The organism is Microcoleus sp. N9_B4, assembly GCF_036701635.1.
GTDB lineage: Bacteria > Cyanobacteriota > Cyanobacteriia > Cyanobacteriales > Microcoleaceae > Microcoleus.
In genome coordinates this window covers 8,170-65,840 of record NZ_JAUBRC010000011.1, presented here as the reverse complement: position 1 = coordinate 65,840, position 57,671 = coordinate 8,170, and the positions used below count along the sequence as shown (strand labels likewise).

Genomic DNA, 57,671 nt, shown 5'->3' with positions numbered 1-57,671 from the left:
CCGCCAAAGCCTACGATAGCCCCACCGCTGCCTACCTCGGCACCTCCTTCAAAAACGATAGTTCCGACTATCTAGTGCGGAGTATTCAATATCAAGGCAATGATGTGACGCCGACGCCGACGCCGACGCCAACGCCAACGCCAACGCCTGCAAGTATCTTCCAGTTCGAGCAAGGAAGTTACACAGTGAATGAAGGCGGCGTGGCTACGATTAACGTTACTCGCACGGGTGGTACGGCGGCTGCATCGATTAACTACGCTACTGTTGACGGTTCGGCTACTTCTAGTGGCACTGCGCCTGACTACACGGTGGCGGCTGGTTCGCTGAACTTTGCGGCTGGGCAAAATAGCGCAAGTTTTACTGTCCCAGCGTTGACTGATGCGATTGCTGAAGGGCCGGAAACGGTGAACTTGGTACTCAGCGGTGGTAATGTGGGCAGCAATCCGGCAATCTTGACGATTAATAATGTTGCGCCGACTCCGACACCGACTCCGACTCCACCAACATCAACAGCAACCCAGTTTGTTTTTAGTGCGGCTACTTTCAGCACTCAGGAATCATCTGGCTTTGCTACGGTGACAGTCAATCGCATCGGCTCTAATACGGGGACTGCAACGATTAGCTACAGTACTCTTGACGGCACCGCCCTATCAACTGGAACTGCGGTTGATTATTCCTCTAGTGCTGGTGTACTCAACTTTGGCCCTGGGGAAACTTCCAAGACGTTCAGCATCTTTGTCAATCCTGATACTGTGCCTGAAATGACTGAGACTGTTAACCTATTTCTCAACAACGGCCCCGTCGGCACTCCGTCAACAGCAAGACTAGACATTATTGACGGTAGCGGCGGTGCATCTGGCAATGTCTTCCAGTATAGTGCGTCTGATTACGGCACGATCGCCACTCAGGGGGGCGGCACAACGGTTACAGTTACCCGCTCAAGCGGCTTAGGTGCAGCATCAATTGATTATATTATTCTGGCGGGTACTCCAGGCAGCGGCCCTGCACCTGTATTTGGTATCGACTACCTGCTTAGCCCGGGCGGCTCCACTGGCGGCACGTTGTCCTTCGCCGACGGCCAACTCAGCCAAACCTTTACTCTTCAAGACAACCCATTTAGTACCAATAATGGGACTGTGCGCTTAGGTCTTACTAACCCCACTGCGGGCTACAGTTTCGGCAGTACAGCGGCAACAAGTATCACTCTCATCTAAGGCTGTTAGTAGGGCGAGGAATCCTTGCTCTACTAATATGTCCCGCAAGTAGTTAAATGCTTTTTATCAGTCTGATTCCTCACTACAGCTTTTTTCAAGAAAGTGAGGTACGCGGGTAAAATCTTCGCTAGCTTAAGTGCAGCAAGCATTGTCGCCGATCCAATTACTGACTTTCGTTCGGCTAGTGCGATCGACAATAACAAAGTTAGCAATGTTAGGCAAGATGGGATTCGCTTGCCAGGTGGCCATACCGATATTGAGAACAACGATATCACCAACGCTACTATTGGTGGTGGTCTCAACAGATGTGGTATCGGGCTACAGGATTCCAGCTTGCTTGGTGGTTCATGGCCAGCAATAGTCAGGGCGGTTTCATGCTCATGAAAATCGCCCTGACTATTGTAGTGCCAAGATGCCTACCCCCCCACAGACGATTTCAGAGGCGTTTCAGACATGGGGCTGCCACGGGGGGCAGCCCCTACAAGAGAATGAAACAGCCCTGCCCAAGATGGGGGAATCAAACAAAGATGGCAATTTCACATTCGCTATATTTTGGGCATATTTTAGTTCCCACCACTCCTCTACTCGCTGTTGCAACTGTCCTAATTGCCAACTCAAATTAGTTTTCTCAAAGGAACTTTCAGACATAGCTTTACATCAATGAGTCGATTGTTGCTTGTGGATTGAGAATTTTTTGATTCTATCATTATCCTCAAATCCCCGACTGGTTAAAGAAATCGGGGATAAGAGAGCCCGATCGCGTTTTATGTTTGATTAGGTTGACTTAAATGCCGAGTTATTGTCCCTAATCCAAATCGCCACGCGATCGAGAATCGCATTTGACTTATAGTCTTCTAAAGAGGCGATCGCTCAACCGATACAACTCAGTTGTAATACCACACAGTTATGTTTTTTGTCAACTATTTATAGACTCAAAATTGATTTTATTGAATTTTCCTTCTTCCTCAAATCCGTTACATCCCGATTCAGTGCGCGTTGCCGAACTGCCTTATGCCATAAATTTTGGGATACTTAACAGCCTCATAAGAAAATTTATAAAGATTTACAAAAAAAACGTGTCAGAATGAAGACAATAAGGTAATGGGTAAAAGACAAGGAGGCACTGATGGTAGCGCTGACTGAACGAGTCCAACGCAGATTGACGGTGGAAAAAGTCGAAATTGCCTCTGACACAACGGCAATTCGATGCCTGGACTGGGATAGAGACCGCTTTGACATCGAATTCGGACTCAAAAACGGTACAACTTACAACTCATTCATCATTCGCGGTGAAAAAACCGCCCTCGTCGATACCTCGCACGAGAAGTTTCGCCAGCAATACATGGAAACTCTGACGGGCGAAATTGACCCCAAAGAGATTGACTATCTAATTATCAGCCACACCGAACCAGACCACAGCGGTTTAGTCAAAGACGTGTTGGCGCTGGCACCCCAAGCGATTGTCGTGGGGGCGAAAGTAGCAATTCAATTTTTAGAAAACCTTGTACACCAACCATTTGAGCGATTGGTAGTAAAAAACGGGGACAAACTAGATTTAGGAAACGGCCACATTATCGAATTTGTATCGGCGCCGAACTTGCACTGGCCCGATACTATTTTCAGCTACGACAGCAAAACTCAAGTGCTGTTCACCTGCGATGCTTTCGGGATGCACTACTGTTCTGACAGCACCTTCGATGACGATTTAGCAGCAGTTGAGGAAGATTACCACTTTTATTATGAGTGTTTGATGGCTCCCAATGCTCGATCGGTACTCGCTGCGATGAAGCGGATGGCAGAATTGGGAGAAATCGGTACAGTTGCGACCGGTCACGGGCCTCTGCTGCGGCACAACGTAGTGGAACTTACCGGGCGCTACAAAAAGTGGAGCCAAGCGCAAGCTAAGGCAGAAACCACTGTAGCGGTATTTTACACTTCCGATTACGGATTTAGCGATCGACTCAGCCAAGCGATCGCCCACGGTATCACCAAAACCGGTGTCGCCGTGGAAATGATGGATTTGAGAATCGCCGACTTGCAAGAAGTTGCTGAACTTGTCGGTAATGCTGCCGGCATCGTAATTTGTTCGCCACCTAGTGGCGGTACTGCTGCTGTCAATGCCGAAGCCGCAATCAACACAATTTTAGTTGCAGCTAACAACAAACAATCTTTCGGTTTGTGCGAATCCGGCGGCGGGGATGACGTATCTATTTACCCGCTGAGAAACAAGTTCAAAGAGTTGGGTTTAAAAGAAGCATTTCCCAACATTTTAATTAAAGAATCACCGACAGAAGCGAGTTATCAACTTTGCGACGAAGCCGGCACCGACTTGGGACAGTGGCTGACGCGGGACAAGGCTGTCAAACAGATGAAATCCCTCGACAGCGACCTCGATAAAGCTTTGGGACGAATCAGCGGCGGACTGTACATCATTACCGCTCAAAAAGGTGAGGTTAGCGGTGCGATGCTAGCTTCTTGGGTAACGCAAGCTAGCTTTAAACCGCTGGGTTTAACAATAGCAGTTGCGAAGGATCGGGCGATTGAATCGATGATGCACGCGGGAGATAAATTTGTTCTCAACGTGCTCGAAGAAGGCAATTATCAAACCTTGATGAGGCACTTTTTAAAGCGTTTTGCTCCTGGTGCAGATCGATTTGCTGGAGTTAAAACTCAACCTGCTACCAACGGTTCTCCGATTTTGACAGATGCTTTGGCGTACATGGAGTGCGAAGTAGTCAGCCGGATGGAACTTTCGGATCATCATATCGTATATGCGATCGTCGATAGTGGCCGCGTCTCCAATCCCGATGCACTGCCTGCAGTTCACCACCGAAAAGTCGGAAATCATTATTAGGAAGTCAGTTGAGGGTTGACAGTTGACTCTTGTCAGTTGACTCTTGTCAGTTGACTGTTGACTGTTGGCAGTTGTCAGAAGCAAGAGGGAAATTCAAGGAAATATTGATTGACTGTCTCAGTCAACACACCCCAAACGTATTAGTAAGGTGCGTCAGCCGATGTTTTATTCGACTTCATCACCGACTATCTACTGACGCACCCTACAATTACAGTCCAGGACACAACTGGCTACGCAAAAACTCTCAACTTTGGGTGCTGGTGGCGCACCTTACCGGGTTCTGGGTGTTGGGTGCGCCACCAGCAGCAAACCGGGCAAACTGTTGTCATTTAGACTCCATTTTAACTAGGGGAATTGCCAATGCCTGCCAATCTTTTAGAAGACCGAGATTACACAATTATTATTGCCCGAAGCGATGCCAGCAGAGACCCTCACCATCCTTGGTACGAGGAGTGGGTAGAAGCACAGGCATCTCTAATTGACTTAGCAAAAAAATGTCAGGAATTTGACAGCGACGGCATCACCCTTTACGAAGCTTCTACTCCTATGTGGAAGTATAAAAATTCAAATGTTGCCCGGTTAGCTGAAATTTTGCAGCGACAAAATACGGAACAGGATTCAGCAAACCCGACTGCAACTAATTTGGAAGAAGCTCTGAAAGCAACTTTTAGTGATTATTTCGCCAGCAAACCAAATGCCAAAGGGAAGAACGGAGCAATAATTGTTGCAGTTCTAGATCAAAAACCAGAAAATACCGCTGCTGTCGCTGAAATTATTGTAAGTGCAGCAAATAAAATAGAGAAAGATGAAGAAATTGGAGTGAGCTTTATCCAAATTGGGGATGATTTGAAAACCAGGGAATTTCTGACTGACCTGGATACAAATTTACAGGGTCGAGGTGCAAGGTTTGACATTGTAGATACCAAGTTTTGGCACGAAATCAAAAGAAGTTCTGTAGTTCAGTTTCTCATAGGTGCAATACATGACTAACACTTTGACTCCTAGACTCGCATCGGATGCCAAACCCCGCGACGTGCAGTTTATCCCGATCGCACTCGATACTTTTATTGTGCGATCGCGCACTTGGGACAGACTCAAATTTGAAGTCGAGTATTCGCTGCAAAAGGGTACGACAGCAAATAGCTATATTATTCAAGCTGACAAAACTGCTTTGTTCGACCCGCCTGGGGAATCTTTTACTGAAAATTACCTGGATTTTTTGCAGCAACGGGTGGACTTGACAAAGCTGGATTACATAATTTTGGGGCATTTCAATGCTAACAGAGCAACCACGATTAAAGCTCTGTTAGAAGTAGCTCCTGAAGTAGCTTTGGTTTGCACGAATCCAGCGGCAATTAGTTTACGAGCCGCTTTTCCCGACCAAGAATTAAACATTATGATCGTTCGGGGAGAAGAAACTCTCAATTTAGGAAAAGGTCACGCCTTAAAATTCATCGCGACTCCGACTCCCCGTTGGCCCGATCAACTTTGCACCTACGATCCGCACACTCGAATCGTGTTCACTGACAAACTATTTGGAGCTCACGTTTGCGGCGACCAAGTATTCGATGAAGGGTGGAGCGTTTACAGCGAAGATCGGCGCTATTATTACGATTCCCTGCACGCATCTCAGGCAAAACAAGTGCTGGCCGCAATGGATAAATTCGCCGATTTACCAGCAGCATTTTATGCTCCCGGTCACGGCCCGATCGTCCGTTACGGCCTTAATGAACTGAGCAATTTGTATCGGGAATGGAGCCAGCAACAAAATTCAAAAGACTTGACAGTTGCTTTGATTTATGCTTCGGCTTACGGAAATACGGCTACTTTAGCGCAGGCGATCGCCAAAGGAATTACTAAAGCCGGCGTTGCGGTGGAAACTATCAACTGCGAATTTGCCGAACCGGGAGAAATTAAAGAGGCGATCGAAAAATGCGCGGGATTTATCATCGGAACTCCCACGCTAGCAGGACACGCTCCGACGCAAATTCAAACTGCTTTGGGAATAGTTTTATCAACCGCAACTAAGAGCAAATTAGCGGGGGTTTTCGGTTCTTTTGGCTGGAGTGGAGAGGCGATCGACTTAGTGGAAAACAAGCTGAAAGATGCTGGCTATCGAATTGGATTTGAGCCGATTCGAGCCAAATTTAAGCCGACGGCGGCGACGATTCACGAGTGCAAAGAAGCGGGAACGGATTTTGCTCAAGCTTTGATTCGATCGCAAAAATTGCGGGCACCGAAACCGCAGTTAGCAGCGGGGAGCGATCGCACTGAACAAGCAGTAGGGAGATTGGTTGGTTCGCTGTGCGTACTCTCGGCGAAGCGGGGGGAGGTAGCCAGTGCGATGCTGGCTTCGTGGGTGTCGCAAGCAACATTTAATCCGCCCGGTGTGACGATTGCGGTGGCCAAAGATCGATCGATCGAAGCTTTGATGTACGCCGGAGATAAGTTTGTGCTGAATATCTTAGCCGAAGGGCGACAGTTGCGGAAGTATTTCATGAAAAACTTTGCTCCGGGAGAAGACAGATTTGCGGGAGTCGAAACAATGGAAGCTAGCAACGGCTGTCCGGTGTTGACTGATGCTCTAGCTTATCTGGAATGCCAAGTGATAAGTCGGATGGAATGTGGCGATCACTGGGTAGTTTATGCGGCGATTGAAAACGGTCATTTGCTCAATAATGACGGCGTGACAGCGGTGCACTACCGGAAATCAGGGACTCATTATTAAGGAATTTGTCATTCGTCAGAATTTTTGATTCTGGCTTCTGATTTCTGACGAATGACTTTCGATCGCCAACTCAGAAATATGTCATCTTGACACTCCCCGACCTAAAGGTGCGAGGATTCTTAATTCAGCGACTAACCTTTAAGTGTTGCGTCCTTTCGGCAATATTCAGACCTTTTAACCGTAGAAAACTACCAATTAACGAGCCTGATTCGCAGCCACCCCAGCGGGTCTATCTCCAAAAGCGTACTAGGATATTTACCTAGAGTTTGGGTATGCCCTACCCTACTTAACAATCCTAAAAGAATAGTTTGTTTTAACTGGTTTAAGGTTTAATTCAACCTCTAGCTGTTTAAAGAGTTTTCGCTGCTCTGCGTCCCCCGGTTTATACCTAAAAGTGTGTCTTAACTGTTTCACGATGGTAAAGGAATTAAACCTTGACTTTTATAGTATATCACAAATATAAGAACTTACTGGACTTTTTGAAAGAAGTTTTAAGAAATTAAAGCCGTCCTAGAAGGACAGGGTTTTAAACCCAAATTTTTGATAAAATAACTGATAACTTGGACAGAGCGTGAGTCAACCAGACAAACTGCTAGCTAAAATCTTACTTGGTAATTCCGACGCCAATATACCCTTTGCTCAACTTTGCCAACTTTTACGCAGACTCGGCTTTGAGGAACGGATTCGTGGCAGTCACCACATATTTGCTAAAGATGGTGTTGAAGAAATCCTAAATCTTCAACCCAAAGGCTCGCAAGCCAAAGCCTATCAAGTCAGGCAAATTCGTGAGGTAATTCTCAAACACCAACTAGGAGGTGAAAACGATGCTTCGCTATGAAATTATCCTCTACTGGAGTCAAGAAGACCAAGCATTTATTGCCGAAGTGCCGGAATTACCCGGATGCGCTGCGGATGGCGAAACTTATCAAGAAGCACTACAAAATATCGAGATTATTATGCAGGAGTGGATTGAGACGGCTCAGGAATTAGGGCGTTATATTCCTCAACCGAAAGCTCGCTTAATTTCGGCTTAGTTTAATGGGAATTTTAGGCGATTGTCCTGATATTTACTAAAATTCGATCGCCTCTCTTGTCTCCACATAGAAATGCAAACTTGCATTAAAACAATTAACTTTCTCCCCTTTATATCGCTTTCGCTTGCATCGGCATTGTTCAAATAGTCAACAGTCAACAATTCCGGTATGAGTGCAACCGGAATTGATATTACTTGTCCTCAGCATTCTTTTCCGGCCACAGATAAATAGCACCCGAAATCAAAGTTAAAGCCACAGAAACCCAAAAAGCAATTAATGCGGGAAAATTCCACGCTTCAGACAGAGGAGCAATTAAAAGCGCGATCGCCACAATTTGACTTACCGTCTTCAACTTCCCCCAAATATTAGCTCCCGAAATCGTAGTTTTATTAACACGCCACCCCGCAATTGTCAACTCCCTGCCCAAAATTAAAAACACTGCCCAAGCCGGCACTTTCCCCAACTCAATCAACACTAAAAGCGGCGCGAGCACCAACAATTTATCCACCAAAGGATCGAGAAACTTACCCAAATCGGTAATTTGATTCAGCTTCCTAGCCAAATAGCCGTCCAGCCAATCAGTAGCCGCAGCTACCACAAAAATCGCGGTGCAAATCCAGCGGCTTTGCGCGCTTGGGTCGTACAAACCGTAGAGCAGAAAAGGCACTCCCAGCAAGCGAGAAAAAGTAATCAAATTAGGCAAATTCATAATAGATAAGACTAAGGCCAACTGGACAATCAAACAAAGGTATGTAGTTGCGCTTTAGCGCTCTTAGCTTAGGAAAGACCGCCCAAGCGCAACTACATACCTAAAATTTAACCCTATTTGTGACACTTGGTCTTAATCCTATTGACACTCTCCGACCTGAAGGTGCGGAGATTCTTAAGAAGCTTTAACACTCTTAAATGCGCTGTCAAGGCACATCTAGACGTTCAAAACAACTACCTTTTGGTGTTGCAATTACGCTTACTTTTTGCCTTATGCTTTCGTTCGCACTTTTCAACACTAGCCAGTTCGGTACGCTCCCCATCCTGCGCTGCTTGGCTGTGCCATAGTCTTTCTCAAACAAAGATGTTGAGGGTGTCTTACTGCCCGGAATCTCACCGTCCTAGGAATGGTTCAACACGTAGTTGATACGCCTACTTGTTCCACATTGTTAAAAACTATAGCACAGATTACTCGCAACCTAAAGGTTGCGAGTGCGTTTCATACCCTGCAGGAAAGACCGGGGTTCTCACGCGACGCGCTATAGAAAGAAGTTCGGCAACGAAACAGTATAAGGGATTTAACAGATGTAACCTATCTCAGGAAGAAGTCAGAAGTCGATCGCGCAATTCATTAACTGTCGATCTAGTTCTATGATATAATCTCGGCCGTAAGAGAGATTTTCTAATCCTTGTACCAGATTTTCTGGCAGGTCTTGGGCAATTTCACTGCTACAGGAACCAGCAGCTAAAGCAATAGTTGCTACTGTATCGACATCTCCCGAAAAGGCAATGCAAGCTTGGAGCAGTTTGCTCATACTATCATGGAGCATGACCGCAGTAATAGCTGCTCTAACACAGACCAAACCTTTAGTGCTGACTTCTCCTTGCCAAGGTATCGACCATTCCCCAGGGACGTGCTTTTCTAGAAAATTTCCCAAATTCTTCTTTAAACCTAGCTGATAAATAAAGTAATGGGACATCAAAGCGGCCGCTATAGCTGCATTAATGCCATCAGGAGTATTGTGGGTAATTGCAGCTTGCATGGTAGCATTTTCGATGACTTTTTCAACAGTCGGAAAAATGCCAATGGGGCCTGCTCGCATCGCCGATCCGCTTTTATCGCTAGCGGAGTGAATTTTTTCTAAGAATTCTTTTCCGTCTTGAACTTGTAGCAAAAAATTGTACATTTTGCCAGCATAACCAAATCGCCGATCGCGATGAAAAGCTGCAACAAATTTGCTGGCTAAAAGTTCAGGCGTCCAAGGTTCTCGGCTGACGATAGCTTCTGCGACGGCTAAACTCATCTGCGTATCGTCTGTGTAACATCCAGGCGGGATGTCGTGACGGGGATGCTTGATGTAGCCGTTGAGATTGTTGTACAATTCGATCGTCTGGTAGTCAACAAATTCAAAACCCGCACCGTAAGCGTCACCAATCGCTAATTCTATTAACATATATTTAATCCATTTCCAACTATTTCATCCCGTGTTTTTTCCTAAAATTTAAAATTAAAAAACAACCCAAAACAGCAAGTCTATTAACACGCACCTTTTTTACTCAAGACAACCAAAATTGTTTTGCAAATCAGAGTGATGTCGTAAATAACAGACCACTTGCCCTGATAGTCGAGATCCATCTGCACAATATCGTTAAAGTCTTTAACTCTAGACCGTCCGTGGACTTGCCACTCCCCAGTCAGCCCGGGTTTGACATTTAAACGTTGCCAGTGAAAATCGTCATAGGCAGCAACTTCATCAGGAGTGGGCGGTCGAGTTCCCACCAAACTCATGTCGCCGACTAACACGTTCCAGAATTGAGGCAACTCGTCCAAACTCGTGCACCGCAAGAAGCGGCCGACGCGGGTAATTCGCGGGTCATTTTCATTCTTAAAAATGTGACCCTTGGCTTGGTTGCTAACTAGATGTTTGAGCTTTTCTGCATCCACAACCATCGATCGAAATTTCCATATTCTGAAATGTCGCCCTTTGAAGCTGCAGCGGACTTGACTGTAAAGCAGCGGGCCCCGATCGTCCAACAGCATTGCCACTGCCACCGGCACCGCCACCACTGCCGCAATTGCCAGTCCCAGCAGCGAGCCCAAAATATCGATCGCCCGCTTTACCTTGCTCGTTACGGATCGGTGATGATGGTGTTTTGATACACAGACTTTGTAAGTAGATTCTTGAAAAAATAAGGACAGCATTTCTGATAATGATGATTTCGACGAGGCACCCATCGGAAATTTCATATGATTTGTCTCAACTTTAACGACATCTCACGTCCATCTTATTAGTCTCGCCAAATCTGCATAACCTCAAATACTGAGCTTTGCACAATCTTTAAAAAGCAACCACACTTTTATAAAGTTTCTGTGTATTTCTTCTAAAAACGTATAAAATTTCTGTAAACTTACGTAAATTTACAGAAAAAAGTTAGTCCTGGACGCAAAAAAACCTGGTTTCGACTAGGACTCTTCCCGGAAGACAGGGAGGATACTACTGAGAAACCGGGTTTTTTGCCCTTTAGCGATAAATATCTGTGCGAACATCCCAAGCAAGTGTTAGCGGCTCTAACAATTTTTGCTGGCTGCTAGAGGCGAGTTTGCCTAAATATTTGCGAACCACAAAGGCGTGTTCGAGATTCAACCGATAACCCCGTGAGACATCTTCAAAGAAAAGTGGCTCAGCCAAAATTTCTTCCCAATCAGGATTTTGCCTCGACTCCTCGGCCAACAGCATGAAATCTTCCTCCGCAGGCACAAGTCCCGCCGGCAAATTTCCTTCCAAAATCCGCAAAATCCGGGGTTCGCAGGTGCGGGTATTCACGCCCTGGCGTTCCAACAACTGCAAAATTTCCTGAAAGTTCAAAGTTTCCCCGCCCAAAACCTTCATTAATTCCCACAGCAGAAAAAAGTCGCTGTACTGCTGCTGCGACACATCCAAAATGTGAGGATAGAGAGCCAAACTCGCCAACCCGCAGGCAACTCGACCAATTTTTTGGGGAAAATTTGTACTTTGAGATACAGAATTTAATGCAGAATTGTGAATCTCAAAAATATCTCGATCGCCCTGCAATTCCTGGTCTTGAACCACGATCGCATTCGGCAGCTTCTGCCGCAACCAGCGGGCGATCGCAGGCCAAGCACCCATACCCCCCGCACAAATCGCCTGATTAATCCCCGCCGGCGACATTCCCGCGCGGCTGAGCAAAGCATTCAATTCACGGTTCAACTGCTGCACAAAAGGCACTAAAACGAGACTTTCCAAATCTTTGCGCTTCACATCCCAATGGTGCTGACCAATATCCAAAGCAAAACTTTTTTGATGTTGCAAAATAACTTTTATTTGTCTTGCCGCGTCTAACAATTGCAGGCCAAAAGCAGAACCTTGTAACTGCTGCTGCAATTGATAGCGGCTAGGCAAATCTGGATGCCCCGGACGTGGCAAATCGATCGACATTCCCCAAGTTTCATTTTTAGCCAACAACTGACAGATAATATCCTGATCGAAAGCATCGCCAGCAAAAGCAAAACTGTGGCAAGTAAAATCAGCACGAGTTAAATCTTGAAGATTGGACGGCAACTCAACTAAAGCTAATTCCACCGTCGCCGCCCCCGCATTCAAAATCAAAGTTCCCCCGCTAAAAGACGAAGCATTCACAGTCAGCGGTGCAGCTTCTTCACCGCCCTTAGCAGAATCCACGGCTGACGACTCGACTTCCATGCCATTTTTCACAGGAGTTACAGCAGCAAGCAAAGTGGCGATCGCATCTTCCACCACAAAAATTTGCGAACTCGAAGCCACCAGAGACGCGCCCAAAACCGCCTCCCGCAGATTAAACATATAAACATCCGACCAGCCGGCAGGAGTCCCCAAAATTACACCCTGCAAGTCTAAAAGCGCCGCATCGAGAGTTTCTGGCGTCAGTCCCGAAGCCCTACAAATTAAATTAGAAACTGGCAATCCTGCACAAATCGCCCTTGGTGCAGAATCCAAAACTTCCCCCTCGCCGTCAAATAATTTTTGTCCCCGCAAACTCGGATTCAAAGTAGCCAGCAGTGCCCGCACACATTGCAGCGGCAAGGCGATCGAAAAAGCCTGCAAGGGCGACCACTGCAACAGCGGTTCGTACATCCCAGCAGCCTCCCGCTGATAAGGAATGCCCACCTTTAAAGGCAATTTAAAATTTTCCAGTAAAAATTCTTCTGCAGGCAAAGCCTGGGGTCGGAATCCCACCGACTTGACTGTCACCTCTGACCCTGGGCTTCCTGGGGCTGTGTTCGCCAGCACCGCAGCCGAGGGAATCCGACAACTGGCGTCTGCTGCCCAAGCCTCAGCCTGCGATGCTTCCCAGTAAATCGGGTGCAATTCGCCGCGGGTACGATCGAGCAAAGCCGCAGACAGGCCACTGGAACCGAAATCAATCCCCAAATACCAGCTAGAATTCTGGCGTTCTGGGGATGGGGCGATCGCACCTGCTGCAGAATGCCCAGCCGACTCTTGCTGCTGTGTCCTGGCAAACTCGCTAAAATCGGTTTTCCCCTCAACAACTCCTGCTTTACTCTCTGTCGAAATTAGGTTTTTTTTTTGACTTTCTGGAGGACTCGATCGCAGTTCGTTAGTTTCGGCAGTTTCTGGAGGGGGAGAATCAGTCAAAGGTCGATCGGTCTCGGTTAAACTAGCCAAAATCTCGTCTAGCGTCAAATTCGAGTCTTCTTCCTCCGCCAACAAATCATCCTCAAGTTCGTCTTCCAAAACAAAGGGTTCATCATCAGAGGAGAGTTCCAACACATCGGAGAACAAATCCTCCAGCGTGCCGAGTTCTTCCTCTGCCGCCTCCGCAAAGGGATTGTTTGCAATGCCTTCGGGGGAACTCGCCGATAAATCCAAGCTGTTAATGGCTGAGGAATTCGATCGCCCGAAGCTACTATTTCCCAATCCCTCCAGATTGTAGAGGTCTGTCTCCAACAGTTCCAGAGTATTGTTGTCCAAATTTAAAGCTCGATCGAGGTCATCTTCTAATTCCTCGACCGGCAGCAAATCCTCGTCCGCCGAAGCTTGGATGTAGCCATCATCGAGCCGCTGCGAGGATGAGTCGAACTCGCCAGTTTGAAAGTCACCGACACTTGTTACAGCGGGCGTGGCACTGGGTCGGTGAGGGCTAATTTCTACAGGTGTTCTCAACGGCAAAGGTGGCGATTCAGGCATCGCAGCGCCCAACTGCTCGCCTTGGTTTTGACCCGTTTCTCGATTTTCTCGATCGTCCGCGTCAAGTTGCACCTCGGCGGTTGAGGCTGGTGGTTCTGAAACTTGAGGTACTGTTGTTACTTGCGGTTCAAATAAATCGGCACTATCTAAAGTTAGAGACTCTACATAATTCCCCATTACAAAGTCTGAACCGTCATCTACTAAAATCTCTTCCAGAGATTCGCCTTCATCCAGCAGATTTACAAACAAATCTTCGGTCATTTTTAGGGAGTCGGCAGTTTCCTTTTCCGTCGCCGCTTGATATTCTACACCTTCACTTTGGGTTTCAATTACAGTATTCTCTACCGGGAAACTTTCGACTTGTAATTCTACTTCAGGAACCGCTTCTCCCGCGAACAAACTTGCATACAAATCCTCAATCTCTTCGTCTGTTTCTGTTAACGTATTTTCCGATTCGCCGCCAGGAAACCGAGTAGCATTTCTAGATGTTTCGGGTGTAGAACCCAACAAATTGTCTTCCAACTCCGGGAGCAAAATTGGGGCTTGAATGCGATCGCGATCGCGCCTCAATTGTCGAAATTGCGGAGAAATTTCTGTACCGGCGTAGGGAAATCTGTCTTGTTCTCCGAATTCGCCGGTGCGATTGGACTGCACCGAGTCTCCTGTCAGAGTCTCTGCAGTATTTGAAAGGGCGGGAGCGACAGGAGATCGATCGGCTGCGTTTGGGGTGACGGTTTCGAGATTATTTGCTAAATCGATCGGCTGTTGAACGTAGGAAGACGCTTCTCGCCCCAACTGTGAGGCCAAGTGGTTGAGAAAAGCCGCGAACATCGCCTCGCTCTGCTGGCTCAAACCGTACATATTTTCGAGTTCTTGTCTCAAGGAAGCTTGATAGCTTTGCAGATTTGCTTGCAAAGCCTCGAACACGATAGCCATCCTAGAATCGAGACTCATCAGCAGACTGTCAGCACGAGATTGCACAAGTTGCATTTGCTCGAACCTCTGAGCCGGCGTCAGCAGCGGTTGTTCTTCTGAGGTTCGTCGGTTAAGTGTTACCTCAAGAGCCGATGCTTCTGATTGTGCGCTGCCCAAAGAGTAAGGTACTGCGCTGCTTTGCAATAACTGATTTTCTAGGGAACTTAGAATTTGGGAGAAATCGCTAGTCAAGGTTTCTTCCAAGCGGGCAGTCAGTACCTGCAAGAATTCAGTAATGATTTGCTGTTGGTTGGCTTGTTGCTGAGCTAGGGATTGTTGCTGCTGCCGTTTTGCTTCTAGCTGTTTGATTTCTTGAATTAGAGCTTGCTGTTCTTGCCGCAGAGCTTCTATGTCTTCTTGGAGCGGCCCTGTCAGGCTTGAACGCAGGTGGCTAATTTCTCCGGTTACGGCAAGCATGATTTGCTCTGCTGCTGAGGGGCCAGGGGCGGGCAGAGGCACTTTGGGTACTGGAACTGGTTGCGGGCGAACATTTGGGCGGGCGGGGGCCTTTGGGGCCGTTAGCTTTGAGTCTGAGGAAACCAGATAAGCGCGAACTCGCTCTAAAAGTTGGCGCTGGTGGACAGTATCAAGAGAACCCGTCCAAGGCAAGCGGGGTGCGGGCTTGCTGAGTACCTCGTCTATCTCAGCAATCAGTGCTTGAATTTTGTACTTCTGAGAATTCAAGGGCGGAACCTCTGGGAATGCGGCTTGGGAGAAACTTTACCGAAAAAAGACTGAAGTCAATCGATTTTAGATTTTAGATTTTAGATTTTAGATTGAAGCATTGACCTCACGGATCAATTCGGGGGCTCCTTTATCGGATACAGGTTTTTTATTTCTGGACGGATGAATCCGGGGGCTTGTATCCTGGATGCTTTCGGTCAGGCGGCAGCGATGCCAATAGATAGAATAATCTGAATGCGAGTCAGTCAATCGATTTTAGATTTTAGATTTTAGATTTTAGATTGAAGCATTGACCGCACGGATCAATTCGGGGGGCAAGTTTCTCGGATACAGGTTTTTTATTTCTGGACGGATGAATCCGGGGGCTTGTATCCAGGATGCTTTCGCTCAATAATTCACTAATATTTTCTGACAACAGTTAATTAACCTTTTGTCTTCGGATAACTTCTATTGCCTATCATAGGTTAGCCGGTACTTCCGCACCAAATGCCCGCTTCTATCAATTGCAAGTGCTGTCAAATTCTGCGGCTCAGGGGCGAGTTTCCCTACCCGGAGGCTGATTCGTGCTCGGAATAGCTGCGATCCCGACGAACTTTTGCCTTCACCCGCTTGAAGGGCGGGCCGCACACTGTCACCGCGAGTTTCGTTAGCATGGTGGCGCGCCACTGTCTCTTGCTCTTTCGCCGACTTGGAAAAAACCTCAAACAATTTGCGATTTGGGAGACCGAGATTCGGGATTGTCCCCGTATACTGCGTTTGAGTAACCTTTTATTATAGCCTTTTATCTGTATACATGGCTAGATACTAATGGTACAATAATCTTGGGGTAGCAGAAAAGTTTGCTGGGAAGTGGGTGGGTTTGGCTCGGGAAGAGCGCCAGTATTTAGGCTTGCAATGGCTGTGGATTTTGCCGATCGTGCTGACATTTGCCAGGTTCTGGGCAGTTGCTCGGATTTGGGATCTGTCTGACGTGCTTGCAGGCTTGTGATCGTGGATTCTGCCTTCTCGACAGCAGGGCAAGAGTGACAACAAATCTCTCAGCAGTGTTAAGCTTGTCTTCGCGAAGTGCTTTCAAACGTAATTCGATCGGCTCAGTCGTTTGCCACATTGCTAAAATTTTGTTAATAAAATTTGCTCAGTGGTATATATCTAAAAAATTATGGTATATTCTTTAGTTTCTAGCTCCCAATCAGAGCTTGAGGCTATTAATTACCATATTGAGCCTTTGACCGCAAAACTTTAGAGGTAAAATTTCCGATTTTAGATCCTTGTTTCTCAAATCTTGAATCTCAAATCGAATGACTCGGCTGCAAGCTATTTGTAACTGCCCAGCGCAGCTCAAGCGCATAAATTAAAATGATGGCCTCATGGAAGACCGCTTTAACACCCGAGATCCGAATTCTAATATAAATCAATTGATAGTTTCTACTCCTTTTTTTGCAGGATTACCCGATCCTGTAATCGAGAGAGCAACTGTCCACATCGTTACCCGCAGTCATCCGTCAAATCAAGTGATTTTACTCGAAAATGACTGGGGGACATCAGTGTATTTTATATTGGATGGTTGGGTGAAAATTCGCACCTACAACCTAGACGGAAAAGAAGTAACACTGAATATTTTAGGGAAAGGAGAATTATTCGGGGAAATGGCCGCGATCGAAGAAGCACCGCGATCGACAGATGTGATCACCCTAGCCCCGACACTGATCGGCAATATGCCATCTCAGGATTTTGTGCAGCTCATTCATACCGAGCCGCTAGCAGGCATTCGCCTAGCTCAACTGATGGCGCGTCGCCTGCGACAAGTCAACCGCCGCCTGCGTTTGCGAGAGTCCGACAGTACCTCGCGAGTAGCAGATATTCTCTTATTTTTGGCCGAGGGGCAAGGCAAAAAAATCCTGGAAACAGGAGGTACAGAAATTCCCAACCTGCCACACAGAGAATTGAGCAGCCTCAGCGGGCTGGCTCGCGAAACAGTAACGCGAGTGCTGAGCAAGCTGGAAAAAAAAGGAACTATTCAGCGCGAACGTGACGTTTTGTGCATTCCTGATCTGCACGCCTTAGAGCGTCTGTTAGTCTAGAAGTATCAGAGTTTGCTTTTATTGAATCTAATTCAAAAGCACTCTCTGTTAACTAACTGATATTAATGATTTCCCGCAGGAGGTAAAGCTGTGAGTTTTAAGAAAATTTTCGCCGCCTTAGATGATTCTGAACTGGGCCACCGCGTCTTCACCCAAGCTTTAGAATTAGCTCTGAACGATCGCGCCCAGGTGATGCTATTGAACTGCGTTACTGTCAGCACCATGGGGGAGACGGCAGTGCCAATTCCGGTAGATTTGGGCATGAATGTCGAGTTAATGGATCAAGCTTATCAAGCTCAACGTTTGCGGCTGGAAAGGGAGGTAAAACAGGCTTCGGGTTTGCTGAAAAATTACTGCGACGCTGCAGCAAACAAAGGATTGCAGGTGGAATTTGACTGCAAAATGGAGGGCGATCCGGGGCATTGTATCTGTGAATCCGCCGAAAATTGGGGCGCAGATTTAATAGTGTTGGGGAGGCGTGGCCGCACGGGGTTCACAGAAGCTTTCCTCGGCAGCGTCAGCAATTATGTCGTTCACCACGCATCTTGTTCGGTGTTGGTAATCCAGGAAGCCAAAATTGAAAAATAATGCTGCTGAAAATTTTTGCTGAGAAAATCCATCTAAAATAAGACTTGCGTTCCTACCGAAACCCGGTTTCTGCGAGCAATATTAAATTTGGCGGCGAGGCATCCAAACACTGAAACCGGGAATCAGCCGTATCGGGCGCAAGTCCCGTAAAATCTAAAATCTAAAATCTAAAATCGGAAAATCGGGAATCAGCCGTATCGGGCGCAATCCCCGTAAAATCTAAAATCTAAAATCTAAAATCTAAAATCGGATGAGTGATTTTTTGTCAGCAGATGCTGCATCTAATTCGAGTAGTTCCCCCAGTACAAATAACGAGCAGCAAACCGCCGATATTTCAGCAATGGCTGGCGATCGCACAAATCCAGATCCGGGGAGGCGCGCCTCTGGGGAAGCACCTTTAAGGCTTGTAGAAACGGCTTTTTTGGCAAGTACCGCTAGCTTAATTTGGCTGGTAAATTATTACTTTCCGTTGGGGCCTTTGCTGCGGGTTTTTTTCCCGATACCCATCGCCCTAGTTTACTTGCGTTGGGGCAACCGAGCAGCTTGGATGGCAGCTTTGGTATCGGGTTTGCTGTTGTCGGTACTGATGGGCCCGACGCGGAGCATTTTATACGTGATGCCTTTTGGAATTATGGGAGTTGCGCTGGGAGGACTTTGGAGGCGCAAAGCGAGGTGGTCACTCTCTATTAGTGTGGGTGCTCTCATTGGTACTGTAGGCTTCTTTTTTCGGTTTTGGCTGCTGTCAGCGTTGGTGGGTCAAGATCTTTGGGTTTACGTAACGGCCCAGGTAACAGAGATGGTGGAATGGGTGTTTGTGAAGCTAGGCTGGCTTAATGTACCGAGTTTGAACACTATTGGGGCGATCGCCGCTGGGATGATTTTGGTTAACAATATTGTCTATTTATTTGTAGTGCATTTAGTAGCTTTGCTGCTATTAGATCGTTTGGGAAATCCAATTCCGCGGCCACCAAGCTGGGTGCAAGTTTTGATCGATTATGAAGAGTAGTGATTGGGCATCGGGCATTGGGCATTGCTAATTGCTAATTGCTACTAAATAACTAATGACTAATAACTAATAGACCTCTCCTGCAAAACAAGTCTTGAACAGGCAAGATGCCTGTTCCACAATAATTATTGCAGAGGTCTAATGACTGACTAATGACTACTGACTAATGACTAATTTATGATTGGTATTTATACAGAAATCGAACAGGGGCAGCGGTGGCTCGATCGCTATCGGGGACAAAAACCGATATTTGCCTGCGTGTTAGGATTTACCGCTACTGGCTTAATTCCGGGGATTTCAGCAGCAGGAGCAACCCCGCACGATCGACAATTTACTTGTTTGGCCGATGCAGAATTTTTGTATAACGGCCCCCAACCGTCGCCCCAATATCCTTTGCCGCCCCTAGAAGCGGGTGCCTCGCCGGTACTGATATCTCGCGCTGTAGTCGAAGCTTTGGAACTTCCCCTTTACCTATTTAATGCTGGTTTGCCCCTCCCACCTCCCGTACCTGCAATTGATTTGGGCGGCACTCCCGCAAAGTGTCTGATTTCTGGGAATGCTTTAGAACTAAAAACAGTCAAACATTTGCTCGAACAAGGATTAATTTGGGGAGCTAAATTGGCTGCTCAAACTAATGGCAGCTATTTAATTTTAGGGGAGTGCGTAGTTGGAGGAACGACTACTGCTTTGGGCGTGTTAATGGGTTTGGGTATTGCAGCGGCGGGCAAAGTTAATAGTTCTCATCCTCGCTGCAATCACGCTCAAAAATTGGCTGCGGTGACAGCGGGACTCAATAATGCTGAGTGGGAAATTGGCGGACAAAACAGGACTCCCCTGGAATTGGTAGCGGCAGTGGGCGATCCGATGCAAATAGCGGTGGCGGCAATGGCGATCGCCGCGAGTCGGACTTGTGGGGTGCTTCTGGCTGGGGGCACGCAAATGCTGGCAGTGTACGCTTTGATGCAAGCCTTAGCCCGTGAATATGCTCTGCTATGGAGTCCCGAACAAGTTGCGGTGGGGACTACGCGCTGGGTGGCCGAAGACCCTACAGGGGACACGGTAGGACTTGCTAATGAGATCGGCGGTGTGCCTCTGTTGGCGGCGCAGCTAAGTTTTGCTGGATCTCGCTACGGGCAACTGCAAGCTTACGATCGCGGCTATGTTAAAGAAGGTGTCGGTGCGGGTGCGTGTGCGATCGCCAGTGGCCTAGCTGCAAATTGGACTCCAACTCAACTCCTCCACGCTGTTGAAGCTTTAGCCTCGCGCTGTGAGATTAAACATTAAGTAGATAGTTATAAGAATCGATGCCGGATTTGTGAACTTCTCTCTTTCTTCTCTTTCTTCTCTTTCTTCTATCTCTCTGCGTCCTCTGCGCCCTCTGCGGTTTGTAAAAAAATCTTGTTCACCAAAGAAATAGCATTCCTATTTCTACACAATATCTCGCTTTCATGCAGTATTCTTCCTGTTAATTGCGCGATCGAAAAAACTCTATGAAATCACTCTATAAATAGACGAGCATAAATCAACGCAACTTGTATTTGTTTTTGGATTAATGCCCGATCCCCGCTAGCAATATTTAATTAGGCCCGCCTAGATGTTGCGAGTGCATTCTTTTGGAGAGCAACTGTTCTTCCAAGGCGGCAATTCGATTGTAAGCTGCTGTTAGCTGAGCTGTTAAGCGCTGGATTTGAATCTCGGCGCTCAGCTCTTTTTCCAGGCTTTGAGAATTCTTGTCGAAGTAGCTGTCATCTAACAGTATGTCTTTGTGTTCGAGGATGCCGTCGAGACTGCTGTAGCTTTGATAGGGCGAGGTTTGGTCATTTCCTAGCGTTCCAGAGCGATCGTTTCTCTGTTGCTGGGTCAGCTTCGTCTCCTTGGCCGACTCCAAGAGCTTTTCATTGAGGTTTTCTATGAGTTTGTAGAGAGCCTCGACTTGTTGGCTCAATACTGTAACTTGCTGGCGGAGCGCTTCCATACAATCATCCTTTGGCTCGTAACTTATATCTTTACATTTTAGGTAAATCTTTACATAACTTGGATTTATCACTAAATTATTTAATTTTTGACGTAATTGTTGTGTTCCCAATCCTGACAGTAGATTTAGGGAGCCAGCTTGAAGATAATCGATCGCCATTGGTGAGTCGATTGTAGATTTTAGATTTTAGGTTTTAGATAGTCTTGGACACAGGAACCGGGTGGGTTAACCCCCATACTTCGTTCAAACCTTCAATCACAGCTAAAACGTCGGGTTTCTGAGAGTCTGATCGCAGAGCGTCCTATTAGATTGACTTCGCTCTCATCAGTGCTTTCAGGATTCAGATGAATGGATTTTTAGTTTTTTTAGTTATTAAGCTGTCGCCGATTTAAAAAGGATTTTTCACTTCGGTTGTGAAAAAAGCCTCATCCAACGGCAGATGGCAGCGCTCTCATTGTTTCGTTATATTAAAAAATGTAACACAGATGCAGTCGATCGACCCGGCTGGTGATCACAACTTGCTCAAAGGAACTTTTCGCAGAGAAATTAGGCGTTAAGCTGAGGGAGTTTTCGGCATCGGAAAGCTCGATCGACAAGTTAGAAGGTAAAATCAGGGCAAGAGTCAAACAGATTCAGAGCGCAGCAGAACCGAGTACAATGGCTCTGTGTTTGACAAAGAAATAAGACAAATCGGCGCCAACTACCGGACTCGACAAACAATTATTTCCTGGGCTGTAGAACACAAAACCATCGGTCAATATTTAGAAAAGCGGATTCACAGGTGAAACGAAGGTCTTTGCTATTGGGGGCCGCCACCCTAACTTTAAGTCAATTGGCGGCAGGGTGCGACTCGAAGCCGATTCTCAAAATTCGATCGCTCAAAAACGGTATTCCGGCCCAACTGGTAAGCAAATTTAGCCGCGATGTACAACCGTCTCCGCTTTTGCAGGTAACGCAAGAACCACAATTAAAAGAATTATTCGCCCTGTTGCAGGAGTGGAAACAGGTTCCCAAATCAAAAAATCAAGCTGACTTGGTGATGTTGGGAGATTACTGGCTGACTTTGGCAATTCGGCAAAAATTGATTCAGCCGATCGATCCTGCTAAGTTTGCTAATTGGCCACAATTGCCCGAAAGATGGCAAAAACTCGTCCGGCGCAACGATGACGGTCAATTAGATCCTAAAGGTAAAATTTGGGGCGCACCTTACCGCTGGGGAAGTACAGTAATTGCCTATCGAACAGATAAATTTAAGGCTTTGGGGTGGACTCCGACAGATTGGAAAGACTTGTGGCGATCAGAATTGCGCGATCGAATTTCTCTGCCGGACAGTGCCAGAGAAGTTATCGGTTTAACATTAAAAAAACTCGGAAAATCTTACAATACGCAGCAATTAGATCAAGTCCCAAATCTTAAACAAGAACTCGCAAATCTGCACCAACAAGTTAAACTTTATAGTTCTGACGCTTACCTGCAACCATTAATTTTAGGCGATACTTGGTTGGCAGTAGGTTCCTCTGGGGACTTGCTGCCGCTGCTGCAAACTCAAAAGGATATTGCTTTAGTAATTCCAGTTTCGGGAACTGCACTTTGGACAGATTTGTGGGTACAACCAGCATCAGGAAATCCAGTTTCTTTAGTGGAAAAATGGATTGATTTTTGCTTACAGCCTCGGATTGCTCCTCAATTATCTTTGCTGGCTAAGGCTAGTTCGCCGATAATTGTCGGTATGAAACCAGAGGATTTGCCGGAAGCTGTTCGCACTAATTCTGTGTTGTTGCCGGATGCTAAGATTCTTGCTGCTAGCGACTTTCTGCTGCCGTTTGGGGATGCGGGGATCTCGCTGTATCGATCGCTCTGGCAAGAAATTCGGCAAGTAGTGAAAGGCTAAAATTTCACTACGTTTTGAGGTACGTAGCTGCGCTTCAGCGCTCTTTTATCTATGAAAGAGCAGGGAGCAGTTTTGCATTTATAGTGCTGTCCCCGCTCCCGTATTGTACAATAGGCGATCGGGACATTATTCAAAGAAAAAATGCTTTTTACAAAAATGAGATGCTTCCAAAGAGCGCTGAAGCGCAACTACGTACCTTAGAAAAATAAAAAAATAGCACGGGTTGAAGTGTTGGTATTTTAATTTTAATGACAATCGTAATTATAAATCACCTTGGAAAAATCTAATATTTCTAAATCTTCAGCACGAATAAAAAAGTTTCCTACTCCACAATCACCCCAACAAATCTCCCCATCACTCATCATTTGTAAGAGCAAAACTTTATGGTCTTTGTATTGCGGACTATCCTCACGAGGGTCAGTTTGTGTAAAGTAGGCATAACCACCTATTTTAGTCTGATAATTACCTATATTAGCATTATACCAACGTCCTAATTTGAAGTTATCTGCTCTCATTAAATTAGATAATTTTTCTATACTTTCGATAGTAAAAAAATGTTTGAATTGATAGTCTTCGCAACCAATCCACTCATGGTGGAGACTAAAGTCTAAAGCCAAACATTCTTGAGGATTATTCACATCGTTGTAATTTAAAGGTGAAAAGCCCTCCAATTCTTGATTTAATAAAAAAGCAAAATCTGTGGAAAAATTATTTTTATCAATCTCAGCAACATACAATAGTTTGAAATCTTTTTGATTGTCCAAATTGTCTAAATCCATGCCATACAAATCTGTGTCACCGATATAAAATTGCAAAATTCCTTGTTTGGGAAAAGGGGCTAAATATGGCACTTGGGCAAAGATTTCCTCAAAATTGAGTTGTGCCAAAAGGTGCATATATTTTCCATCACTATCTTTGGGAAAATCGTAACCTTTCGGCAAGTAAGGCACTCCGCCAAATTTGCTTGACCAGAAATCAGTTGCCTTTCGTTCGTAAGTGATTTTGATAACAGGCTTTTCTGAACTTTCAATTTCTTGGCGAAAAGGTTCTAATTCAGCAGGAAGATCAAGGGTTGTTTTCATTTTTTTATACGAATTATAAACGGCATTTGTCAGCTAAAATGTGGGTGCGTCAGCTTTTGATTTATCGATTATCCCAAAAATCTCTCTAGCTGACGCACCCTACTAAAAGCCTTTGAGTTTGCCTCGAAGACCTGGATTTGAGAGAGATTCTAAATCAATCCGACAGTTAAGCCGATCGCCCTTGCACGAATAAACTGCCAAAGCAGTGCCTTGACGGTTGCAAACTCGCACATTGTAACCATAATCGTTGGCGACAGTGCCAAAGCGGTTGACAAACTGATAGCGTTCCATATAATCGAGCAAACTCCAAAGTTGGCGGTTAACTATGATAATTACCCAAGTATTGCCAGGATCGACAAACCAGCGATCGAGCAATTTTCCGCCATAGAGTTTTTGAGCTAACCACAGACTCGGCACGCTTTTTTCGGTTTGCGAAAGCGGGGGCGACGGGAAATTAGCAGCGCTGCCAGTCGGACAAGCCGGCTGCTGGGAAAATGCCGCAGATTGTCCCCACAGCAAGGCTCCGAGGCACGCAGAACAGGCGATCGGGAACAAGAATAAACTTTTTGTCAAAATGCCGTGTTTGCGGCGAGAAACTTGATTTTCGTGGCGCATTTTGTGGTAATTCATCATATTATTAGCCAAGATTGTATAAATCATTCATTAATACAGAAACCGCAGATGTAAGGCAGATAAACACGGATAAACGCAGATAATTTTAAATTACTCGTTACTAGGCTCCAGCCTAGTAAAGCAGATCCGGAGGCTCTGCCTCCATGTTTCCAAGCGAGGCAGAGCCTCTAGATTTAGGTTCCCAGGCTGGAGCCTGGAAGTTAATTTTATTATTCTTCAGTCCGCGGAGGCGGACTTTGTTTGTATAGTAGCGGTTTCAACCGCCGACTCTTATTGCTGCTTTCAGTGTTAAAATTCCGATCGCCTAAACAATGAAGCAGGCAGACAAGCAGTAAAAGTAGAACCGCAATTTAACTCGCTAGAAACTTCAATGTCGCCGCCCATCATCTGACAGAAACGCTGGCTGATAGTCAGTCCCAAACCAGTACCGCCGTACTTGCGAGTAGTTGAATTGTCGGCTTGAGTGAAAGGTTGAAACAGTCGCTCTTGCTGCTCTTTTGTCATGCCGATGCCCGTGTCCGTCACTCGGAAAATTAAAAATTCTGCATCTAAAATTAACAGTTGAGCAACTCTCGGTTGATATTTATTTTTTAATTCTTCGCTGGTAATTCTTTCGACAGTAAGTACGATCGTCCCATTCGCAGAAAATTTAGCAGCATTGCTGAGCAAATTCAGCATTACCTGCCGCACTTTCATCAAATCGCCGTGCATCGCGCCGATATTGTCAGAACTCAATACTTGCAAAGTATTGCCGTTTTTATCCATTAGCGGTTTGATAGTTGTTACCACCTCCTCAATTAAGCCTCCAACATCAAAGCTTTCGAGGTAAATCTCCATCTTGTCAGCTTCAATTTTGGAAATGTCGAGAATGCCGTCAATTAGGCGCAGCAAGTGTTTGCCAGCAGTGCGAATTTTGTCTAAATCCGAGACTACCTGTAAGTTGCCTAACTCTTCGGCATCTTCCGCTAGCATATCGCTGTAGCCGATAATCGCGTTGAGAGGAGTGCGTAACTCGTGGCTCATATTTGCCAGAAAAGCACTCTTGGCGCGGTTGGCGAGTTCTGCGGCTTCTTTAGCCAACTGCCATGCTTCCTCAGCGTCTTTGCGTTCGGTGATATCCCGCAGTGTCGCCACCACCGCTTCGACGCTGCCGTCTGTGGCACAAAGCGGGCTGAGAATGTACTCGTAGTCGCGGGTTCCCCAGCTTGCGGTGGGGACAATTACTTCGCCTTTCACGGGCTCGGCTGTGGCAAATATGCCGTGGCATTCTTGGTGAACCCGCTGCATAATTGTTGGCGACCAGCCTAATTCCTGCCAGGTTTTGCTAATCATTTCTCTGGGGTTCATGCCTGCAGCTTGAGCGGCGGTGCGGCTGACGTAAGTGTATTTTCCCGATCGATCTACCAGAAAAATTAGGTCAAGAGAAGCGTCGAGAATGCCGTCAACTGTTCTGGCGTGTCGGGCTACCTGAGCGGTCATTTGTCTGACTGTGATGGCGCCGCGGACTCTGGCGGCGAGTTCAAACTGCAAGAGTTCGTTGGCTTGTTTGAGGAATAGGGTGCGCTGTTCGACTTCTATTTCTAATTCTGCTTTGGCTTTTTCTAGGGTGAGTTCGGCAAGTTTGCGATCGCTCACATCTGTAGAAATTGTACCGACTGCATAAGCTTTACCTTCGGAGTTGCAGAGGGGAAATTTCAGAGAAATATAAGTGTGCGGGCCATCGTCTTGAGGGATGATTTCTTCGATGGTTAGGGGCGAGGAGGATTCGAGAACTTTCAGGTCATTTTCTCGCAAGGCTGCTGCTTTGTCTTGGGGAAAAATATCGCCGTCGGTTTTCCCTGTTATTTGCTCTTTGGCGATGTCGAATAAATTGTCAAAATGGCGGTTGGTGAGCAGGTATTTTCCGTCAAGGTCTTTGATGTAAATTACTGCTGTTGAGTTGTCTAAGATCGCTTGCAGCAGTGCTTCGCTCTTTCGCAGGGCTTTTTGAGTGTTTTGGCAATCGAGTATTTCTGGCTGCAATTCCCAGTTGAGGCGATTTAAGTCTTGCCAAGCTTCTTGGACTAGATTTAAGGCGATCGCGCTTTTTTCTAGTTCTGTATTTGCCGGCCGCGACTGATTTGAGACGGAGTTTGCGGGCAATTCTAGGGGTTGGAAAGTTAGCAGGATCTGGGGATTTGCGATCCTCTTCGTTGGCGTAGCCCCCGTAGAGGCGGGCTTTCCTTCGGATCGCTTCGCTAACGCTAACGGGCCATCGCCGGTAATTTTTTTATATCGAAAATCGACCGCTAATTGACCGTTTAAACTCGATTTTTTGGGAAATAAATCGGGGAATTCGCCGAAATTTAAATTGTCGGAAATCCGATCCTCTTCGAGGGCTTCGCCAACGAACTTCCGAGCTCGCTGCTGCGGTTCGGCGGTGGAGTTAAATGCCCAATTCCCCTCTGCTGTTAATAAATCTGAGTTAGCGGGTTTGGCAATCCGGCGCGTGACTGCAACGCCCAAGGTGAAGGGGACAACGGCAGCCGCAGACATTGCCAGCAGCCAGTTGTTGCCCCACCAAGTTGCGATCGAGGTTTTGGGGATGCCCCGCACTAAAATTGCTGCGGGTTTTCCCGCTAAATTGCCGAGGGATTTGGCAGCTACTGCATAAGTTTGACTGCCTGTTTGTACGTTTCCGGCGACTGGTTTGCCCCCACCGGCGAGTGCAGATTGTAGGAGAGATTTGTCTATGGAATTTAAGTCTGGTAACTGTTGGTTTTTTGTAACTGCTTGCGAACTTGCCAAGACAAATTTGCCGTCAGCCAGCAGTGTGTAGATAGCCTGATATCCGCCGCCCTGTAAGTTGAGCATTTCGCTGCTAGCAACTGCCGACGTTTGGCTGATAATTTTTCTTAAGACTAAGGCAGCAATCACTGTCTGAGTTTTTGGATCTTTTACGGGAATTGCTGCGTAGCGGACGAGCACAGGGCGATCGCCCTTTCCGGGCGGCAAAGATCCCAATTGTTCCTGAACTTCCGATTTTGCAAGGATTTCGGTAGCTGTAATTGGGTTTTTTGCAGCGAATACTCGATCGACTATTTTTGGCAGGTTAAAAGTTTTTCCCTTCTGGTTAGAGTTTATGCTAACCACTATCTGCCTGTTTTTTCCAACTAAGGCCGCGCTGTCTATTTCCCCTGTTTTGACTTGATTTTCTAGAATTTGATTGACAGATTTTTGCAAATATGATAAATTTTTGCCGCTGTTGTAAGCTAAGGCTATTTGGGCGATCGTTTGACTGTCAGAGGAGTTTTGCAAACGGTCGGCGGCGCGATCGAGTTTGAGATTGTAGTTAATTTCACTAAGGCTCAGTTCTAATTTAGCTTGATTTTGGAGTTCGTTGCTTCCAATTGCCGATGTTAACCACAGTGCTGCTACCGTTATTCCGACTGGCAAAATTGTTTGTAAAGCCACCAGTCCAATTAGCTGTTTTCTGGTGACGGACAAGTTGTAAGTGGACGGCTTGAAAGCTGTTTTAAATCTTTCGGAAGTCGCAACTTTAGTTTGCTGCAGACAATTTTGCTGGCTGTCGTTTAACTGAGTATGAGCCATAATAGTAGATGCTGAATCGGTTATAGATGACAGGCGATAAATTAATCTGGAAGGTAATCAATTTTAGATTTTAGATTTTAGATTTTAGATTTTAGATTTTAGATTTCGGCGTGAGCGATCAGTTGAACGATTTTAGATTTTATATCGAGTTCGGTTAATCACTCATATCATGTCCTGTTGAACGACCGCGGTTTTTGTAGGGGTTTCCCTCACCAACAATACCTGCCAATAATTGACAATCTCAAAAACCCGATCCGACCGGGATATTATGGTTAATCGATCGCACATGATATTATCCTAAAATTGTTGCCTCTCGTCGGCGCCAACCAACCAAGCAAGAAAATGACTGGGGTATGCTCACAGAAATCAGTTTCTAGGTGTTAATCAGATTATCTTATTTAGCTGTTTTTACATATACTGTCGGTTCCTATTGAAAGTTTGTTCGCAGCATCCCAATGATGGCTTTCAAAGGAGTGCTTGCGCTTAGATATAGGCTTGGCTGTGCAGGATGCTCGCACTCCTTTGAAAACGCTTTTTGCAAAATCGGGATGCTCTTGCAGACAGTCGCCAGACTAAGTAATTTTCCATCAACTGTATCGTAAATTTACTTAAACCAAAGTTTAGCCTAATTATTGCAAAACTTTAGATATGCTCGATCGCCTTTTCCCTGCTTTACCTTTTTTTCAATCCCACAACCGCCTGCCTGCTTTGCCGCCCAGTCGCTGGTGAGTATCTTTGAGCAAAGTTGGGATGTCTAACTCTTCAGGACACCGGGGCAAACATTCGCCACAATCGGTGCAGCGGTTGCCTTTGTTGCCGGGAAACCAGTGTCCGGCATTTTCAAACATGGCGTAGCGGTATTTGCCAAAGTCAGTCATGTCGCACCCGACGGCGAGATTGCGGAGTCGCAATACTTCGGGAATGTTGATGTTTTCCGGGCAAGGCAAACAGGCATAGCACTGGCTGCATTTGTCGGTCTTCAAACTGGCGGCAATAGCCGATTCTAGCCGATCGAACGCAGCGATTTCGGCGTTGGTGAGAGGAAAGTCGCGATCGCAATATTTCAGAGGTTGCTCTAATTCTGTCGCATTTGCAGGGCCCACACTCAAAGTCCCAATCCTCGTATCGCTAAGTAAAAACCGATAGTTTAACTCTAAGGGCGAGAAAGGCGAGCACAATTGTGCGAGAGTTTCTGGGGGCGTGTAGAGTTGCCCTCCTTTATCTGCCGGGGAAATGATGAAAACGCCCATATCTTTGTCTTTGGCGAGTTCAATTGCCGGGGCGTTGCGCTGAAAAAAATAGTAATAATGCAGATTGACAAATTCAAACAAATCTGTATTGATTGCAGCCAAAATCAGATCCAGAGGCCCGTGAGTCGAAAAGCCGACGTGCCGAATGCGACCATCGGCGAGGGCTTTGCGTACAGCTTCCATGCAGCCTGTGGGCGATCGCACCCAAGCCAAATGTTCCCAAGTATTCAAACCGTGAATTGCCAGACAATCGATATAGTCTAAATTCAAGCGTTTGAGGGATGCGTCGATACAGCGTTCCATTGCTGCTGCATCCTCGGTTGGGGAAATTTTTGTAGTGACGTGGAGGCGCGATCGATCGACAGACAAACCAGCCGAAAGGGCCGCGCCAAGATATTCCTCGCTGCAACCGTAACCCGCAGCCGTTTCCAGGTGATTGATTCCCTGAGACACCGCCTGTTGTACAGTCTGACAGGCAGTTTCCTCAGAAGCCAAATAGCGCATGGTTCCCAAGGAAAATACAGACAGGTGCAAGTTAGTTTTGCCAAACCGTCGATAGCGCATAAAGTTTATGAAGTTTCGCCCGGGCTGAAGCCGCTTCTCTTAATCAAATCCTCTGGACGGAGGTTTGAGATAAATTCCCGGAAGGCCCGGCGTTCTGCCTCATCAGCATCTCGATCGACCGGTATCGAAGCATCGGCGACGACTTCTTCCATCACCCAGATGGGGCAGTTCGTTCGCAAGGCCAGGGCGATCGCGTCGCTAGGTCGGGCATCGATCTCTTTTTTAACTTCTCCCTGACGGACGATCAGCACGGCATAAAACGTGTTATCTTGCAGCGAGTGAATAACTATGCGCTCCAAGGTAAGACTCCATGCCTCTAAAAAATTGACCATCAGATCGTGAGTTAAGGGCCGAGGAGGCTTGTGGCCTTCGATCGCGCTAATAATAGCTTTTGCTTGCTCCTGACCGATATAAATAGGCAAAGCGCGTCGCTCAGTAGAGTCTCTCAATAGGACAATAGGGCTGCGCGTGGCTGCATCTAAGGCAATTCCAGCGACTTTCATTTCAATCATTCGATCGGCCTCATAGAATTAAGAAACTGTAAGGCAGTAGAGAACTTGGACATAAAGATCACCTAAATCCAGTATGACTTGATCTTCGCCGGAATCTGCAACAGATCTGGGACTATCGATTTTAGATTTTAGATTTTAGATTTTAGATTGACTCGGGGGAGAGGCAGGGCTGTTTCATTCTCTTGTAGGGGCAGCCCCCCGTGGCTGCCCCCATGTCCCAAACGCCTGTACAGTCGTCTGTGGCGGGGTAGGCACGGGGGCACTACCCCTACAAAATTCATGTTTTTGGTGAGAATGAAACCGCCCTGGGGGGACAGGGGGACGGCAAAACCTCCTGTCTCTGGTTTGTCTCTATGGTTTCATGTAAATAAGCGATCTACTAAGGAAAAATACTTATGTTTACAGGACTAATTCAATCTCTCGGAAAGCTGAAGTCGCTAGGCAACGATTATTTCCAAATTTCCTGCACATCAAAGAACTCCTACCAGATTTTACAAGATTTAGCCATTGGGGACAGCGTAGCCGTCGATGGAGTCTGTTTGACGGTAGTGGAAGTTCTGCCGCAAGGTTTTGTCGCCGTCGCTTCCCCAGAAACTCTCCGCCGCACTACTCTGGGATCATTCCCCGATGCTTTGGTGAACCTAGAAACCTCCCTGCGCGCCGGTAGCAAATTGGGGGGACATTTTGTGACGGGGCACGTAGATGCGATCGGCACTTTAGCCACATCAACCCAAACCGCCAACGCTTGGGAGATGCGGTTTACTGCCCCACCAACAGCAAATTCGGGATGGCAACGTCAAATCGCACCTTACATCGTTTCCAAGGGCAGCATCGCCGTCAACGGCATCAGCTTAACCGTGGCAGATTGCGATGCTGACGGCAATTGGTTTGAAGTTGCTGTCATTCCCCACAGTTTTGGTGAGACAAACCTCAGCTATTTACAACCAGGAAGTTTAGTAAACTTAGAAGCAGATATTCTGGGCAAATATGTCGCCAAATTTCTCCGCAGCGGCTCAAAATCCCATCCCGAACCGTGGGAAGAAACCCCGGCAATCAACAGTTTGGGAACAATTACACCCGAATTCTTAGCAGAACACGGATTTATTTAATCTTCGGGTGCGCGCAGCGCACATTGCTAAGATAAAAGTCGGCGGTTGAAACCCCTACTAAACAAACGAACTCCTAATTGCAAGCTCATGAAAATTCCATCATGGCCCGCGTGGTTTCCTTATCCTATCTCATGGTTAAGGGGTTTCGTTCTTTCCAGGATCTTCGGCTTTTTTGTAATCAGTGGCATCCCAGAAGTTAGTAACACCGGTGATTTTTTCATCTTGCTGACGGTTGCTTGGCTGGTGCAGCCATTCCTGTTTACATTCCTTCACTACCTAACTGCCGCAACGATCGAAGCAGCTATCACAGGTTTACCGAGTCAAGTCCCGAACTACGATCGCATCCATCAATGGCTTACCAGCAAGCGGTGTTCGGGAACTTGGCGGCACTGGAGAGAAGGGTTAAATGCCTTCGTGGTTCTGTTCTTCGGCTTCTTCTTCTCGCTATTCGTTGGTGCACTTATTATTGCCGCGCCTTCCGATCGAGAATCTTCAATGTGGAAATTAACAATCGCCCTCTCCTGTTTGCCTGTTGCCACCGCTTACCTCTATCAATATGATCTTTGGGCGCGTCGGCGACGGGCGGCAAAGCAAGAAAGGCGATCACAGAATTCCACCGCACCTGCTGCAAAGCAAAAAAGGCGATCGTCGGCTCCCACAAACTTACCCGATCCAAATCCAATAGAACAAGAACTCAATCAACTGAGTGCCGATGCTGGAGCAACTCGGATGCGACCTGTGAGACAAGCAGCCCCCGAAGTTGCTGACTGGTACGTGTTCCGATCGGGTAAAGCAGAGGGCCCGTACACCAAATTACAACTCTGGGAAGTTCAGAAAATTACAGCTCGCACAAAAGTTAGGCGAGGAGATGGTGACTGGCAACGCGCTGGTGAAGTTTCAGAACTGACCAAATATCTTACACAACAATAGACCTATTGCAAAATAATTTTGTGCTATTATCGAAAGTTTAGCTAATTTTATAATCTAGCAGGCCCGGCAAGTTTAAGGAGATGCCAATCAACCCAATAATTCAAAGTTTGACCTAAACTTGAGCAAACTTTTAAGAATAACACATATTTTTTTTGCAATAGGTCTAAAGAATAAACTTGTAGTTGTATGGTGCGTAATCCGCGAATTATTTTATCAATAATTGACGACTAAAAGCAGACGCACCCTATTAACTCTTACTCCTCTCTCTGCGTTCTCTGCGGTTCAATAATCCCACTCTATTCCTCAACAAAATTGTTTTTCTCCCAAAACAATCCCGCCGCAATTCCCACCTGAGAAACTAAAAATAAGGCAGCAATTAATAGCTTTTGAAAGCCCGGTGCGTGGAAAAATGGATAAGCTAGCAAATTCAAATAAAATGACGGATGTTGTAGTTTCCCATTAGCCCCGCGTTTCGAGATAATTTGCTGAAACAAAAAAGCACCTCTACCATAATTGAATTGCTGTTTCCAAAATTTGCGAAGAGTGAGTGCATGGGAGTGATAAACTATAACTTCGGGAGCGTAAATTGCGGTATTGCCCGAATGCAACCACCGATCGCAAAATTCCCGGTCTTCTCCAGCCGCGAGAGAAAAAGTCGTGTCAAAGCCGCCGATTTTTTGGAATGCCTCAGCGGGAAGGGCAAAATTGTTAGAAGTGAAAAATTGCGCGCGATCGCCAATAGCATTATAGTAACTGTAAAGGTAATCGATCAGTTGCTGGCTGGCAGTAGAATAAATGTTATCCGGCAGCGCGTTTACAGTTCGACCTCCGATTAAGCAATCTGGTGTTTCCACAAATCGCTTTTCCAGATTTTGCAGCCAATCTACCCCCACAGTACAGTCATCGTCTGTAAAGACTAAAAATTTGCCTTCTGCGGCAAAAGATCCAGTATTTCGCGCGGTTGCAGGGCCTGAGTTGGGTTGTGTCAGAAGTGTGATATTTAGCTGATTTTGAAAAGGCGAAATTGTATTTTCGACAGAGATTTCGGTGCTATCGTTGACGACGATAACTTGAAATTTCTCGCGCGGATATTCAATTTCAACAAAAGACTGCATACACGCCGCTAATTTATCGGGGCGATTGTAGGTCGGAACAATAATTGAAAATAGAGTTTTAGCTTTGTTCATCATAACTAATAACTTTTAGTTTTTCAAGCGATATAGCACCGACTCAGTATTAAAATCTTTTCCGAAAACTGGTTGCAGCGGGCCCTGGGCACTTGTCAGCCAAGATAAAGCTTTTCTGGTAGCTGCGTTTGTCTCAGTCAGGGGCCCGAATCCCACAGTCCTAATTTTATTTTGCCGCAGGTTGTCAATCCATGCCGAAAGTCGATCGGCTCTAAACGGCACATATAAAACTTGTCTGTCCAAATTTCTCCCGTAAAACAGGTAGCTGCGCGAACTTAAAAAGAAGCCTATTCTTTCATCAGGTACTGTATTTTTATCAATATACTCGTAAATTCCGCGATACAGTTCGGTGCGGGCAAAATCTCGCTTTTCCCTCCAAGGACCAATGACTATCAATCCTATACAGAAACCAATAATCACTATGTAAATCGATTTTTTCCGGGTGGGAAATAGATGATTCAGCCATCCTAAGCCCGGATTGATTTTCAACCATATCGCAGCCAGCGTCACTGACACAAGATAAAATCTCGGATATGGTAATATATATGGCCAACTGGGGCCTAATATTTTCCATATAGTATTAAGAGCTTCTCTTGGGTTAGACTTCAAATTATCAATCAACAAACTCCCCCAAACAATACTATCTCCGGTGAAAGAAGAATTTTTAATAAAATCAAAAATTGTGTTGCTAGTAATTCCGAACAAACCACTAACCAAAACCACTGCCAGAATAAATTTATTTGGAGTTTTCAAGAGAGTGGCTGTAGCTGCTGCGGCGATGGCGAGTACGCTTAAAAATGGAAATCCGTATCTGAGGTTAAAACCCAGTAAAGGGCTGAGTTGACCGATCGACTCTCCGGCAGTACCGGACGTGTAAGGTGTAATTATATACAGAATTCCTGTGCTGGCGAGAAGTATTATTAAAATAATATTATTTTGATTAATTATTCTAGTTTTACCCTGGATAAAAGCCAGAGGTGCTGCCAATACCTGAAGCGCGATCGCCAGAAAGGGCAGTTGCAATCTAATGATAATTTGTAAGCCGACAGTTTGCCAGTGGGAAATATTGCTGGGATTAAATTGAGCTGCTAAAGTGCTTTGCCAAATCTTTAGAAGTGGCGAAGCGGGGGGCTGCTGTACCGGAGGTGTTGGTGCAGGTATCGGAGACGGTAAGGGAACAGGCTCTAAGGGAACTTGAATATCGCCGACTTCGCCGACAGGATAATTGATTTGCAGCAAGTTTCTCGCATACCAAAAACCTCCTAAAAGCAAGCAACAAGCTAGGCCGCACAGCAAGACTGGTTTGAGAAAGTGGCGAATTCTAAAATTAGCTGGTGTGGATTTTTTATTAACCGCGAATCTTTTAATTTCTAATATTGCTAATCCTCCTAAAAGTGAGGCTGCATAGATTATTCCCGTGATTTTTATTCCGGCTAGCATTCCTGCGGCTGCCAAAAATAGGGAGAGTTCCGATTGCGATCGGCTGCTATGATAGGACAAACCTAGATACAAACCGACTGTAAATATTGCAGCTAGCGGTAAGTCTGGCTGAATGGTGTTAACTTGGTTGAGCATCATCGGTACTGTCAATACTAAAGATGCTGCTGCCATACCGTGAAGTCGGGTTGCTCCAAATTTTACGCTTAATAGATAGACGGCAATTCCCTCAAGTAGCCACGCAATTAGCATGGGAAAAGCTGCTAAAAAATCTTCTCCGAAGGGAAGCACACACAAAGCAGATAAAACGTGCCAATTGTAGGGATATACTCGTGCTTGCTCTTGTTCAAAAATCCAATTTCCGGCGGCATCTAATAATGTAAATGAATGGGTTTGATACCATCGGGCGATCGCAGGCAGGTGAAACCACAATGAGTCATAATTGGTTGTGGGTTTGCTTGCCAGAGTTTCCAACAGCAAAAATCCTGCAACAGCGGTGGTAACAATAATTAGGGATTCTGAGTAGCCCAAAGGTTGCTTGAGTTGGGGAATCTGCCACTGCGAGAAGGTAAAAGTTTTGTGTTTTTTTGTATAAATCAGGATGAAGCCGATCGCACAAATCAGAATTTCTGCTATAATCACCGCAGTAATATTTAGTCGATCGGCACTTCCTAAAATTAAGCCGATACAAACTTGTGCGATGCTCCATCCCGTCAGGAGTACGAGGAGAAAATGGGGAAATGAATAGTTATTGTTTTCTTTTTGATTCTCGAAGGCAAGAGACAAGCTTAAGGGAATCGGCCCGACTAGAATAATCAGAAATAAAATTAATTCCCACAAATGCTGCGCTATTAGCATAAGCTGCAAGTTACCATCTTTTATCAGTTTTTCCTCGTTACCCGAAAGTGACTGGTAACGAGGAAAAGCAACGAACACGCGAGCTCGTTGCACAAAACATAAATTTTCTTGTGGGGAGTAGGGGTTGGGCTTTTCGACCGTTCCACAAGAAAATTTATCTAGCCACTTCCCAATTTTTACCTGTTAGCTTGCTTCTGAATTTTGGGTTTGACTGCTTCGGCATCTTTGGGCTTAGAAGTATCAGCTTTTAAGAGTTCCGGGAATGGCGGCTGGAGGTTGTGAACTTCGATGTCCATTCCCAGCGGTAGAGGTGGAAGCTGGGGCAGATCGTTTTCCAAATCCTTGAGTCCGCTAGCGGTTTGTATTTCCACCATTTTCGGCATTTGCGGTACTTTGGCGGTTTCTAAACTGCCGATCATTTTTGCCAGAGCGAATTCTAGCTGAGAGCCCGGGTCGATCGCCACCCAACCCTGGTCAGTCATTTGCCGAACCTCGAAGTGGAGGTGAGGCCCTGTAGACATTCCCGTACTCCCGACGCGGCCGATCGTCTCTCCCTGTTTCACGAACTCTCCCGGTTTCACAAACAGTTCCGAAAGGTGGCCGTAGAGAGTTTCCTGAGACTTTTTGCTGTGGTTGAGAACCACCGTCAAACCGTAACCACCCAACCAATCGGCGATCGCCACTTGACCCGCATAGGCTGCCAGTACGGGCGTTCCCATCGGAGCCCCCAAGTCAGTTCCAGTGTGAAACCTGCCGTAGCCCATAACCGGATGAGTCCGCCACCCAAACGGTGAAGTAATTGCCGAAGCAATAGATAGCGGAAACAGCAAGCTGGTGTTGCCATTTCCGGGGAGGCCTGCGGGACGCGGCGTGAGATTGTAGTAAGCAAAACCGGTATTGCTGCCGCTGCTGACACTAACGGCACCGACTTGAACCGGCCCGAGTCCCATGCTGGGCGCTGGAGCGCCGCCGCCGTAAGATGCAGATCCGGCATAATACCCAGCGTCTGCGGAGTATCCAGTGTCTGCGGAGTAGCCGATGTTAGCCGAGTAGCCGGTGTCTGCGGAGTATCCTGCGTTAGCCGAGTAGCGGGGGGGTGCGTAAGCAGATTCCGGTGGGTTTGAATCCCTCCAAACCTGGCTGCCTATTTGTTGAACGGCTTGACCGAGTTTACTGACAGGATTCCCGCTACTATTTCCGGCAACAGTTCCCCGAACCTCGCCCGGAAGGCTTTCTGGCCGATTTCGAGGAGGAGGGGCTGCAATATAGCCGTCGTCTGCGCTCGGAGTTTCCTGTCTGTAGTTGGGTTCTCCTGCATCTGCCGTCACTGGCTCGGAAACAGGAGGAGGCGCGCACAAACCGCCTTCTCCTTCGCAGCCGGTCGATCGTTCTGCAAACTCTATTCTGGTTGGCGCTTCGTACTCGCTGGTAGCGCCAACGCTGTAGTCTGTTTGGTCGATTTCAGCGTGGGCTGGGTTCACTGGCGCTTCAAAAGGTGGCTCCTGGGCCGTCGCTTCTGGCAAAGGAATCAGCGCTGGCTCTGGCAGATAATATTGGGTGGGAGGTGGTTCGCTGGCGTACTCCGGCTCCCTGGCCGGTGCGGCATCGAAAGGCTCCGACGGTGGAACTTCTGCCTGCGGTTCAGGGTATGGTTCTGGCGACCCTTGGCTAAATTCGGGTTCCGGGGGCGGGAGAGGAGCTTCAAATAATGGCTGGAGTTCTGCTGCGCCGGGGACGGCTTGTTCTGCTGGCGGAGTTTCGGCTTGGGCCCAAACTAAGCCTTTGCTGAGTAGTCCCAGACTGGCAAGGCAACCCAGTCCCACCAGCAGTGAGCGATCGGACAAAAGGCGCGATCGAGTCCGGGCGCCTGTAGGGTTCTTTTTTTGCTGTTTGGTTTTCAAAGGGGCTGTTATTTGCTTGTCTGGAACTGGTTTCACGATTTTTTTTCCCAACTCAACAGGGGGGACAAGGATCTCGAAGTCAGGATCGAATGTATGGCAATCCTTGTATTTATATACAGGCCTAACTGATTTTACCGGGCTTGAGGCAATTTTTTTTGCACATAGAACAAGTTCAAATGCCTTACGCATTCACTCGCGATCGATATCCGGTTTTTTTGATCCCGATGGCACTTGCCTAGAAGTCTGTGACGGCCACAATGATGATAGCGCTTTGGCGTTCCTCTATGTTAATTAGTTGCCTATATTTCTCAGATTCTGCAAAATTTCGGCGCAGTCGGTCGTCCTGAAATATTGCACCATTCTCAATAATCTTTTCAGGGCGGACTCTCCTGCCCAAACCCTACTCCCCACAAGAAAATCTACTCTTTGTGGAACAGGCCAGAAAGCCTGTTAAGCGAGAATGGTGCAAGATGTGAGTTGTTCTCAAGCCGCCGACTCATCGCGATTTTTTCCTGAAAGCTGGCCCTGCCTTTAAACTTCGCGGACAAAATTTTTGATTGTTTAGAATACAAGCTAAATGATGCGCTTGAGTAAGGATAGGTTTCATGACTGTAGCTGGCGATCGCTTGACAAATTTTCCTGACTCTGAATGCGCCGGAGGGTCTGATGGTATCAGTTGGGACTGGCAGAGTTCTGAAGGCTTGCCCTATCTGACTTGCAGCTTGCTTTCTCGCTGGTCTCACGGCTTTTTTACGCGCGATTTCTCGCCCCAGGGGCCGATCGATCTGACGGAAGTTCTCGAACCGGGAGCTAAGGTTTACCGACTCCAACAGGTACACGGCAATGCGGTACTCAAAACCACTGAGTTGTCCCCGGTTGTGGCTCCCAAACCGGAAACCGCTGCCCCAAGCTATGCTGAGGCTGATGGCTTGGTTGCCCATCGAGAATTGGAGGCGCTGTGGGTTTGCTCGGCTGACTGTGTGCCGGTGCTGATTGCTGACGATCGCACGGGACTCGTTGCGGCAGTTCACGCGGGTTGGCGCGGGACTGCTGCTAAGATATTACCAGAGGCGATCGCTCAACTTGTGGCACAAGGCAGTCAACTAGAAAATCTGAAGATTGCTATGGGGCCGGCGATCGCTGGAGAGGTTTACCAGGTATCTGTGGAAGTAGCAGCGGAACTGGGAGCCACTATTGCTCCTAAGAGTGCCGTTAGTGCGACAACCGACGGCATTCTAGAGTTTTTGCATCAACTGCCGGAAACGCCTGTCTTGGCCGATCCAGAACCGGGAAAAGTACGCTTGGATGTTCGCCTCTGCAATGCTCTGCAATTGCAGCAGTTGGGAATCGATCTTTCTCAAGTGGCGATCGCTCCTTTCTGTACTTATTCTGACTCGGCTCGCTTTTTTTCGTACCGCCGCGATCGACTTAAAAAAGTCCAGTGGTCGGGAATTGTGAGCACCGGCGGGACAAGTTCCTTCTGAGGGCATTTGGCAGAAGGTAAAATTTTAGACCGCCCAGATAAAAATAAAAATCTTTGGATTCATTATTTTTTATTTCCCAATGCCAAATGCCTTCTATCTTCTACCTTCGTAAGGTTTGCTGGTTCCTGTTTTAAAGCACCAAAAACTAGCAGCAAAACTTTTGGGAAAGCGGCCCAAGCCCCCGCCCCGCTTTCCTCTCTTGTTAAGATTACTCTATAACGAGAGTCTTCAGCGGGTTATTACAATGAGTGAGCCAACTCCCTATCAACTGCTTGAAGTCGATGAAGATGCTTCCTTTGATGAAGTGCAAGAGGCCCGCACGCGCCTAGGTGAGCAGTACAGCGGTGACAAGAAACGTTTGGAATTGATCGAAGCAGCTTACGACGCGATCCTCATGGATCGCCTGCGGCAGCGACAGGAAGGGAAAATTAAAGTACCCGAACGCATCCGCTTTCCTGAGCGGCTGACGCCTCCGCCCGCAAGCTTTACTCCCTCTCCTCCTAGTGGCAGCCCTGCTTGGTTGCAGCGTCTAATCGATACTCCTAGTCGATCGGACATTTTGTGGCCTGCTGGAGTTTATGCGGGGTTGGGCGGACTGAGTATTTATCCGGCAGCTAATGATTCTTTACTACAGTTGACTCTGGCTCTTGGGGTCGGCTGTTGTCTTTATTTTGTTAATCGCAAGGAACAAAAATTTGGTCGGGCAGTGCTGCTGACTGTGGCTGGCTTGGTTATAGGCTTGTTGCTGGGAGGCTTTTTGGGTTCTTTGGTCAGTCCGGCATTTATAACAACAGAGAAATTTATCGCTTTGTTTACGTTTTTAATTCTGTGGCTGGTCAGCAGTTTTCTGCGATAGTCAGTTGTCAGTTGACAGTTGGCAGTTGACAGTTGGCAGTAGTTAATTATTGTTATTGGTTAATTGTTATTGGTTGGTTCGTAGTTTTTAGGTGTTAGTAGTTAGTTGATTGTTACCAATTACCAATTACTAATTAACAATTACCAATAACTAATGACTGTTGACTAATGATTGATGACTGTTGACTACTGACTACTGAACGGACTACTGACAACTGACTACTGACTACTGAACGGACAACGGACAACTGACAACTGACAACTGCCAACTGACTACTGACTACTGACTATCTAAAATAATCTCAACTGCTTCGCTCAAATTGTTGGCAATTAAATCCGGTTGGTGCATTTCTAGTTGGGTACGATCGCGAATTCCGCACAAAACACCAATTACCTTGACACCGTGTGTTTTTGCGGCTATAATGTCCGCCTCCGTATCCCCAACCATCCACATGTCTGAAGCCGGCGGCAGTTCGGCGAGAGCTTTTGCCATCAACAGCGGCTTATCTTTGACATCCCCGGTTTTGACGTAATCGTTGGGGAGGCAATAGCGGCGGTTTTCAGGGAAAAATTGCCCTAAATTGCAGCGGTTGAAGGCTTCGTCTAGTTCCCTAACACGGCGCATGGTCATCACCGCTAAGTCTACTCCAGCGCGCTGCACCTTTTCGAGGGTTTCCACGGCGCTGGGGACTGGTTGATCGTAAATCATGTAGGGTAGGGTGTGGACGGTTTGACGGCGTTTCTGAGCAAAATCGCGCGCTTGGGCTGCGTCTAATCCTGAGAGGATGGCAATTTCTGTTTCGGGAACCCGCGCGCGCTTCATGTCCCAAAACTCGGCTTTGGGGAGTTCGCGCACTGCTTGGCCCGAACGCTGAGTCTCGGCGAGACAATGCTGGTAAACTCGGTAGTAGCGATCGGACACGTCCATGATCGGGCCGTCAAAGTCGGTAATAAGTCTCAGCATTTAGCAGAGTATTTTTAAGCTTTTATACAAATCCTTCGATACTATATCACTTAAAGGTAACACTTTCTTTACAAAAATTGACACAAATACGCAGGGGAGGTAAGGTCTATAGGAATGGTGCTAATTAAAGCAAACATTTGAATTAAACTGTGCTATTCCTCAACTTTAGCGGTTGTAAGCCATGTGGGGGAATTGAAAATTCAAATGTGCCACACAAATAGTGTAAACCGCTACATATTGTTCATAAATTTCAACCTCAATGGAGGCTGATTGTGACTGCGCTTTATCAAAAAAAAGTTGGTCCAATTAATATTTGGTCTCATTTTTAAAATCAGCAAAAAACTGCTTGGAGGCTCCAAAGTGTACTGTTTGCATAAATTAGCCAGCGCTAACAGGTGATCGGATGCGCCAGTATAAAAATTTCCCTGAGAAATCGCAGCCAAACAACAACTAATATCGTTTCCGGTTGCATCGGCCTCCTAAAATCGAGTCAACAGTTAACACTCAACCATTCTGTTTTTCCATCCCTCCTTCTACAGTCAACAGTCAACAGTCAACCATCATTCCGGTGCAACCGGAATTGATCTAACTTTACCGGCTAACCTTTGAGAGAAATGCTCTACAATAACGAGATGCTTCCCACATTAACTGTAGAGAGCAGCCCCAGAAGTATTAATATTCTTCTTTATAAGCTGTTATCCTTACGCAGGATTGAATACCTCACAGTCGATCGGGAACTTAAGATTCAAGAAATATCTTTGAAAGTGCAAGATTTTGCCTACATTCATGAGGAAGTAGGCCAAGGAAAAGACGTGCGCGATAGTTTTCCCGAACTAATCGGAATCGAAAAAATCCTGGAAGATATTATTGAAGAAAGACAGCAAGATTGTCAGTTAAAATCAATTAGCAGAGTTCTCGAAGACGGATCTTATTTGTATCTGAATTTGTACATATTTGGTTATAAAGGACAAGCCAATGTTGACAGATTGATTATTTTATGCGAAGATGTGACAGATAGCAGGGGATCTCAGCCAACCATCGTTCAGGCTACCAAGAAAACAAGTGTTAAAGGCGATAAGTTAGCTGCGGCTGGCGATTATATTGACAAAATTATTAATTCCCTAGGGGATGTTTTGTTCGTAACAGGAACATCGGGAAAAATCAAAAAAGTGAATCAAGCTGCACAGCAATTATTTGGATATACCGAATCGGAATTAATCGGCAAATCCATATCCATGATTACGGCAGAGGAGGAATTGTTACGCAAAGTCAGCCAGCTACCTCCTGCACTTAAAAGCGAATATTGGCCTCAAGTAAAAGTAGCTTGCCAAACGAAAATAGGTTTAAAGCTGATTGTTGCGTTTTCATGCTCTAGTTTTGAGACAAGCACAGGAAGCAAGGATGCAGATAGGGAGGTTATACAAGATTTTGTTTATATCGGCAAAGACATTACCAAGCAACAACGCATAAAAAAGTGTCAAGAAGCACAGTATGCTGTGACTCATATCCTATCAGAATCAACTTCTCTAGATAGCGCAACTCCGAAAATTTTGCAAGCTATTTGCCAAAGTTTTGGGTGGGATCTTGGCGAACTTTGGACGCCTGCAGAGGCGGAGAAAGAAACTAGATTGGGTGAGGAAATAAAATCTGAAAAAGATCCGCTTTGGTGCCTGCCACTTTGCTGTCCGATCGAGGAAACTCCTTGTTGGCGGCGGGTGGCAGTTTGGCAGGCAGCGGAGGAAGTTAGGGAGTTTGCCGAAAACGACCAGCAGATTACTTTGGGGGCGGGTGAGGGTTTGCCGGGAGCAGTTTCCAGAAGCGGTTCTACGCAGTGGATTACTGATCTTGTGGCCGATCGCAATTTCGTGCGATCGCGCTTGGCCGAGGAAGCGGGACTGCGATCGGGATTCGGTTTCCCCATTCACGCTAGGAGCCAAGTTGTAGGAGTAATGACTTTTTTTTGCCGGGAAGAACTGCCACCGGATCAAGATTTACTTCAGATCATAGCTGTGGTAAGTTCTCAATTAGGAGAATTTGTCAAGCGCAAATATGCAGAGAAAGAATTGCAAGAAGCTGAAGCTTCAATCCGATTTTTGTACGAACAAGAAAAACGCCAAAGTGAAGAATTAGCTCGGCAAAACTTAGCTTTAGAACAAGCCAAATTAGAATTACAAGCAGCTAACATGGAATTGCAGCGCCTCGCTTCGGTGGATGGATTGACTCAAATTCCCAACCGCCGCTGTTTTGACAAAAAATTGGAGTTAGAATGGCAGTTGATGGAGCGAGAAAAAGAGTCGCTGTCTTTAATTTTGTGCGATATCGATTTTTTCAAACTTTACAACGATCGTTACGGGCATCAAGGAGGCGACGAATGTTTAAAACAAGTAGCCCAGATTTTAGCTAGCAACGCTCAGCGGGCAGGAGATTTAGCCGCCCGCTACGGTGGCGAAGAATTTGCGGTAATTTTGTCGCGAACTGATGTGCAAGGAGCCAAGCAGGTAGCTGAAGCAATTCGCAGCGATTTGAAAGCAGCGGAAATTTTTCATGCTGGTTCCAAGGTAAGTAAGTTTATAACTCTCAGTATGGGAATCGCTACTACTGTACCTGCTGCTGGTTTATCGATTGAGGAGTTAATTGGACAGGCAGATCGAGCCCTGTATCGAGCTAAACTAGAAGGGCGCGATCGTATAGTCTGCCTAGACTTGACAAGAGAATTTGAGGGCCCGAAAGGAGTATTTTCTGATGATTGTGAGAGAAGCTAAAATCGCTGACGCACCTGCAATCGCACGAGTGAATCTAGATACTTGGCGCACAGCTTACCGAAAAATTGTACCAGCAGATTACCTAGCGCAAATGTCCTATGAAAAAGCAGAAAGCCGTTGGCAAGAAATCCTGGCAAACGTCAAAAATACTGGGGTTTTTGTATGCGTTGCTGAGAATGAATCAGGAGAAATTGTGGGTTTTGCTGCCGGTGGTTGTGAGCGCACGGGCAAATATTTATATAAAGGAGAATTATTTGCCATCTATATTTTGGAGGAATATCAGCGTCAAGGAATCGGACGGCAACTCGTGAGAACAGTTGCCATAAAATTGGCAGAATTAAGTTTGAACTCGATGCTAGTTTGGGTACTAGGAGACAATTCAGCCTATAGGTTTTATGAATTCTTAGGAGGTGAAAAAGTAGACGAACAGCAAACAAGTAGAGCAGGAGTTGCACTCAAAGAAATTGCCTACGGGTGGAAAGATATCGCAGTGCTGATTAACCCGCCTGTATGACCTAAAAAGTGGAAGTTTTATCAATCATCTATCAAACTTCCCCTCTTCATTTGTTCGCGTTCAATTGCCTCAAACAAAGCTCGAAAATTCCCCGCCCCAAAACCTCCAGCTTGCACCGGTTTGCCGTTAACTAAACTAACTCGGCGCTCAATAATCTCGAAAAAGAAAGTCGGTTCTGCAAAAATTGGCTGGGTAAAGATTTGCAGCAGCATCGCTGCGGGAGTATCTTCTTGCCAATCGGCCAAAACTTGACAAGCTGCAATTGCTTGCCAATCTGCGGGCAAATAGTTTTGCCGCTGCTGCAATTCGGAGTAGTATGTTGGAGGAACCGGTAGAAAAGGCAAACCGCACGATCGCAAATCGGCAACAACCCCCACAATATTATTAGTTTGCAAAGCCATGTGCTGAATACCCGGCCCCCGATTTGCGCTCAAAAACTCTTGAATTTGAGAATTAGCTGATGCTGGTTCATTAATCGGGAATTGCACCCCACCTTCAGCGTGCACCATAACTTGACTCCGCAAAGCCGATTTCTCAGTCTGAATGTCAAAATTTTGCTGCGGTTGAAAACCTAATATTTTTTGATACCAACTAACAGCACTTGATAAATCGCCCGATTCCACATTTAACACTACGTGGTCAATCCGGGTAAACAACGGCAGCTTATCCGAAGCCGATAGCAGTGAATGGCTGCCAATTCGCTCAACAAGCGTGTGGCTTAAATCTCCCCAGCCCGCAATTTTTGCCCGCTTAAAATAGCCTCCTGCGTTTAGGTCTTCTTGAATCGGTTCCAGGATTTTAGCGCCTTCAGCAGCCGCTCTAGCTACCGCTAATTCGATATTTTTTACCCGAAAACCCACATCGGCAATCCCTGGAGGATGAAACTTCAACCAACTAGCAGCGGGACTAGCGGGTGTCAGGGGCGAAGATAAAACAAAACATACATTGCCGCTGCTGACAACTTCAGTGTGAGTGTGGCTGTTGGCATAACCTGCTATGGATTGAAAGCCTAAGTGGCTGACAAACCAGTCGCAGGATACTTTAGCATTTTCAACGTAAAATTGAATGCGATCGAACTCCATAATCAATAATTGAAAATGGAAACTGAAAAATGGAAAATCCTCTTGTTCTCAGTGCAAAACTGCAAGGGTGGGATTAAGGAAAGAATATTTTTCATGTTTTTTTATGCGTCGGCTTAATAATAACCTCAAAATTGAAGATCCTAACTCCCTCTGAAGGCATAAATACGTCGGCACTTACAATAAACCCGGTGTCTGCGATAGACGCGCGCATTATAGCAGTAAGCTGCTGATGGGCGCACCTTACATAATTAGGTGCTCCGCAAGTTCTCACACGTAAAAATATCATAATTTTTCGGGTTTTCAGCTTCCGTTGCCGAATCCCGAATGCCTTCAAATCACTCCTCAATCGGTAAGGATTTAGGTATCTGAAACGTAGTCACAGAAGGACTTCTAGAATTCAAGCATTCGCTAAATCAACAGCTTAATTCTCAAGAGGTACGAAAATAAAAGCTTTCATGGTTTCTTCATAAGAAGGGATATTTGATGATTGTTCGATCAAATGGTTACACCGTATAGGTTTTACTGCTTTTTACCTGACCTGAATCCTTACCTCAATCCCTAAAAGAACAAATGACTTTCCGGCTGAATATTAATCTCCATCGGCACAGCTTGCGGGTCAGCCGAAAGAGCAAACATAATCGCATTTGCAGCAGTTTCGGTACTCAGCATTTTTGACCTGTCTACCTTCAAACTCACATTATCCCAAAACGGAGAATCAATCCCGCCAAAATAGAATAGCGTAAACTTAATGCCGTAGCGTCGCAGTTCATCTGCCATGCACTTGCTGAAACCAACTACCCCAAACTTTGAAGCGCAATAAGCGGTTCCCATCGCCATCGAATGCTTGCCCAAAATCCCGATGACATTGCAAATGTGACCGGATTTGCGCTCTTTCATCACATTCGCCGCTGCTTGAGACGTGTAAAAACTGCCTTTTAAGTTCAAGTCAAGCATTGCATCTAAATCAGCGGCTTCTAACTTGTTCCACTGCTTAAGAATTCCGGCACCAGCGGCGTTTATGAGGGCATCAATTTGTCCGAAATCTTCCACAGCTTTGTGCATCAGCGTCTCGACTTGCGACAAATCAGTGATATCTGTCGGTACGCACAGTACCTCTGTTGCTGAAAGTTCGCTAGCTAAAGTGTCTAATTTACTGCTGTCTCTGGCTGCGAGCACTAGCCTCGCACCCGCATCAGCAAGTTTGCGGGCCACCGCTGAACCGATGCCGCCAGTCGCACCCACCACAACCACAACTTTGTCCTGCATATCCCTTTACATTTCTTTACGTCCAGATTGCATGATAACTCAAGTTGCTAGTAATGGGGAGGTTGATATAGCAATCCTTGCAGGAGTCGTAAATTTTTGACCCCACCCCAACCCTCCCCTTATCAAGGGGAGGGAGTAAGAAATTTACAAATTATTTAGGATGGCTATATATTTTAATTTTTAATTAATTGAGGGAAACTTGCCAGCCTTTTTCGGCTTTTTTTAGCTGGAGAGAAGTGCAGGATTGCAAAAATTTAGTAAATTTCCTACCCAGATTAAAATCTTTAATTATTTGGGTAATTTGTTTGCCGTATTGTCGGTGAAATTCGCTGCCTACATTGGAGAGAAATACAGAATTTTCAGGAGAGTTGTCGGTTAAGTCGCCAACGATTTTGACAAGAGCTCTTTCCAAGTCTTCCAGAGAAGTAATATCGGTCAAAGTCGCAGGTGCTGGCTGGTGGTTATTCAGAATTTCTTGGCTAAGTATTGGCGGTGGGGGCGATAATCTCACTTCAAAAAGAGTGACATAAGTTTGAGAAACTTCTGAGGGTTTGTGGAGGACGAAATCGGTGGGATATTTGAGAAAGATATCCCTGGTTTTAGTACCGAGCAAATGATGGGCAATAACTTGATTGAGGACTAAGCCGTAAGTTTCCCTAAATAAAGCTGAAACAGTGGAAAGTTTGATCCACTGAGTTGAGGTGCGTTTTTGCTCTTTTTGGATTAATTCTTTGAGTTGAATAACTAATTGTTCTAGGGGTGTGATTTCCGGTATAGTTACAAGAGAATGGGTTTCCACTTGTCCAGTTTTGCTGTTTAAAACTATGATTTTATCTATTTGTTTGCGGACTTGAAATACTGTTAGTCCGTGGGCTTGCAGTGTATTGCTGAGGTGAGTGAGGGCGCGATCGGACGAACAGACAAAAATCTCTTTGGCTGTGGGATAATGTACGAAAATCGAGGCGCCGACTGTAGCCATTTTTAAGTCAGCGCTGTCTTTGCCGGGGGGGACGTGAATTAGTTGATAGCCGCGCTGGTGAAATTCGGCATCTTTTTTGCCCATGCTGCGCCAGTTGGCAAAGGCAACTTTGATTTGGATGGGATAGTGGCAAATTCCCTCTAGGAATTTTTCGGTTTCGATGGTGAGTTGCAGGTTTTCGACATCTAGCAGCAAGATAGCAATGCCGATAGGAAGCGAATTTGTTTGATTGGTGGTGGGAGTGGGAGGTTCTGACGAAACTGAGTTTTCTGATTTAGGTGGTGCTGTTTCAGATTGGGCTAGCTGCTGAATTTTGGCACATAATTTGCTGAATTGAGGTGAATTAACGAATTCTGGAATCAGCAGAATTTGTAGGTATTTTTTCGCGGTCAGCAGCAGGGAATCTGTATCGCTGGCTACAGTGAAACTTTTTGTCAATTTTCCAATCAAAACTGACTGAAAATCAGGTTTGGCCCAGGGGGTTTTCCTATATTTTTCAGTTATCCATTCGGGATGCTGTTCCTGAATGGTAATTAGGGTTTGAGCTATATAGCGACTGATGACGCTGAATGCGGGAGATTCTTGAGTCGCCAGCAAGGAAGTTCGATCGGGCATGGCCCTCTACAATGCAGAATGCTGTTTCAATTTATCACAATTCTAGTTTTTCGCCGGGAGTCGGACGATCGCCCGCCAAATTAAACCGGCGGCAATTAATGCCAATCCTGTCAGCCAAATTTGCCTCTCCACCCAGAAAGCCAGAAACAGACACGAAGCCAAACCCACCCAAGCCAACCACTGCGGATAAAGCCTTTCGGCGGGGGAAAGTTGCAGCGCGGCGAGGTTGGTGATAGCGTAGTATATCAAAACGCTAAAAGCACTGAACGACCAAGTGGTTTTGACATCGCCGACGAGGATTAAAAGTGCGATCGTAACTTCGACAACCACCACAGCCACGTAGGGAGTTGTCCCCGAAGGATTCAGCCGCGCCAAGACTCTCGGCATATCCAAGCGCCGCCCCATCGCCAGCCAGATGCGCGACAGCCCTAAAATTAAGTTCAGCAAAACTCCCAACATAGCGGTAATTGCGCCGACGGCTAGCAGTTGAGAAACTCCTGGAATTCGGAAACTGCGGGCGATGACTTCCAAAGGTGCAGTCGTGCCACCTGTTTGTAAAGACAATTTATCGGCTCCCCCCGCGCCCGCGACAACTACTGCTACCCCGACGTAAAGCAGCATTGTCAGCACCAAAGTGAAAATTATGGCTTTGGGAATGGTTTCCCTCGGTTCCCGCACTTCCTCGCTCATTGTGGTGATGCGGGCGTAACCGCTATAAGCGACAAACATCAGGGCGGTGGCCTGGAAGATGGAGCCGATCGAGCTATGATTCTGTAGCGCGGCCATTTCCCACCTTACCTCTGGCAAACCGACAGCAACAAACACCGCTAAGGATAGAAGTGTAACTGAGACTATGGCAGTATTGGCAATATTCGATCGCCTAATTCCCGTTAAGACAACCAGAGTGAGGGTGGCGAGGGCGAATAAAGCTGTTAGGATCAGGTAAGTGCGATCGGCTACACCAACTGCATTTAAAAAATACCCTGCAAAACCTAAAGCAGCAGTAGCCGCAGAAGCCGTTTTCGCCAACAAAAACATCCAGCCCGCTGTAAAACCCAGCCAAGGATTGAGATATTTGTAGCCATATTCATAAGTTCCGCCGTTAACAGGATGATTTGCCGCTAATTGAGCGCTGTTAAAACCATTGCAAACAGCAACTAAAGCCGCAATACCCACAGCCAAAATCACTCCCGGCCCAGCAACTTCCGCAGCAATGCCGATACTCACAAATACTCCGGTACCGAGGATTGAGCCCAGGCCCATAAGAGTAGCGCCGAAAATACCTAACTCTCGCTTAAGAAGTGGTGAAGACATAAATATAGCGGTTTTCTGCTCATTGCCATACTGATATTAGGTTACATCGAGTAATATTTGCAATAATTCCGGCCGGGGCTTAAACCCCCGCCTCAAAAATCAAGTCTCCAGCTAGGAGGACTGAAATACTTATTGAGAATGTTGCCAAATCTGAGTTAACACTAAGTCAAAGACTATTACTATTTCAGAGTTTTCTTAAGAGAACTTTAACTGTGAGACAGGGACTTAAGCCCCTGTCATAATATAGCGACTGAGAGAAAGCAAAACACCCTGGTATTAACCGAAACGACCTTGAATGTAATCTCTCGTACTCGAATTGTCCGCAGAAGTAAAAATTTTACTTGTCGGCCCAAATTCCACCATGTGGCCGATGCGGCTTTCATCAGTATTAAAGAAAGCCGTGTAATCAGAAACGCGAGCCGCCTGCTGCATATTATGCGTAACAATCACAACAGTTAACTGCTGGCGTAGAGTCTGAAATAACTCCTCAATCTTCATCGTTGAAATCGGATCTAGAGCAGAACAAGGTTCATCCATCAGCAAAATTTTTGGCTTCACAGCCAAAGCGCGAGCAATACAAAGTCGCTGCTGCTGTCCCCCCGAAATCCCCTGAGCCGATTTATTCAAATCGTCTTTGACTTCATCCCAAAGCGCTGCACTTTTAAGTGCAGATTCCACAATTTCATCTAATTCTGCTTTGCTTTTGCGACCAAAAATCCTCACCCCGTAAGCAATATTATCGTAGATGCTCAGTGGAAAAGGATTCGGTCTTTGAAACACCATCCCAATTTGCCGACGCAAACTATTAATGTTTACTTTCGGGCTGTAAATATCCTGTCCAAAAAACTCTACTCTTCCTTTAATTTTAACTTTTCCCTCCAATTCACCAATCCGGTTGAGAGCTTTGAGAAACGTAGATTTGCCGCAACCTGAAGGGCCAATAATAGCCGTCACTTGCGGGTGAGGGATATTCATCGATAAATTTTCTAAGACTTTGTGAGTTCCGTAATAAAAACTCAAGTCCTGAACCCGCAGTGCTGGCATTGCATTGGGGTCAATTTCCGGGGTGGCATCGTCTAGGAATTGCTCTGTATAGTTTTCTGATTTCAAGTTAGCTTTAGGTTTCATTATTTGCCTGGTTATCGTGTTAATATTTGATTGAGAGATACACTTTAGTTATTGATTTATCGGTTTTGCAAGCGTTTCCGAGTTACGGTACGGGATGCGACGCTAGCAATTAAAACCATGCCCAAAAGGACAGAGGCAGCAGTCCACGCCAATTCGTTCTGCTCTTTGTAAGGAGAGCTGGCGTAGCTATATATTAATACTGACATAGAAGGAGTCGGAGTCAGCAGTGTTTCTGGAATTTCTTTGAGTTTTGAGATAGTTTCTGCGCCTATAGGAGACTGCATGATCTCGCCCAACTTATCAACTAAAGGAGGCCAGAATTGACTCGACAACGCCGTTACAATCAGCGGTGCGGTTTCGCCGGCGGCCCGGGAAGCAGCGAGTAAAATACCTGTGGTAATAGTTGGAAGTGCTGAGGGTATAATAATCCGAAAAATAGTTTGAAAGCGTCCGCCTCCCAAACCAGCAGAAGCGAGGCGGTAAGAAGTAGGCACTAATTTTAATGCTTGTTCTGTTGTCAGAGCAACAACTGGAAGCATGATGACGGCGAGGGCAAAACCGCCGGCTAAGGATGAAAATGCTTTGGTGGTAACGACGATTAGGGCGTAGGAAAAGACGCCAACTACGATCGAGGGAACGCTGCTGAGAATGACGGTGATAAAGCGAATACTATTGGCTATCGCTTTGTTTTCTCTACCAAACTCAGACAAAAATATTCCCGTCATTACGCCTATGGGTACGCTGATTAATGTAGCAATTCCTACCATTAAAGCTGTGCCGAGAATCGCATTTGCAAAGCCGTTAGGCTGGTCTTCAACTCCGACGGGTGCTGGTAGAGACACTAGCACTTCCCAGCTCAAATGTGTGAGTCCTTCCCCCAGGATTTTGTATAAAATAGCAAACAAAGGGAGCAGGGCTAGAGCTGTCAGAGCAAAAGCGATAACTGTCATTCCCCGGCTGAAAAGAGTTCGGCTTAGGGAGAGGGGGTTGTTGATTTCTGCATCCAGAATACTGTCTAATTTTTGTGCTTGAGTCATGCGATTTTAGATTTTAGATTGAACCAGCGGATAAACCAGGCGGCGCGGCTTGTGATAAAATTGCTTTCGATGATGTTAAGTTTTGGCTCCCTTGGCCCCAATTAGCTGCACTAACAATACTGCGATCGCATTTACTAACAGAGTGATCACAAATAAAATTAAGGCTAAATACATCAAAGCGCCGGTGTGCAGCGGTTCGACAGCTTCCCGAAATTGACTTGCCAAAACAGCAGGAATTGAGTAGCTGGGAGCGAGCAGGGATGGGTTAATTTGAATCGAGTTGCCAATTACCATTGTGACGGCCATTGTTTCCCCTAATGCGCGTCCCAATGCTAATATGGTGGCGCCGATAATCCCTGAACTAGCTGCTGGTAACAACAGCTTAAATATTGTTTCCCAGCGGGTGGCACCGAGGGACATGGAAGCACTTCGCAAATCTACTGGAACTGACATCAATACATCGCGGCTGATGGCGGCTACTGTTGGCAAAATCATAATCGATAACAGTATTCCGGCCGGCAGCATTCCGGGGCCTAAAGGTTCACTGCTGAACAGAGGAAACCAACTGAAATTATCGAACAATGACTGCTGTAATGGCAACAAAAAGGGAATCAGAACAAAGATTCCCCAAAGGCCAACTATCACGCTGGGAATAGCCGAGATTAATTCAACCATGAATCCCAAGGGCGATCGCACCCAGACGGGTAAGAAGTTCTCGCTAGTAACTATAGCTACTGACAGCCCTAAAGGAAGTGCGATGATTATGCCGATCGCAGAACTAATTACAGTACCGTAAATAAACGGCAAAGCCCCAAACTGCAACTCGCCGATATCCCACTTGGGATTCCACAAGAAGGAGAGTCCAAATTGGCTAATAGCAGGCCAAGCATCTTTAAAAATTACCGCACTCATCCAAAACAACGTACCCGCTGTCGCTAGTGCAAAGCCCCATACAAATATTGTAAATCCTGACTCCATCCATAGACCTTCACCAGCAGTATCTGTCAAATCTACTTCTGTGCTTTTTGCTGTCTGTTGCTTAGTCAATTTTTCCGGTTTCTTGGCAAAATTGGTCATACCCTAGTTACTGCGTAAACAGTGAAATATTTGCTTGAAAGACGAGTAATTATAATGCGCTGGTAGGGTGCACTTTGTATCTAAGTCTCGATCCCCCTAAATCCCCCTTAAGAAGGGGGACTTTGAATGCTCTTCCCCCTTTTTAAGGGTGACGCAAGAATGCTCCGGTTCCCCCCTTCTTAAGGGGGGTTAGGGGGGATCGAGGAGCTAAAGAGGAGCCAGAGGAATCTAAAATTTAGATGCGGCTCAGCTTAACTCATAACCCCGTGCGATCGCCCCAATTAACCTCTGGCAACCACAGTCTGATTAACTGTTTGAACCACCTTTTGAGCTGTAGCTGAAGGAATTGTAGTAAACTCTAACTGTTTGTTGATACCTTGACCTGTAGTCATCACCCAATTAACCATCTTTTTAATAGCATCTGCTTTCGCTGCAGGATACTGTTTGTAGATTAACAGCCAAGTCAAACCAACAATCGGATAACCGTCGTTAGGATTGCCTTCTACTAAGCGGAAGTCTGCGGGGAATGTTTCCCCTGCTAAAGCTTTCTCTGCTTCAGCCAAGCTAGGCTCTACAAACCGGCCAGCTTTATTTTGAATAAACGCTGTTTGGAGATTGTTTTGCCGAGCATAAGTATCTTGAACGTAGCCGATCGCACCCGCTGTATTCTTCACCAAAGCAGCTACGCCGGGGTTTCCTTGACCGCTGACAGGACTTCCTGGCCAACTCGGCTGAGCGGCAGCTTTGATGCTGCTACCAGTTGCCTGTAAGTGGTTAGCAAAAATAAAGGTTGTACCGCTGCTATCTGCGCGTACAGCTACTCGAATGGGAGTATTTGGCAAGTTTTTAGCTTGTCCAGAAATTCCGGCTATTTTCGCATCATTCCAGCGAGTAATCTTGCCTTCAAAGATGCCGTTCATGGCATCCTTATTTAGCCTCAGATTGGTCACTCCGGGCAAGTTGTAAACAACTGCAACAGCACCGCCAGCAGTCGGAACCGCCATAACGCCGCGCTTTACCTGAGCGATTTGTGCAGCAGTCATCAGCGCGTCGCTGCCTGCGAAATCAACAGTGCCTGAAATTAATGCTTTGATACCAGCACCGCTGCCAGTTCCTTCGTAGTTTACAGTAATTTGATTTGCACTTCTCATCTGAGAGAAGTAGCGATCGTAAAGAGGTTTAGGGAAAGTTGCTCCCGAACCATTTAGGGTTACAGCAGCTACAGCGGAACTAATCAAAGTCAGCGAAAATGCTGCTGCTGCTAGTGTCACTATAAAACCACGTCGCCAACGTGCAGTGAAGAAATTCATACTCCTCGTCCTCAATATTGATAGCAGGCTTTGCAAATCTCCTCCATAGGATAGACTGAAATCCGCAAGTAAAGGGATAGCTTAGAATAAGCTTATTTTAAATTTTGATTAACATTAGATTAAATAACAAAAGAATAAGCTTTGTTTAAATTATGGTTAAGAGTATTTTAAATAAAAATTAGCTAAAGTCAGTTTTTGGTGAATCAGACAAATACCAAATCATAGAGTAAGGATAACAAGAGAAATTTATTTAGCGATCGCCCGATCGCCCCCACCCCGCACTCCATCCCCCGATCGCCGCATAATAGTAGGGACACTTAACATTTCTTTAACAACAATGGCAAGAGACTTGCGGGGATTCCTAAAACTACTCGAAGAACGGGGACAACTGCGCCGGATAAGCGCCTTAGTCGATTCCGACCTCGAAATTGCCGAAATTTCCAACCAAATGCTGCAAAAAGGCGGCCCTGGATTGCTGTTTGAAAACGTCAAAGGGGCAGAATTCCCCGTCGCGATTAACCTGTTGGGTACGGAACAGCGCGTTTGCTGGGCGATGAACATGGAAAAGCCGATCGAACTAGAAGAGCTCGGCAAAAAACTGGGAATGCTGCAACAGCCAAAACCGCCGAAAAAGATTTCCCAAGCGATAGAATTCGGCAAAGTGCTGTTCGACGTAGTGAAAGCCAAACCCGGCCGCGACTTTTTCCCAGCTTGTCAGCAAGTGGTAATTGAGGGAGAAGGGCTGGATTTGAACAAAATCCCGATGATTCGCCCTTATCCGGGAGATGCGGGCAAAATTATCACCCTGGGTTTGGTAATTACGAAAGATTGCGAAACGGGCACGCCGAATGTGGGGGTTTATCGGTTGCAGTTGCAGTCAAAAAACACGATGACTGTACACTGGTTATCGGTGCGGGGCGGCGCGCGGCACTTGCGGAAAGCGGCGCAGGCTGGTAAAAAATTGGAAGTTGCGATCGCCCTTGGAGTCGATCCTTTAATCATCCTCGCCGCAGCAACGCCAATTCCTGTAGATTTATCGGAATGGTTATTTGCCGGACTTTACGGCGGTTCCGGCGTGCAATTGGCCAAGTGCAAAACCGTAGATTTGGAAGTACCGGCAGACTCGGAAATCGTGTTAGAAGGAACGATTACCCCCGGTGAAGTTCTGCCCGACGGGCCCTTCGGCGATCACATGGGTTATTACGGCGGCGTGGAGGATTCGCCGCTGGTGCGATTCAACTGCATGACGCACCGCAAAGACCCGATTTATCTGACGACATTTAGCGGGCGGCCACCGAAAGAAGAAGCAATGATGGCGATCGCGCTTAACCGTATTTATACGCCTATTTTGCGGCAGCAAGTATCGGAAATTGTCGATTTCTTCTTACCGATGGAAGCCCTGAGTTACAAAGCTGCAATTATCTCGATCGATAAAGCATATCCCGGTCAAGCGCGGAGGGCTGCTTTAGCATTTTGGAGTGCATTACCGCAGTTTACTTACACTAAGTTTGTGATTGTTGTCGATAAAAGTATCAACATTCGCGACCCGCGTCAAGTAGTGTGGGCAATTAGTTCTAAAGTCGATCCAGTTCGAGACGTATTTATTTTGCCGAATACGCCTTTTGATACGTTAGATTTTGCCAGTGAAAAGATTGGTTTGGGAGGCAGAATGGGGATTGATGCTACTACGAAGATGCCGCCGGAAACCGATCACGAATGGGGGGAAGTTTTGGAGTCCGATCCTGATGTGGCGGCGATGGTAGAAAGGCGTTGGGCTGAGTATGGTTTGGCCGATTTGAATTTGGGTGAAGTCGATCCGAATTTGTTTGGATATGAGATGAGGTAGGGAAACGGCATTGCCGTGTCCGGCGCGGGGAGGAGGAGACGGCAGTGCCGTTTCCCTACAATTAATCTGGCGTAGGGAAACGGCACTGCCGTCTCCTCTATATTCTAAAGTTTGTGTCACAATTGAGGAAAAATCGATTAATCCTACTGACGAACAAGCCCAAGCCTGTCTGCGCGTGTGCCAGATGTTCTCTAGCTACTACCGAGATATTCAACTATTCCGTTTTAATGCTCAAACCAGAGAAGTATATATTTTCGTAAGTGATGAGCTGCAAGTAATCGTATCTATTAATGGACTTTGGAGGTTTTTGGATGAAACCGAACTTTGATGAAATGAGCAGAACCGAATTAAAAGCTTACGTCCTATCGCATCGGGATGATGATGAAGCAATTCGGGTGTTTTTTGGTCGCCGCAATCCGTCAGATTCAAAAGCGACGTGGTACGGGCCGATGACTACTCCTGAAGGTGCACCTATTGCAGAAAATATTCGCATCGCTGAGGAAGCAATTAAGAAAAGAGCTGAAATCGATCGCGAAAAACAACAACAACGGGAAAAAGCACAGGAGGATGGATTACGCCAAAAATTAGAACGGGAAATTGAGCAAAAACTTAGAGCAAAAATTGAATTAGAAGTCGAACAGAAGTTGCAGGAAAACTTAGAAAAAGAAATTGAGGCTCTGATAAGTGCGATCGCCCAATTTTTAGTAGCAACTAGCGGCTTTCCATCAAGACTTGCAACGCCGATCGCACTTTTGGCAATTCGTGCCGGAATTGAAGATTTTGGCGATTTTTAGAATGGGCGATCGAATTGAGTGCGATCGGGACTTATGCGCTTCCTCAGAGAAACCGGGTTTTTTGCCGAGTGTGCGGGCTGTAACGAAGTATTCTGGAAAAAACCCGGTTTCTGGGCCCCATGCGTAAGTCCTGTAGGAAATTGGCAACAATCGCTCTAGCAGCAACAGCTACTCCCTCTCCCGAAGTTGCTGAAGCATTGCTTGCGTTGTTGGATGCTGGGAAAGTTGCGAGTCTTGACCTGTTGATATCGCCTCCTGGAGAAAATTAATGAAATTTTTCCAAACGCCTTGGGTGTTGGGATGATCTTTTCCCAATCGGTTGAAAAAGATTTTTAATGCTCTCAGGTAAAGCGGTTCCGCCTCCGGGTAGCGACCCATTATTGCATAGTACAGCACTGCCAGATTGTTCAAACCCTGAGCCGTATCGGGATGGTCGGCTCCTAGCTGCTGCTCCGAGATTGAGAGCGATCGCACAAACAAGGGTTCTGCCTCCGGGTAGCGACCCATTGCATAGTACAGCACTGCCAGATTGTTTAAGCTTTGAGCCGTATTGGGATGGTCGGCTCCTAGCTGTTGCTCCCTGATCGAGAGCGATCGCACTAATAAGGGTTCCGCCTCCGGGTAACGTCCCATTGCGCGGTATAG

General features: G+C 46.4%; 45 protein-coding genes (1 of these 45 running past the window's edge). 21 read left to right on the top strand and 24 right to left on the bottom strand.

Annotated elements, in window-relative coordinates; translation table 11 throughout:
• The 6 genes from QUA43_RS09885 to QUA43_RS09860 all read left to right on the top strand — a co-directional run.
• A protein-coding gene (locus QUA43_RS09885) for a Calx-beta domain-containing protein (RefSeq protein WP_333373370.1) crosses the window boundary here: on the top strand, window positions 1-1,214 show its 3' portion. 634 nt of this gene lie to the left of the window's left edge; 1,214 of the gene's 1,848 nt are visible here — the last part of the coding sequence; its start codon lies off the left edge, out of view; it ends in the stop codon at window positions 1,212-1,214.
• Between the two features lie 1,126 nt (window positions 1,215-2,340).
• Window positions 2,341-4,068 carry a diflavin flavoprotein gene (locus tag QUA43_RS09880; protein WP_333373368.1) on the top strand — a complete coding sequence of 576 codons (1,728 nt, stop codon included), beginning with the start codon at window positions 2,341-2,343 and terminating at the stop codon, window positions 4,066-4,068.
• 360 nt (window positions 4,069-4,428) lie between these two features.
• Window positions 4,429-5,058: a hypothetical protein gene (locus QUA43_RS09875; protein WP_333373366.1), complete on the top strand. Its 630-nt coding sequence runs from the start codon at window positions 4,429-4,431 to the stop codon at window positions 5,056-5,058.
• Entirely contained in the window at window positions 5,051-6,796 is a 1,746-nt protein-coding gene (locus QUA43_RS09870; RefSeq protein WP_333373363.1) for a diflavin flavoprotein, read from the top strand. Before QUA43_RS09875 ends, QUA43_RS09870 begins: the two co-directional genes overlap by 8 nt.
• A 571-nt stretch (window positions 6,797-7,367) precedes the next feature.
• Window positions 7,368-7,634 carry a type II toxin-antitoxin system HicA family toxin gene (locus tag QUA43_RS09865; RefSeq protein ID WP_333132296.1) on the top strand — a complete coding sequence of 89 codons (267 nt, stop codon included), beginning with the start codon at window positions 7,368-7,370 and terminating at the stop codon, window positions 7,632-7,634.
• Window positions 7,621-7,830 (top strand): type II toxin-antitoxin system HicB family antitoxin, encoded by a 210-nt coding sequence (locus QUA43_RS09860; protein ID WP_333026737.1) that lies wholly within the window; start codon window positions 7,621-7,623, stop codon window positions 7,828-7,830. The genes QUA43_RS09865 and QUA43_RS09860 overlap by 14 nt, the downstream gene beginning before the upstream one ends.
• A gap of 190 nt (window positions 7,831-8,020) precedes the next feature.
• On the opposite strand, the gene pgsA is transcribed toward QUA43_RS09860, so the two are convergent.
• From pgsA to QUA43_RS09840, 4 genes are all read right to left on the bottom strand, one after another.
• Complete coding sequence (pgsA, locus tag QUA43_RS09855) at window positions 8,021-8,539, bottom strand: CDP-diacylglycerol--glycerol-3-phosphate 3-phosphatidyltransferase (RefSeq protein WP_333373360.1); 519 nt, start codon at window positions 8,537-8,539, stop codon at window positions 8,021-8,023.
• Window positions 8,540-9,146: 607 nt separating this feature from the next.
• On the bottom strand, window positions 9,147-9,992 hold the full coding sequence (locus QUA43_RS09850) for an ADP-ribosylglycohydrolase family protein (protein ID WP_333373358.1): 846 nt from the start codon (window positions 9,990-9,992) through the stop codon (window positions 9,147-9,149).
• An 83-nt stretch (window positions 9,993-10,075) separates the two neighbouring features.
• Complete coding sequence (locus QUA43_RS09845) at window positions 10,076-10,741, bottom strand: sugar transferase (protein WP_333373356.1); 666 nt, start codon at window positions 10,739-10,741, stop codon at window positions 10,076-10,078.
• Window positions 10,742-11,060: 319 nt separating this feature from the next.
• Window positions 11,061-15,404, bottom strand: a complete 4,344-nt coding sequence (locus tag QUA43_RS09840; RefSeq protein ID WP_333373354.1) for a hypothetical protein — start codon at window positions 15,402-15,404, stop codon at window positions 11,061-11,063.
• Between the two features lie 859 nt (window positions 15,405-16,263).
• Here QUA43_RS09840 and QUA43_RS09835 point away from each other — a divergent pair.
• From QUA43_RS09835 to cobT, 5 genes are all read left to right on the top strand, one after another.
• The gene (locus QUA43_RS09835; RefSeq protein ID WP_333373351.1) at window positions 16,264-16,392 is read left to right on the top strand and encodes a hypothetical protein; all 129 of its coding nucleotides are present in this window, start codon (window positions 16,264-16,266) and stop codon (window positions 16,390-16,392) included.
• Between the two features lie 379 nt (window positions 16,393-16,771).
• The gene (locus tag QUA43_RS09830) at window positions 16,772-17,485 is read left to right on the top strand and encodes a Crp/Fnr family transcriptional regulator (protein ID WP_190663937.1); all 714 of its coding nucleotides are present in this window, start codon (window positions 16,772-16,774) and stop codon (window positions 17,483-17,485) included.
• A 90-nt stretch (window positions 17,486-17,575) separates the two neighbouring features.
• On the top strand, window positions 17,576-18,073 hold the full coding sequence (locus tag QUA43_RS09825) for a universal stress protein (protein WP_333373348.1): 498 nt from the start codon (window positions 17,576-17,578) through the stop codon (window positions 18,071-18,073).
• 250 nt (window positions 18,074-18,323) lie between these two features.
• On the top strand, window positions 18,324-19,079 hold the full coding sequence (locus QUA43_RS09820; RefSeq protein WP_333373346.1) for a DUF2232 domain-containing protein: 756 nt from the start codon (window positions 18,324-18,326) through the stop codon (window positions 19,077-19,079).
• 177 nt (window positions 19,080-19,256) lie between these two features.
• A complete protein-coding gene (cobT, locus tag QUA43_RS09815; protein ID WP_333373344.1) occupies window positions 19,257-20,363 on the top strand; it encodes a nicotinate mononucleotide-dependent phosphoribosyltransferase CobT in 1,107 nt (368 codons plus the stop codon).
• A gap of 292 nt (window positions 20,364-20,655) precedes the next feature.
• Here cobT and QUA43_RS09810 read toward each other — a convergent pair whose 3' ends face one another.
• Window positions 20,656-21,054, bottom strand: coding sequence for a hypothetical protein (locus QUA43_RS09810; RefSeq protein ID WP_333373342.1), 399 nt, complete (start codon window positions 21,052-21,054; stop codon window positions 20,656-20,658).
• 467 nt (window positions 21,055-21,521) lie between these two features.
• Complete coding sequence (locus QUA43_RS09805; protein WP_333373339.1) at window positions 21,522-21,680, bottom strand: hypothetical protein; 159 nt, start codon at window positions 21,678-21,680, stop codon at window positions 21,522-21,524.
• Between the two features lie 155 nt (window positions 21,681-21,835).
• Here QUA43_RS09805 and QUA43_RS09800 point away from each other — a divergent pair, with 155 nt between their 5' ends.
• Entirely contained in the window at window positions 21,836-22,945 is a 1,110-nt protein-coding gene (locus QUA43_RS09800; protein ID WP_333373337.1) for an extracellular solute-binding protein, read from the top strand.
• 245 nt (window positions 22,946-23,190) lie between these two features.
• Here QUA43_RS09800 and QUA43_RS09795 read toward each other — a convergent pair whose 3' ends face one another.
• The 5 genes from QUA43_RS09795 to QUA43_RS09775 all read right to left on the bottom strand — a co-directional run bounded on the left by QUA43_RS09795 (window position 23,191) and on the right by QUA43_RS09775 (window position 30,577).
• Entirely contained in the window at window positions 23,191-24,027 is an 837-nt protein-coding gene (locus QUA43_RS09795; protein WP_333373335.1) for a YwqG family protein, read from the bottom strand.
• Window positions 24,028-24,129: 102 nt separating this feature from the next.
• The gene (locus QUA43_RS09790) at window positions 24,130-24,660 is read right to left on the bottom strand and encodes a hypothetical protein (RefSeq protein ID WP_333373332.1); all 531 of its coding nucleotides are present in this window, start codon (window positions 24,658-24,660) and stop codon (window positions 24,130-24,132) included.
• Between the two features lie 288 nt (window positions 24,661-24,948).
• Window positions 24,949-28,251 (bottom strand): PAS domain-containing protein, encoded by a 3,303-nt coding sequence (locus QUA43_RS09785; protein WP_333373329.1) that lies wholly within the window; start codon window positions 28,249-28,251, stop codon window positions 24,949-24,951.
• Between the two features lie 683 nt (window positions 28,252-28,934).
• Window positions 28,935-30,065, bottom strand: a complete 1,131-nt coding sequence (locus QUA43_RS09780; protein ID WP_333373326.1) for an aldo/keto reductase — start codon at window positions 30,063-30,065, stop codon at window positions 28,935-28,937.
• 5 nt (window positions 30,066-30,070) lie between these two features.
• Entirely contained in the window at window positions 30,071-30,577 is a 507-nt protein-coding gene (locus QUA43_RS09775; protein ID WP_333319515.1) for a bifunctional nuclease family protein, read from the bottom strand.
• 395 nt (window positions 30,578-30,972) lie between these two features.
• Here QUA43_RS09775 and ribE point away from each other — a divergent pair, with 395 nt between their 5' ends.
• Complete coding sequence (ribE, locus tag QUA43_RS09770; protein ID WP_333373323.1) at window positions 30,973-31,686, top strand: riboflavin synthase; 714 nt, start codon at window positions 30,973-30,975, stop codon at window positions 31,684-31,686.
• An 87-nt stretch (window positions 31,687-31,773) separates the two neighbouring features.
• Complete coding sequence (locus QUA43_RS09765) at window positions 31,774-32,616, top strand: GYF domain-containing protein (protein ID WP_333373320.1); 843 nt, start codon at window positions 31,774-31,776, stop codon at window positions 32,614-32,616.
• Window positions 32,617-32,912: 296 nt separating this feature from the next.
• On the opposite strand, the gene QUA43_RS09760 is transcribed toward QUA43_RS09765, so the two are convergent.
• The 3 genes from QUA43_RS09760 to QUA43_RS09750 form a co-directional block, all read right to left on the bottom strand.
• A complete protein-coding gene (locus tag QUA43_RS09760; protein ID WP_333373318.1) occupies window positions 32,913-33,806 on the bottom strand; it encodes a glycosyltransferase in 894 nt (297 codons plus the stop codon).
• Between the two features lie 12 nt (window positions 33,807-33,818).
• Window positions 33,819-36,191, bottom strand: a complete 2,373-nt coding sequence (locus QUA43_RS09755; RefSeq protein WP_333373316.1) for a hypothetical protein — start codon at window positions 36,189-36,191, stop codon at window positions 33,819-33,821.
• A gap of 83 nt (window positions 36,192-36,274) precedes the next feature.
• Window positions 36,275-38,035 (bottom strand): peptidoglycan DD-metalloendopeptidase family protein, encoded by a 1,761-nt coding sequence (locus QUA43_RS09750; protein WP_333373313.1) that lies wholly within the window; start codon window positions 38,033-38,035, stop codon window positions 36,275-36,277.
• Between the two features lie 569 nt (window positions 38,036-38,604).
• On the opposite strand from QUA43_RS09750, the gene pgeF reads away from it, so the two are divergent.
• Together pgeF and QUA43_RS09740 are read left to right on the top strand one after the other, a co-directional pair.
• Window positions 38,605-39,483: a peptidoglycan editing factor PgeF gene (pgeF, locus tag QUA43_RS09745; protein ID WP_333373310.1), complete on the top strand. Its 879-nt coding sequence runs from the start codon at window positions 38,605-38,607 to the stop codon at window positions 39,481-39,483.
• Window positions 39,484-39,727: 244 nt separating this feature from the next.
• The gene (locus tag QUA43_RS09740) at window positions 39,728-40,339 is read left to right on the top strand and encodes a CPP1-like family protein (RefSeq protein ID WP_333373308.1); all 612 of its coding nucleotides are present in this window, start codon (window positions 39,728-39,730) and stop codon (window positions 40,337-40,339) included.
• A 279-nt stretch (window positions 40,340-40,618) separates the two neighbouring features.
• On the opposite strand, the gene QUA43_RS09735 is transcribed toward QUA43_RS09740, so the two are convergent.
• Window positions 40,619-41,302 (bottom strand): HAD family hydrolase, encoded by a 684-nt coding sequence (locus QUA43_RS09735; protein ID WP_333373305.1) that lies wholly within the window; start codon window positions 41,300-41,302, stop codon window positions 40,619-40,621.
• Between the two features lie 614 nt (window positions 41,303-41,916).
• Between QUA43_RS09735 and QUA43_RS09730 the strand changes: the two genes are divergently transcribed.
• Window positions 41,917-44,064 (top strand): diguanylate cyclase domain-containing protein, encoded by a 2,148-nt coding sequence (locus QUA43_RS09730; RefSeq protein ID WP_333373302.1) that lies wholly within the window; start codon window positions 41,917-41,919, stop codon window positions 44,062-44,064.
• Window positions 44,045-44,578, top strand: a complete 534-nt coding sequence (locus QUA43_RS09725; protein ID WP_333373299.1) for a GNAT family N-acetyltransferase — start codon at window positions 44,045-44,047, stop codon at window positions 44,576-44,578. Before QUA43_RS09730 ends, QUA43_RS09725 begins: the two co-directional genes overlap by 20 nt.
• Before the next feature lie 20 nt (window positions 44,579-44,598).
• Here QUA43_RS09725 and hppD read toward each other — a convergent pair whose 3' ends face one another.
• From hppD to pstS, 8 genes are all read right to left on the bottom strand, one after another.
• Entirely contained in the window at window positions 44,599-45,660 is a 1,062-nt protein-coding gene (gene hppD / locus QUA43_RS09720; protein WP_333373296.1) for a 4-hydroxyphenylpyruvate dioxygenase, read from the bottom strand.
• Between the two features lie 558 nt (window positions 45,661-46,218).
• The gene (locus QUA43_RS09715) at window positions 46,219-46,926 is read right to left on the bottom strand and encodes an SDR family oxidoreductase (RefSeq protein WP_333373294.1); all 708 of its coding nucleotides are present in this window, start codon (window positions 46,924-46,926) and stop codon (window positions 46,219-46,221) included.
• Between the two features lie 184 nt (window positions 46,927-47,110).
• Window positions 47,111-48,520, bottom strand: a complete 1,410-nt coding sequence (locus QUA43_RS09710) for an NYN domain-containing protein (protein WP_333373291.1) — start codon at window positions 48,518-48,520, stop codon at window positions 47,111-47,113.
• A 42-nt stretch (window positions 48,521-48,562) separates the two neighbouring features.
• Entirely contained in the window at window positions 48,563-49,834 is a 1,272-nt protein-coding gene (locus QUA43_RS09705; RefSeq protein WP_333373288.1) for an APC family permease, read from the bottom strand.
• 276 nt (window positions 49,835-50,110) lie between these two features.
• On the bottom strand, window positions 50,111-50,962 hold the full coding sequence (pstB, locus tag QUA43_RS09700) for a phosphate ABC transporter ATP-binding protein PstB (protein ID WP_333373286.1): 852 nt from the start codon (window positions 50,960-50,962) through the stop codon (window positions 50,111-50,113).
• Between the two features lie 56 nt (window positions 50,963-51,018).
• Window positions 51,019-51,999 carry a phosphate ABC transporter permease PstA gene (gene pstA / locus QUA43_RS09695; protein WP_333373283.1) on the bottom strand — a complete coding sequence of 327 codons (981 nt, stop codon included), beginning with the start codon at window positions 51,997-51,999 and terminating at the stop codon, window positions 51,019-51,021.
• A 75-nt stretch (window positions 52,000-52,074) separates the two neighbouring features.
• Window positions 52,075-53,076: a phosphate ABC transporter permease subunit PstC gene (gene pstC, locus QUA43_RS09690; RefSeq protein ID WP_333373280.1), complete on the bottom strand. Its 1,002-nt coding sequence runs from the start codon at window positions 53,074-53,076 to the stop codon at window positions 52,075-52,077.
• A gap of 281 nt (window positions 53,077-53,357) precedes the next feature.
• On the bottom strand, window positions 53,358-54,386 hold the full coding sequence (gene pstS, locus QUA43_RS09685) for a phosphate ABC transporter substrate-binding protein PstS (RefSeq protein WP_333373278.1): 1,029 nt from the start codon (window positions 54,384-54,386) through the stop codon (window positions 53,358-53,360).
• A gap of 337 nt (window positions 54,387-54,723) precedes the next feature.
• Between pstS and QUA43_RS09680 the strand changes: the two genes are divergently transcribed.
• From QUA43_RS09680 to QUA43_RS09670, 3 genes are read left to right on the top strand one after another with little or no spacing between them, the layout of a single operon-like run.
• Complete coding sequence (locus tag QUA43_RS09680) at window positions 54,724-56,232, top strand: UbiD family decarboxylase (RefSeq protein ID WP_333322213.1); 1,509 nt, start codon at window positions 54,724-54,726, stop codon at window positions 56,230-56,232.
• 10 nt (window positions 56,233-56,242) lie between these two features.
• Window positions 56,243-56,560 (top strand): DUF6888 family protein, encoded by a 318-nt coding sequence (locus QUA43_RS09675; protein WP_333373276.1) that lies wholly within the window; start codon window positions 56,243-56,245, stop codon window positions 56,558-56,560.
• Entirely contained in the window at window positions 56,544-57,026 is a 483-nt protein-coding gene (locus QUA43_RS09670) for a DUF6887 family protein (RefSeq protein ID WP_333373273.1), read from the top strand. The genes QUA43_RS09675 and QUA43_RS09670 overlap by 17 nt, the downstream gene beginning before the upstream one ends.
• Window positions 57,027-57,194: 168 nt before the next feature.
• On the opposite strand, the gene QUA43_RS09665 is transcribed toward QUA43_RS09670, so the two are convergent.
• The coding region (locus QUA43_RS09665) for a tetratricopeptide repeat-containing protein (RefSeq protein ID WP_333373271.1) at window positions 57,195-57,671 on the bottom strand (477 nt) is incomplete at its 5' end.

Bases quoted from the DNA above. Each gene is read 5' to 3' on its own strand.
- QUA43_RS09880 (WP_333373368.1), top strand. From the start codon at position 2,341: ATGGTAGCGCTGACTGAACGAGTCCAACGCAGATTGACGGTGGAAAAA.
- QUA43_RS09875 (WP_333373366.1), top strand. From the start codon at position 4,429: ATGCCTGCCAATCTTTTAGAAGACCGAGATTACACAATTATTATTGCC.
- QUA43_RS09870 (WP_333373363.1), top strand. From the start codon at position 5,051: ATGACTAACACTTTGACTCCTAGACTCGCATCGGATGCCAAACCCCGC.
- QUA43_RS09860 (WP_333026737.1), top strand. From the start codon at position 7,621: ATGCTTCGCTATGAAATTATCCTCTACTGGAGTCAAGAAGACCAAGCA.
- pgsA (WP_333373360.1), bottom strand. From the start codon at position 8,539: ATGAATTTGCCTAATTTGATTACTTTTTCTCGCTTGCTGGGAGTGCCT.
- QUA43_RS09850 (WP_333373358.1), bottom strand. From the start codon at position 9,992: ATGTTAATAGAATTAGCGATTGGTGACGCTTACGGTGCGGGTTTTGAA.
- QUA43_RS09845 (WP_333373356.1), bottom strand. From the start codon at position 10,741: ATGCTGTCCTTATTTTTTCAAGAATCTACTTACAAAGTCTGTGTATCA.
- QUA43_RS09830 (WP_190663937.1), top strand. From the start codon at position 16,772: ATGGAAGACCGCTTTAACACCCGAGATCCGAATTCTAATATAAATCAA.
- QUA43_RS09820 (WP_333373346.1), top strand. From the start codon at position 18,324: ATGAGTGATTTTTTGTCAGCAGATGCTGCATCTAATTCGAGTAGTTCC.
- cobT (WP_333373344.1), top strand. From the start codon at position 19,257: ATGATTGGTATTTATACAGAAATCGAACAGGGGCAGCGGTGGCTCGAT.
- QUA43_RS09810 (WP_333373342.1), bottom strand. From the start codon at position 21,054: ATGGAAGCGCTCCGCCAGCAAGTTACAGTATTGAGCCAACAAGTCGAG.
- QUA43_RS09795 (WP_333373335.1), bottom strand. From the start codon at position 24,027: ATGAAAACAACCCTTGATCTTCCTGCTGAATTAGAACCTTTTCGCCAA.
- QUA43_RS09790 (WP_333373332.1), bottom strand. From the start codon at position 24,660: ATGATGAATTACCACAAAATGCGCCACGAAAATCAAGTTTCTCGCCGC.
- QUA43_RS09785 (WP_333373329.1), bottom strand. From the start codon at position 28,251: ATGGCTCATACTCAGTTAAACGACAGCCAGCAAAATTGTCTGCAGCAA.
- QUA43_RS09780 (WP_333373326.1), bottom strand. From the start codon at position 30,065: ATGCGCTATCGACGGTTTGGCAAAACTAACTTGCACCTGTCTGTATTT.
- QUA43_RS09775 (WP_333319515.1), bottom strand. From the start codon at position 30,577: ATGATTGAAATGAAAGTCGCTGGAATTGCCTTAGATGCAGCCACGCGC.
- ribE (WP_333373323.1), top strand. From the start codon at position 30,973: ATGTTTACAGGACTAATTCAATCTCTCGGAAAGCTGAAGTCGCTAGGC.
- QUA43_RS09765 (WP_333373320.1), top strand. From the start codon at position 31,774: ATGAAAATTCCATCATGGCCCGCGTGGTTTCCTTATCCTATCTCATGG.
- QUA43_RS09760 (WP_333373318.1), bottom strand. From the start codon at position 33,806: ATGATGAACAAAGCTAAAACTCTATTTTCAATTATTGTTCCGACCTAC.
- pgeF (WP_333373310.1), top strand. From the start codon at position 38,605: ATGACTGTAGCTGGCGATCGCTTGACAAATTTTCCTGACTCTGAATGC.
- QUA43_RS09740 (WP_333373308.1), top strand. From the start codon at position 39,728: ATGAGTGAGCCAACTCCCTATCAACTGCTTGAAGTCGATGAAGATGCT.
- QUA43_RS09735 (WP_333373305.1), bottom strand. From the start codon at position 41,302: ATGCTGAGACTTATTACCGACTTTGACGGCCCGATCATGGACGTGTCC.
- QUA43_RS09730 (WP_333373302.1), top strand. From the start codon at position 41,917: ATGCTCTACAATAACGAGATGCTTCCCACATTAACTGTAGAGAGCAGC.
- QUA43_RS09725 (WP_333373299.1), top strand. From the start codon at position 44,045: ATGATTGTGAGAGAAGCTAAAATCGCTGACGCACCTGCAATCGCACGA.
- hppD (WP_333373296.1), bottom strand. From the start codon at position 45,660: ATGGAGTTCGATCGCATTCAATTTTACGTTGAAAATGCTAAAGTATCC.
- QUA43_RS09715 (WP_333373294.1), bottom strand. From the start codon at position 46,926: ATGCAGGACAAAGTTGTGGTTGTGGTGGGTGCGACTGGCGGCATCGGT.
- QUA43_RS09710 (WP_333373291.1), bottom strand. From the start codon at position 48,520: ATGCCCGATCGAACTTCCTTGCTGGCGACTCAAGAATCTCCCGCATTC.
- QUA43_RS09705 (WP_333373288.1), bottom strand. From the start codon at position 49,834: ATGTCTTCACCACTTCTTAAGCGAGAGTTAGGTATTTTCGGCGCTACT.
- pstB (WP_333373286.1), bottom strand. From the start codon at position 50,962: ATGAAACCTAAAGCTAACTTGAAATCAGAAAACTATACAGAGCAATTC.
- pstA (WP_333373283.1), bottom strand. From the start codon at position 51,999: ATGACTCAAGCACAAAAATTAGACAGTATTCTGGATGCAGAAATCAAC.
- pstC (WP_333373280.1), bottom strand. From the start codon at position 53,076: ATGACCAATTTTGCCAAGAAACCGGAAAAATTGACTAAGCAACAGACA.
- pstS (WP_333373278.1), bottom strand. From the start codon at position 54,386: ATGAATTTCTTCACTGCACGTTGGCGACGTGGTTTTATAGTGACACTA.
- QUA43_RS09680 (WP_333322213.1), top strand. From the start codon at position 54,724: ATGGCAAGAGACTTGCGGGGATTCCTAAAACTACTCGAAGAACGGGGA.
- QUA43_RS09670 (WP_333373273.1), top strand. From the start codon at position 56,544: ATGAAACCGAACTTTGATGAAATGAGCAGAACCGAATTAAAAGCTTAC.